Origin of the sequence: Lysobacter sp. 22409, from assembly GCF_052045105.1 — a bacterium.
GTDB classification, from domain to species: Bacteria; Pseudomonadota; Gammaproteobacteria; order Xanthomonadales; family Xanthomonadaceae; genus Lysobacter; species Lysobacter antibioticus_B.
Genome location: NZ_JBQEOE010000034.1, coordinates 1 through 55928, shown reverse-complemented (window position 1 = coordinate 55928; position 55928 = coordinate 1). Strand labels below are relative to the sequence as shown.

Sequence of the window (55928 nt, the reverse complement as noted above, 5' to 3'; positions counted from 1 at the left end):
GCAGGTTGAAGACGTCGTCGCCGTCCACGCCGGGGTCGCCAAGGGCGTAGAGGGTCGCGAACACCGTCTCGTAGGCGGTTCCGCGCATCAGCAGACACAGGTCGCGCGGCGTGGCGCCGAGTGCGAGCAGACGCCCGATCGCCGCTCCGGTATCGGCGAACGGTTCGTCTGGCCGCTTTTCGTAATGGGCGGCGATGCGCTGCGGCACCGCCTCGTCCATGTTCGTGTCGATGACTTCCAGCCACAGGTGCTGCAACAGTTCTGCGCGTGTCGCCATAATCGTGGCCGCTGATCCAGGCAGGGAGTGAGTGCGCCGCAGCCCGGACGAATCGATCGCCGGGCGCGGATGCTACGTCATGTCAGGGCTCGCGATNCATCGCGACGGACCGGCGGTGCTCAGGGCGTCGGCAGTTGGGCAATGCCGAAGTCGCGCACCACCGCGTCGATGTGGCCGACCGTGCCGACGATGCCGTCGACCTTCGCCGCTCCGCCGCGGGTGGCGATATAGGCTTCGGGGCGAACCACGGTGGTGTCGCTGCCGAGCTTGGACACGTCGCCGTCGAACTTGTCCAAGGCCTGGTGCAGCTCGGTGCGCAAGCGCTCCAGTTTGTCGGTCGGCATGGCGTTGACCCAGGCGACGAACTGGTCGCGCGCGCCGGGCTCGTCGAGCTTGTAACCCTTGGCCTCGGCATACCGCGCCAACAGCGTCACCGGGCTCCAGCCTTCGCCGCTCTGGTCGACCAGGGCCTGCGAGACCTGCGGATTGAACTTCGCATGCTCGAGGAACTTCGCCGAGGCCTCGTTCATGTGCGCGTTGGAGTGCTCGATGCGGTCCTTCATGGTCAGGCCGGCGGTGGCGACCACGACCAGGCCGATGCCGACCGGGCCGAGCCAACTGCCGGCGCCGAGCGCGGAGGCGAAGGTGGTGCCGGACAGCGCCGCCATGGTGCCGCCGACGCCGGCGGTCAGGTACATGCCGGCGCGAACGTCGTCGCCCTTCTGATGCGCCTCGACCGCATTCCAGTAATCGAAGCCGGCGGACAGATAACCGAACACGCGATCGGCGCGGGTCCAGCGGCCCGGATCGATGCTCACGCCGTCGAGCTTGTTGCCGGCGCCGAAACGGCCCAGGGTCGAGTCCTCGGTGACCATGCCCAGGCCGACCGCGAGCTCGGTGCCCTTCTGGCCCAGGTTGGCGGCGTCGACGATCGCCTTGAGATCGTTCTTGTTGGTCAGGCTGAACTGGCCGTCGTTGGCCTTGCTCGCCGAATTCATGAAGCCCATGGTCGCGAAGCCCAGGCCGACCATGCGCAGCAGTTGGCCGGCCGGCTGGTTCTTCTCGAACACCGGCCGGCTCGATTCGGCGGTGAAGCGGCGATCGACGTTGTTCATCGCTTCGGCGTGGGTCTTGAGTTTGGCGATGATCTGCTCGGTGCCGTCGCCGGCCGCCGGCAGACTCTTCTTCAACTCGTCGACCAGCTTGACGTAGCTCTGGTACTTGCCGCCTTCGACGTCCAGGCCGAGCAACTTGATCAGCGCAGGGTTCTTGAGCTTATCGATCGACTGCTCGGCCTGCTGGATGCTGGCCGGGTTGCGCGGATCGTAGTTGTGCGCGGCCGAGAGCACGTCGTTGCGGATATAGGCGTTGGCGATTTCCTTGCCGAGCTTGATGCCCTGCTCGCCGAACTTGCCGGTGTAGGCCAGGTTCTGCATCAGGCGCTTGCCGGCCAGGGAATCGATGTAGTCCGGGTGCTGCTTCAGGGCCAGGCTGATCGCGTAGGCAGACTTGGTGTCGCCGAGAATGCCCTCGATGGCTTTCTTGGTCTTGTCCTGCTGGTCGGCCGGCGCATTGCTCAGGCTGTCGATCTGGTCGAGCAGGGTCTTGCCCTGGTCGGCGACCTTGTTCTGCAATTCTTCCGCGGTCTTCGCCCAGTTCGATCCGGCGCCGCTGGTGTAGTCCTTGATCGCCTGGTTGAGCTGGTCCGGCGTCATCGAGCCGCCGTGGTTGTTGATCAACCAGCTCAGTTCGTCGGTGTGCTTGGCGAGCTTGTCGACATTGCCGTTGACGCTGCCGGCGTACATCTGCACGCCCATGATCGCCGCGTCGACCGACTGCGGGCCACCGTGCGCCTGCGCCATCGCGATCGACAGGTTCGGACGCGCGCCTTCGGACACGCCCAGATGGATCTGCGAGCCGTCCAGAGGCAGATCGGTCATGCCCTGGATCGCGATATCGCCTTCGGAGGTGCCGCCGACCTGGCCGGCGATGTGGACCAGCGAGCGGGTGCCGTCGATGCCGAGGCGGATGCTGTAACCGTCGTTCTCGGCGCGGCCGAGGAAGTCCTTCAAGGCATCGACGCCGTGCTCGGCCAATGCGCCGGCGATGCGCGGTTCGGCGCCTTCGATCAGCTTCTCGAGTTTCTGCAGGCTTTCGGCCGGCTTGGAGGCCGGGCCGCTGCGCGAGTCCTTCCACGGTTCGCCCTTCAGCGAATCGGTGAATGCCGGCCCGATCTTCTGCTCGACGAGTTTGTCGAAGCCGTCGCTGGACAGCAGGCGCGTCTGCGCCTCGGGCGACAGCTTCGGCAACTCGCGGCTGAGCGTATCGACCGCGCCCTTCGCGTCCGGTGCGGCCCCCACCGCCTTGAGCGTACTGTCGACCTCGTGCTGGATGCCGACCTCCTTGACCGCCGCTTCGGCCGCGGCCTTACCGGCCGGGTCGTTGTCGTAGCGTTTGACGACTTCGGCGCCGTACTGCTGGATCGCCTTGGCGTCGAGGACGCCGCCGTTGGCGCTTGCGTCGAAATCGGCCTTGATCTCGGCAGCGATGCTCTTTTGCAGTTCCTCGCGCGCGGTCGTGCTGAGGCTGGCGTAGCCGGAACGGATCGGCTGGTAGTCCGGGTCGTTGTGCTGGCGGGTATAGCCGCTGTCGAAGGCGGCTAGGTTGTCCTCGGCGTTGAGGTATTTCTTCATCGCCTCGTCGCTCTTGGCCTGCTCGGGCGACGGGTTCGGATCGGCCTTGGGCGCGGCGTGCTGCTTGATCGTCGGCACGATCAGGTCCTTGCCGGGATCGATCGGACCGTTGTCGATCTGGTTGCGCTCGGCGATCTGCTGGGCGGTGACCGGCGCTTCCGGCGTGCTGTATTTCTGCGCGATCGACTCCAGGGTGTCGCCGGCCTCGACCTGGTGGTACTCCTCCTGCGGCTGCGGCGGCGGCACCACGGCCTGCGCGGGAGCCTGCGGGTACTGCAGGTGGTAGGGAACGCCATCGATGCTCGGGATGCCCATGGAGTCGAACGCCTGCGATGAGAGATCGCGGAATTAGATCAACCGATCGTCGTCTCGCCTAGCTAGGGCGAGTACGGATATGCACTGTCATCGCATTGACATGTGTTCGCTATGTTTTCGCATGTGCATGTTTGTGCGCGATCTCGCGTCCGTGCACGGCATCACGGACAAACGATCGTCGTATTGCTTTCGAGTTTCCCGGCCGGACGCGGCCGACGCGCCGCCGATGCCTGGGCTCGCCGTCGATTCGGCGTTTTGTGGCGGCCGAACCGATCATGTTGCGACCGACGCGAGGACGCAGCGCAGCCGTCAATCACAAAACGCTGCCGGTCCGCGGCCGCAACGCGCGATTGCGACGCAATGCCGCTGAAAACGCGGCAGGTTTACAGGCGATGACCCTCGCATAACCTTGCCGGGACTAGAGAGGCGGTTGCAGGGGATGCGCAGGATTGCGGAGACAGGCTCATGTCCACACTCACCGTTTCTTCCAAGTGCTTGCTGTGCGCAGGCTTTGCCGCGTCGATGATGTGCGCGGGCCCGGCCGCGGCCGATTCGTTGTTGACCTATGTCGACCCGAACACCGGGCAGCGGCATACCTACACCGCCGCGACCGCCGATTTTTCGCTGCATCAGGCCGGCGAGTACCTGACGATCAGCGTGCAGGGCCGCGATGGCCGCCCGCCCTCGACGAGCGTGTTGATCGTGCCGCCCGCGGGGCAGACCCTGATTCCCGGACGTTACTACGAAGCGCAATGCCCCGGCTTTTTGTTCGGCCGTACACCGGGGCTCGTCGTGTCCGGATGGACGGGCTACGACTGCGGCGACGATCCCGGCCACGACGGCGACGAAAGTTGGGGCTGGTACGCCCTGCGGCAGATCCAGCGCGACGCCGGCGGCGCCATCACCGGCGCGGAAATCGCCTACAGCCAGCACTTCAACGGGCCCGACAGCCCGGCCGTGGTCGGCACCATTCGTCATGGCGTCGAGCCGCTGTCGTTCGTGTTGAACGGCCTGGTCGCCCCGGATACCTATTCCAACAAGGGCTTCTATGGCGACACCAGCTTCTTCGCGTTGAGCGGCAGCACGAGCGGCGTGCATTTCGAAGTCGCCGGCCGGCGCGACACCTGGTCGGTAGGCATCAAGCCGCCTTCGGGACGGACGCTGCAGGTGGGCACGTACTCGCTGGCGGAGTTCGCCGATGCGAGCCACGCGAGCGTCGGCGTCGACGGCGAGCCCAACGGCAGCTCCAACGGCGGCTACTGCCCCAGCGTGTCCGGTTCGCTGCAGATCAAATCGATCGATTTCGACGCGGCCGGCAAGGTGACCGGGCTGTATGCGATTTTCGAGCAGCGCTGCAGCGCGGATGCGCCGCAGAGCCTCAACGGGGTGATTCATTACCGCCGCTGATCGGCGCGCGGCGGTCCAGGCCGATACCGATGCCGGCGTCGATGCGCTCGACGCGGCTCTGCGATCGGGCGCCGGAGCCGGTTCATGAGCGCGCGTGAACCGGCTCCCGCGATCGAGTCGTGCCTGCGATGCAAGCGTCCGGCGCCCCGGTCGCGCGCCTAGAATGGACCGGCATTACGCCACCGAACCGAGGAAGCCGCTTGTCCGCAGCAGACGTCCACGCCCGCGCCGACGGCCCCGGCAATGCGAGAGAAGTGTTTCGGGTTTTCCTGCGCCTCGGGCTGACCTCGTTCGGTGGCCCCATCGCCCACCTGGGCTATTTCCGCGAAGAGTTCGTACGCCGTCGCGGCTGGCTCGACGATGCGTCCTTCGCCCGCTTGCTGTCGATCTGCCAGTTCCTGCCAGGCCCGGCCAGCAGCCAGATGGGCTTCGCGATCGGGCTGCTGCGCGCCGGCTGGCGCGGCGCCCTGGCGGCGTTCCTGGCCTTCACCCTGCCCTCGGCGCTGCTGATGTTCGGCTTCGCCCTGTATGCACCGCAATTCCTGCACGGCCCCGTGGGCAGCGCCGTGGTCCACGGCTTGAAGTTGGTCGCGGTGGTGGTGGTGTCGCACGGGCTCGTCGGCATGGCGCGGTCGCTGACGCCCGATCTGCAGCGCCTGGCGATCGCCGCTGGCGCCTGTGCCTTGGTGCTGCTCGCCGATGGCGCATGGTGGCAGTTCGTGGCCATTCTCGGCGGCGGCATGCTCGGTGCCTGGCTATGCCGGCCCGCCGCCTTCGACGCGGCCGCGACGCCGCCACTGCGCTACGGGCGGCGTCTCGCCGGCGCCTGCTTCGTGGTGTTCCTGGTGACGCTGGCATGCTCGCTGATTCCCTCAGGCAGCGCGCCGTCGCTGCGCGGATTGGCCGGCGCCTTCTATCGCGCCGGCTGCTTCGTGTTCGGCGGCGGCCACGTCGTGCTGCCGCTGCTCAAGGACGAACTCGTGGTCAGCGGCTGGATCGGCGCGGATACGTTCCTGGCCGGGTACGGCGCTGCACAAGCGATGCCCGGGCCGATGTTCACCCTGGCGGCCTACCTGGGCGCCAGCCTCGACCTCGGCCTGCCGTCGTGGTTGAGCGCCGGCGTCGCACTGATATGCATTTTCCTGCCCGGGTTCCTGCTGCTGGTCGCCGCCCTGCCGGCCTGGGCCGCATTGGTAAGCCGCCCCTGGGCGGCGCGGACCGTCGCCGGCATCAACGCCGCGGTGGTCGGCCTGCTCGCCGCCGCCTTGTACGACCCGGTCTGGCGCGAAGGCGTGAGCGGACTGGCCGACGCCGCGATCGTCGCGGTCGGCTGGGTGCTGGTGTGGCGACTGCGCCTGTCCGCCTTGTGGGTGCTGGCCTGGTGCGTCGGCGCGGCGGTGGCGGGGTCGCTGTGGATTGGCTCCCCGGCCTGAGCGAGCGGTGGTACTGGCGGCACGATGTCGTCGGCGCGAAGCTGACCGGTCTTCCAGCCTCGATGGAGTGCGCAATGAAGAAGTTCCTGGCCGTCTACCTGGGCTCGGCGGAAGCCTTCGAGCGCTCCGAATGGAGCAAGACGCCCGACGAAGCCCGCCGCAAGCAACTCGAACAAGCGGGCATGCACGCCTGGGGCGCATGGGTCGGCGCGCATCGGAGCAGCATCGTCGACCCGGGCACGCCGCTCGGCAAGACCAAGCGCATCGACGCCCACGGCGTTTCCGACAGCAGCAATCGGTTGACCGCCTACACCGTCATCGAAGCCGAGTCGCACGAAGCGGCGGCGAGCCTGTTCGAACGGCATCCGCACTTCACAATATTCCCCGGCGACTCGGTCGAGGTCATGGAGTGCCTGCCGTTGCCGGGCTCGCCTCTTTAGCGGGCTGCGTTCAAACCTCGCTCGCGCAACGGCGCAAGGCCTCGATATCGCCGGCGACGATGCACTGAAGATGCCGGGTGATCTTCTCGACCGGCCAGTCCCACCAGGCCAGCGACTCCAGGGCGGCGATCTCGTCGGGCGCGAAGCGCTGCCGGATCGGCTTGGCCGGATTTCCACCGACGATGGTATAGGCCGGAACGTCGGCGACCACGACCGAGCGCGACGACACGATCGCGCCGTTGCCGATCCTGACGCCGGGCATGATCAAGGCTTCGAAGCCGATCCAGACATCGTGGCCGACCACGGTATCGCCCTTGTACGGCAGTTCGCCGGCTTCGGGCATCACGCGTTCCCAACCGTTGCCGAAGATCTGGAAGGGATAGGTCGATATGCCCGAAAGCTTATGGTTGGCGCCGTTCATGATGAACTTGACGCCGCACGCGATGGCGCAGAACTTGCCGATGATCAGTTTGTCGCCGATGAACGGAAAGTGGTAGAGAACGTTGCGCTCGAAGTTCTCCGAGTCGTCCGGATCGTCGTAATAGGTGTAATCGCCGACGACGATGTTCGGATTCTTTATGGTGTTCTTGATGAAACACACCTGCGGAAACCCATCCATCGGATGAGTCTGTTCGGGACTGGGACCTTGCAAGATGAACTCCTGGTCGATCGTTGGATACCGCGCCAATGCACGCCGGGTGATCGCGCCGGGCCATTGCGCATCGGGCGATGGCGAGCCGGACGAGATCAGCGCTCGAAGGCCATGCCGACCGACGCCGGCGCGGTGAGCTCGAAACCGTATTGCGCGTACAGATGACGCGCCTCGCCGTCGGCGATCAAACTGACGTAGGCGGTTTCCGGCGCATGGTCGCGCAAATAAGCGGAGATGTCCTGCATGATCCGCTTGCCCAGGCCCCGGCCCTGATGGCCCGGCAACACCGCGATATCGACGACCTGATAGAAACAACCGTCGTCGCCGATCACCCGGCCCATGCCGATCGGCGCCCCGTCGCCGAGAATCTGCACCGCGAACAAGGTATTGGCCAGGCCGCGCACGGCGGCGGTTTCGCTCTTCGCGCTCAGGCCGGAATCGACGCGGAGCATGCGATACACCTCGACGGAGGGGGTTTCGTGGATCGCGGTATAGACGGTCATCGGGCTCTCGACAATGAGTGAATGGCGCAGCGCGCGCGACTCGCGGCCGGCATCGCAAGTCCAACGGCGATCTCACGGCGAATGCTTGCCGGTTGCGATATGCGCGGGCGCCCATGCTATCGCCGCATATCGAAAGGCGGCCCGGCCGATGCGCCAGTTCGCGCAAAAATCACGAATCGACCGCCCGGCGACGCCAAGACGCAAGGATTTTCCGGTATTTGGCGTTATCGCCCCCGTTCGGTACTCTTGCCCCAGCCACTCCCGGAACCGATATGCCAAATCTCGCTTCGATCCTCAAAGACGAAATCGCTCGTATCTCGCGCAAGGAATGCCGCCGCCTCGTCGACCCGCTGAAGAAGCAGGTCGTCGCCCAGCGCCAGGACATCGCCTCGCTCAAGCGCGAACGCGACAGTCTCAAGCGTGAGGTCGCAGCGCTAAGCAAGGCGCTCAGCAAGTCCGGCAACAAAGCCGTCGCGGCCAAGCCGCAAGCCGAAAGCGAAGGCCGCCACCGCTTCTCCGCGGCCGGTCTGCGCACGCTGCGCAAGAAGTTGGGCGTGTCGGCGGAAGAGTTCGGCAAGCTGATCGGCGCCAGCGGCCAGTCGGTCTATAACTGGGAACAGGAAAAAGCGCGTCCGCGCCAGGCCCTGCTCCAGCAGATCGCGGCCTTGCGCGGCATCGGCAAACGCCAGGCGCAGAAGCTGCTCGAAGCCGGCTGACGAAGTTCGGGGGGATGGATGCGAGGCAGCCCCCGCTGCCGCCGTCGTTGACGAACGTCACCGACGGCGAGCATCGGCGCGATCGCCCGCCCCCTCCTGCGACGACACGGCCTATTTGCCCGACCTGAGGCTCGCCACCGATCGGTTGGGGCAAACCAGGCGCAGCAGGCCATGTCGCAGCAGGCCCGAGGCATCGAAGCCATGGCTGTCGATCTCGACCACGAAGCGCGGCTTGAACCACAGCGCGCCGGGTATTTCTCTGACGTCCGGACTCACCGTGACCGTCGGTTTGATCGTCCCGCCTTTCAGCCGCGATCCGAGCTCGGCGATCAGCGCGCTGTTGAAATCCCCGCGCGCCTGGCCGGCGTAATGCCAGGCTGCCTTGCCTTTAGGTTGTGCGAGCAACAGCGATCCGAAGCCCCGGTCCGCATGGCGCACGCCGGGCGGGGTGTAGCCGACCACGGCGAACTGGCTGGACTGAAGCAAGCGCGTCTTGCGCCAGTCCGGGCTGCATCCGCGCATGTAGGACGCGAAGGCGCGTTTGGAAATCAGCCCGTCGAAGCATTGATTGACGCTCACCGCGCGCGCGATGTCGCCGTTGCCGAGGATGTGGCTGCTATAGGCCAATTCCCGCGGCGCCTGTCGCAGCAGATGCTCGAGCACGGCCTTGCGATCGACCAGGGGCGCGCGCTCGATGCCAATGCCGTCAATTTGCAACAGATCGAACAACATATAGGTCAAGGGCTCGCAGCGGTCTCCCGACAACACCGCCTGCAGCGCGGCGTAGTCGGCTTCGGCGCCGGCGCCGACGATCAGCTCGCCGTCGAAGGCCGCCGATTGCAGCCCCAGCCGCTCCAGCGCCTCGACGATGGCCGGAACGCGCTCGGTCCATTCCGCGCCATCGCCCGACCACAGGCGCGCGCGGCCATCGGCGATCACCGCCAGCATGCGCTGCCCGTGCCATTCCAGTTCGTGCAGCCACTTGCCGTCGTTCGGCGGCGACGGCCCGGCTACCGCCCGTTGCGGCTCGAAGGCTTCGACGGGCCACTCGGCCGGCTTCGCACCGAGCAACAGACTGGCCAGCCCGGCCCAATCGATCCTGCTGCGCGCGATGTCCGCGACCGGTTCGATCCGGCCGGAAATATCGATGATCGCGGGCGCCATCGGGCGCGGGTCCCGCTTCGGTTCCGCGGCGATCCCTCTATGGGTGGAAACACCGGCTGGCGCGGTGCGCTGGTCGGCGGCATGCGATTCCGATCGGGTGCGGTCCCGCTCGTTCGTGGGCCTGAAAGGCGCGTGCTCGTTAGTACCCAATGCGCTCGCTCCCTGCGGTCGGCGCCGTGACGACGCCACTAGTGTCCGCGATCCGCACGATTGCAGCTGAGGCTTGTGCGGCGAGATCGCAGTGACGCACGTCGCAGGCAGCCATCGCGGTCGTCGCAGCGACGCTCGAACGATCGCGGACTAGCCGATGCCGCATCGACAGCGAGATATCGTCATTGCGCTGCGATAAGCAAGCGGCGTCATGGAATATCCCCGCGACTCGGGCGCCCGGACCGGACGAACCGATCGAAATCCGCAACCGGCGTCTCTGATTACGCTTATACGCCTGCCGACGCAGGGCAACCACTAACGCCGTCGGCGGCTTCGCAAACATCGACGCACGTCAAACTAATGAGTACGTTCACGCCGATGCGCGACCTCACGACGGTCATCACTCGTTCTTGACACGGCTGCGAGCAGAGCCCGGCTCAGCCGCTCGCCACGGCCTTCGACGGCGGATTCGACCGTTCAACCGCCCTGGTCGGTGAAGCCGTGCCTGGCCGCGAGCTTGCTCAAGGAAATCGCTCCGCGCAGGCCCAGCTTCTTGTAAACGCGCGAACGGATGGTACGCACGGTGGTCTCGTCGACCCGCAGCACTTCGGCGATCTGCCGGGTCGTGTACTCCTGCACGGTCAATGCCGCGACCTCCTTCTCGCGCGCACTCAAGCGGCGAAACGGCGACAGGCCCAGCAGAACATTGCGCGGCAGAGCATCGTCGACGAACTCGTGCCCGGCCGCGACCTGGCGGATCGCATACACCAGCTTGTGCGCGCTGCTCGCCTTGGTCAGATAACCGCGCGCGCCGGCATCGAACAACAGCCGCGGGATCGAGCTGTCGTCGAGCCCGGAGACGATCAGGACCTTGTGCTCCGCGTTCTCGTGCAGCAGTTTGCGGGTCAAACGCAGGCCGTCGGTATCGGGCAGATCGAAATCGCAGAGCACGACATCGACGGCGAGCTTTGGAATCGCCGCCAGCGCCTCGGCGCCGTTGCCCGACTCGCCGACGACGTGGATGTCGGTTTCCCGCTCGATGATCGAGTGCAAGCCTGTCCTTAGCACCGGATGGTCGTCGACGACATAGATCCGAATCATTCCGATCCTCTAGCAAATTCATAGATCGGGGGCGCCGATACTCCAGTGTTGATCTTGCGGAACGACCGATGCGCACGGCGCATCGATGGGCAGCACAGGTCCTTCAATCCGAAGCCCTCGAAGTGTGGATGACGACAATGCAAGAAGCAAAATGTTCTATCCCACACATTACAACGCTGCGGATCGATGGCAACGCAGCGACCGCAACCATGGGTTTCGCAACATGCTTCCAAATCGAATCCGTGGCTACAAATCGTCTTCGTTCGTCTACAAATGTGGACTAGCGTCCACAACGATTTTTAGATGACTCATGCCGCATCGCGGTCCGTATGCGATAGTTGCTTCGCAAGGGACGGTGCCGGTGATCGAGGTGTTCCGCACGGCCGAATCGAGCGTCGCGGAGGCGGCCGGAGGCAAGCCGCAGGCACTCGATGTACGAAGGTTTCGCATGGCGGCACCGGCAAGGTTTTGCAGTCGATCGAGCAGGAAAGGAATCGCAATGAAGCCCGCAAGCACAGGAAGCATCGCCAAGCTACGGTTCTGGTCCATGGCGCTGTTGCTCATCGGCGGTTCGATGGCCACCGACGCCAGCGCCCAACTGGTCGTCAACGACCCGGTCAACCTCACCGCGCATATGCAGCAGATCGCCGAGGACGCGGTCGAGTTCGGCAAGGAGGCCAAGCGCTGGAACGACACTTACAGCCACTATCAGCAACAGCTGATCAAGCTGCAGCGGCTGAACTTCAACTCTTCGCAAATGAGCGATACGTTTCCGCTGCGCCCCGACGACTACGGCATGCAGGACATGTGCCCCTCCGGCGGCGAGGGCGGCGGCGTGCGCGAGCGCATGACCGGCCTGCTGCGCCAGATCGCGCCGAAGATGGACGGCAACATCGTCGAGGAGCAGAAGGCGATCTGCCAGCGCATGGTCCTGGCCGAGAACGCCAAGTACAACGAATCGGTGCGGATGTTGAAGACGCTGATCGAGCGCAACCAGCAGTTCCAGCAGATCGAAGCGCAGCGCGACGGCGCGAGTTCCAGCCAGGGCGCTTTGGCCGCCAACGACAACGAGGCGCAGCGCTTCCTGGTGCGCACCTCGATGGACCTGAATTACTGGCAGGCGCGCATGAAGGCCTATAACGACTACATCGAGTCGCTGAAGTGGGACCAGTCGCGCCTGGCCAAACGCGCGCTGCAGGGCAATCGCGGCTCGCTGTTGGGCCAGGTGGTGCAGGCCGCAGCGCTCAAGGCCGCACTCTCTAAGTAGACCTACCAAGCCGGGTCGCGACGACGCGCTCCGGACCGCCACGATCCCAGGGGAAGGCGATGCACGGGTTCAATGGATTGAACGGACTGGTCGATTGGATCGCCCCCTACAGCCAATCGGGCATCGGCGATTTCGTCCTGTTCCAATTGGTCAACGATTACCTGACCGACCGCATCGACGAGTTCGGCATGCAGTTGATGGGCAGGACCATGACCTGGGCCAGCAGCATCGCCCTGGCCCTGGTCACGCTGTGGATCCTGCTGATGGGCTATCGCATCGTCACCGGGCAGTTGCGCGAACCGATGATGGCGCTGGTGGCCAACGCCACGCGCATCGCCGTGATCGTCGGCGTGGCGACGACGATGTCGTTCGGCGGCAGCGACCTGCACCGTTATCTGACCTACGACCTCGACCGCGAAATCCACGGCCTGTTCTCGGGCCGTAGCGGCAAGACCACGGCGCAGAGCATCGACGAGAACCTCGCCTATACCCAGCTCGCCATGAGCGCGATCGACGCGGTCCAGATCGTCCCGGGCGACCCCGAACTGCAGGACCGAAAGGCGCGTGCGGTGTTGTTCGCCGGGGTCGGGGCGGCCAGCCCGGCGATGTCGGCCGGCGCCATGCTGCTGATGTTCAAGTTCGCCATCGCCTTGTTCATCGGGCTGGGGCCGTTGTTCATCCTCTGCCTGATCTTCGATCAGACCAAGGACCTGTTCCGCCGCTGGCTGATGTACGGCATCGGCACCCTGTTCTCGATGGCCATGCTGAGCGTGGTGACCGGGATGTTGCTGGAATTGATGGCGCGCGTGTCCGCAGCCCTGTGGGTGGCGAAGATCGGCGCGATCTGGGGCGTCGATGCCGAGGGCATCAGCAACCAGGCCATGCAGCAGGGCGGACTCGGCCTGGTGATGACCGTGGTCATCATCACCGTGCCGCCGTTCGCAGCCAATTTCTTTCAGGGCACGCTGGGCGGCTTCATGCAGTTCTCGGCGTTCGGGAGTGGGGCTTCGGGGCAAGCTGGTGGGGCTGGGGCTGGGCATGTTCCTCCCAGCTCGAACGAGTCGACTAGGAACGAAAGAGGCACAGGCTTGACTGGGTCTTTCGGCGGCGGCACTCGCGTTTCCGGCACAACAACCGCACCCCATGACGGCTCGGCCGTTATGCAGGACAAGATCAAACGAGGCTGACCATGAAGATTTCTATGATTGTTCTCGCCATCGCCCTGCTTGGCGCGCATGGCCAAGCCACGGCCGAAGGCGGTTGTCCCGCGGGTATGATTCCTTATTCGGGTACGTCGACTTCTTCATGCGGCCCGATACCCTCAGGCCCGAGCGGCTACGGACTACCGACCCCGAAATGGAAGAGTCGTTGGGGCGCGGTCGCAGGAGATGACGCCAAAGCGGTGGTCGGTGCAGTGATCAATCAACCTAGCAAGCGAGAGGCGATCAAGGCGGCTATCGAGAACTGTCGGAGCCGAGGTGGCGTCGACTGCACCCTGACAGTCGCTTACGTCAATCAGTGCGTCGTAGTGGTCACCAGTGATACTCGCTATGCAGCGATCAATGCGAAGACAGCAGAACTTGCGGCCGAAATCGGCCTAAAGGACTGCGAAGAGAAGAAGGACGGCGAATGCCGGCTTTACTACGCGGACTGCAGCCGGCCGCTACGGGTTCGCTGACGCACATACCTAACAAGCACAGGACGAAGGAACGCCCATGCCCATCACCCTGCCCTCGCCGAACGCCAAGGATTGGTTCGCCGAGGTCCGTTCGATCGAGAACGCGTCGCTGTCGGCCTTGATGGTCTTCATCCTCGCCGTGGCCCTGGCCGTGATCGGCATCCAGGCCGGGGCCGAGTCGTTGACTCATTTGTCGCGCTGGGTCGCGGCCGCATCGGCGCTGTTGCACGTGTGGGTCGCCTTGTCCGGAACGCGGCTGGCGGTGTCGGTCCGGCGCCATCTGATGGCACGCTGGGGACGCACGCGCTCGGCACGTCTGGCGCCGCTGCGTCGCGGTCTGCGCAATGCAGCGGCCGGCCTGATCGCGGCCTGGGCGGTCGCGGTGCTGTTCGTGCTGATGGTGCCGTTCATGCGCCTGCCCGTGCACATTCCGGACGCCGGCCTGATCTACGCGTTCTCGATCATCGCCTCGAGCATCCACGCGATCTTCGGCACCGCGCTGTACCGGCAGCTGGCGTATCGGCTGCAGGAGGCGCTGCGCCTGCCCGCGGCCGGCAATATCCGCCTGTAGGGCGCAAACGCCGGTCGGCCGTGGCCATGGAGTCGCCCGCGTCTGCGTCGTCCGTTGCAGGTTCGCGGTCGCGGCTTATGACCGAAGGAAATACCGTGAGACGCTGCCGCTGCAGAGGGGGCAGCGCATCGTCGCCCGTTGAATGGCGCATCAGTTCTCAGCGACGCGCAGACGCAAGCGCTCGGCTTCCAGCTCGTAGGCGAAGCCGTCGCCGCCATCGCCGAGGTAGCGCCAGACCGGCCGCAATACGGCTTCGGCCTTGAGCAGGACTTCCTGGAATTCGGCCTCGGGATCGGACAGATAGGTGATCGCGCCGCCGGCGCCGAAGGCGACCGCGACGCCGTCATAGGACAGGGTGCGGATGCCGATGTTGAGATCGGCCACGCGGTTGTAGCCGAGATAGCCGATCGAGCCGCAATAGACGCCGCGCGGGCTGCGCTCCAGGCGGTCGATGATTTCCATGGTGCGTTTTTTCGGCGCGCCGCTGATCGAGCCGCCCGGAAAGGTCGCGCGCACCAGGTCGATCAGGCTGCAGTCCGGGCGCAGCTGCGATTCCACCGTGCTGACCAGCTGATGCACGGTGCGATAGCTCTCGACCACGCGCAGTTCCGGCACTTCGACGGTGCCGGCGACCGAAACCCGATTGAGATCGTTGCGCATCAGGTCGACGATCATCAGGTTCTCGGCGCCGTCCTTGACCGACTCGGCCAGCTCGCGCGCATAACGCGCGTCGAGTTGCGGGTCGCCGGAACGGCGTGCGGTGCCCTTGATCGGCTTGGTCTGGACACGGCCGCTGCCATCGACGCGCAGGAAACGTTCCGGCGAGGTGCTCAGCACGGCGATGCCGCGGCCGCGCAGGAAGGCGCCGAACGGCGCGGCGTTGCCGCGACGCATCTGCCGGTACAGCGCGTAAGGGTCGAGCTCGGCTCGGAAACGGAAATGATTGGTCAGGCAGACTTGATAGGTTTCACCGTCGACGATGGCGCGCTGGCATTCGCCGATCGCGGCCAGGTAATCGTCGCGGCCGAGATCCATCTCGACCTCGAGCGCTTGCAGACCTTGCGACGGAACCGGGGCATCGTCGACGCGCGCCTGCGCGGCCGCGGCGGCGACGCTTTCGATCCAGGCGTCGGCCTCGGCGCTCTCGTCCTCGAACGCCAGCGCCAGCGCCCAGGCGCGCGCGGTCGCATGGTCGAAGGCGAGGAAGCGGCGTACGCGCATCCACAACGCGTCCGAGGTCGGATTGCCTTCGCCGCGGTCGCCGTCGAACAGCGCCTTCATCTCATAGCCCAGGAAACCGACGAAGCCGCCGCGGAAGTCGAAGGGCAATCGCTTGCCGTCTTCCGCAATGCCGTCCTCGATGGCGACTTCTTCGAGCTCGCGCTCCATGTCGGCGAGCAGGCCTTGGCCGCGGCTCAGCGCCGCGTCGTCCTCGTCGATCCGGTAAGCCAGCACATCGGCATCGTCGACCGCGCCCATGAACGAGCAACCGGCGCTGTCGTCGAGCGCGACCTGGCTGTCGAGCCAGAACGCGTTGGTGCGGCCGGCAAATAAGGCCGAGAACACCGCCTCCGGGTCGCCGACGCCGTCGAGCGGCCGGCAGACCACGCGCAAGCTGCGCACGGGCGTTGCCGGGCCGGCGTCGGGCGCCATGGCGGGCATCGCTGCTTCAAGCTGCGCCACGATGGGCGCCTGCTCGTCGAGCGTCGACGCAACGGGTGCCTGCTCGACGGGCGCCGATGCTGCCGAGGGCAGCGCCAGATTCACCGAGGGCCGTCGCTGATGAGCGTGCGCCAGGTCGCGGAAGTTCGCGATCAGGTCGATGCCGTGTTCGGTCAGGATCGATTCCGGGTGGAACTGCACGCCCCACTGCGGCAGGCGGCGGTGGCGCAGGGCCATGATCAGGCCGGGATCGGCGTGGGCGGTGGCCACCAGGTCGGGCGGCAGCGGCGAGGCCACGATCAGCGAGTGGTAGCGGATCGCCTCGAACGGCGTCGGCACGCCGGCGAACAGGTCGCTGCCGTCGTGATGCACCGCCGAAGCGCGGCCGTGGTACGGCACCGGCGCGTGGACGATGCGGCCGCCGTGGGCATGGGCGATGCCCTGGAATCCCAGGCAGACGCCGAGCAAGGGCAGGCCGCTGCGGGCGATGGCCTGGCGCGAGACATGCACGTCGGCCTCGCGGGTCACGCTGCCCGGCCCCGGCGAGATCACCACGCAGTCGAAACGGTGGCGGGCGCGCAGCCCATCCCAGTCGTCCTCGTCGTTGTGGACCACGATCGGCGCTTCGCCGAACGCCCGGCCGATCTGGTCGGCGAGGTTCCAGGTGAACGAGTCGTAGTTGTCGATCAACAGGCAACGCATGATCCGGCCATTGTCTTACAAGTCGCCGCCGGCGCATCCGCGCACGGCGTTGGCAGGATCAGCCCGGCCGGCGCACGCAGGCCACGGTGCGCACCTCGCCGTCGGCGACGAGGTAGTGGGCGGCGTACTCGGCGCCGGACGCGACCGTGGCCGACAGCTCCTCGGTCGCGGCGAAAACGATGCGCTCGGCCTCGATCCGCACGATCCGCATCGCCTCGAAGCCGAAGAAGCGGCCGACCTGGGGATACAAGGCCTTGTACAGGCTCTCCTTGGCCGAAAACACCACCGCCAGGCCGAGGGTGAAATCGGGGAAATGCGCCTGTACGGCCTCCTCCTCGGCCGCATCGACCACTTCGCGGCGTATGTCGGCAGCCATGCCCGGTTGCAGACTGCCTTCGATGTCGATGCCGAGCCCGACCACGTCGGGGTCGGTCGAGGCGATGCAGACCGCACGGTCGCCGGCATGCGAGATCGAGGCGACCACGCCGGCCGGCCAGACCGGCTCACGGTTCGGGCCGATCGCGATGTCGGCGCCGATGATGCCGAGCGCGGCCAGCGCACGCTGCGCGCAGATGCGCCCGGCCAGGTAGTCGCTGCGGCGCTTGGACACGGCGCGGCCGAACTGGGCCGGGAAATGCACGCCGTGGCGTTCGTAGAGCTCGTCGCGATACATCGAGGCGCGGAACCGGCAGCCGTAGCCGGTCAGACGCTTGCCTTCGGCCTCGCACTCGAACGCGGAGGCGGCGAACAGGAAGCCGTCGTCGGTGTCGGGAAACTTATCGGACGCCATCGCACGCGCCTCCGATACGGTTCGGCGCGGGGGCGCACCTGCCCGGCCTGGCCGGAGGGGGCGGCATCGCGGCAGAACGGCGGCTCGACGCGCGGTACGGACGACCATGGCTCATGAAAGGCTCGGTTCGGACGGAGTTGCGGCCCGCATGTTCGATGGCTCGAACCGACGGGGCATGAGGATCGCACACGGACGCGCCGTGCGCGCGGCGCAGGGCCGCCGTGCTCAAACGCGCGCAGCCGCTATTCACCCCACATGATTCAACCCGCGTCGCGAACGGCCCGCGCCAGCGGGCCGTTCGCACTCGGTCGTTCGAGCCTTGTTTAAGTCAGGCCCGCCTCAGTTGACGTTGGCCGCGCTCCAGGCCCGCGCCACCGCCGCCTGCTCCGGCGAACCGGCGCCGTACAGCTCGCCCGCGGCGGCGATGGTCGCCGCGCGCGCCTGCGGATAGCTGGTGCTGGAGGTGAACTTGGTGGTCAGCGCGCGATACCAGATCTTGCCGGCCTTATCGCGACCGATGCCGGTAATGCCGATGTCGCCGTTGCAGACCAGCTGGGCCGGGGTCAGGCCCGAACCGGCCGGCACCACCGCGCCTTCGGAAACCAGGTAGAAGAAGCGGTTGCCGACGCCGGAGGTGTAGTGCGGGTCGTGGATGCCGCCGGCGCCCAGGTTCGGATCGAAGCCGCCGGCGATATAGCAATTGAACGACTTGCCGTCGACGCCCTGGTTATACATGTCGCGGAAGGCGAGCCCGCCGGTGCGCATGATCTCGCCGATGCGGTAGTCGCCGGGGTCGGCCGGGTTGTTGGCGTAAAACTCGACCAGGGTGCCGAAGATGTCCGAGTTGGCTTCGTTAAGGCCGCCGGCATCGCCCGAATAGGCCAGGTTGGCGGTCGCGGCGTTGACGCCGTGCGACATCTCGTGGCCGGCGACATCGATGCCGACGATCGGGCCGTAACCGCGCGTGGCGTCGCCATCGCCGTAGAACATCACCTTGGTCAGGGCAAAGTAGGCGGCGTTGACGCCGGTGGTGCTGCCGTCGGCGCGCTTGAAGTTGGTATGGGCGTAACTCTTGATGCCGGCGCCGTCGTTGTACAGGCCGTTGCGGCCGTGCACGTTCTTGAAGTAGTCCCAGGTCGCGCCGACGCCGTAGTGGATGTCGGTGGCGACGGTAGCGCGATCGCTGAGGGCGTTATTGCCCCAGACGTTGTCGGTATCGGTGAACAGGCTCGCGCCCCAGGTCGCGAACAGGATGTCGAACAGGTTCGAGATCGCCGCGCCCTTGGCGTCGTAGACGCTGCCGTTGCCGCGGGTGGTGTCGATCAGGTCGAACTTGGTCGCGCTCTTCTGGTCGGTGGCGATGCTGAGGTTGCCGTAATAGAACGTCTTGCCGGTGCCGACCGCGCCGGCGGTCTGCAGGCGGTCCTGGACGTCGAGCACCTTGCCGCTGAGGGCATCGACGTAATAGGTGACGAAACCCGAATGCGTTCGGGTTTCCTCGCCCTGCAGGGTCACCTCGTAGGCGAGCACCGGCTTGGCGCCGCGCGCGTACACCACCAATTGGTTGCCGTGCACCTGGCTGACCTTGCCGTTGAAACGGGCGCCGGCCTCGACCGCGGCGGCGTCGCGGCTGATGCGCGCGCGCAGGCTGGGGCGCTGCTGGCTGCGCAGGGTCGACTGGGTGGCGGCGAGTTGGCCGCGCCGCGATTTGGTCACCACGTCGCCGCCGATCACACGCAGGCCTTGGTAAGTGCGGTCGAAGCGCACGTGCGTGGTGCCGTCGCGATCGACGACGGTATCGCGCGCTTCGAATGCGTCCTCGGCTACGCCTTGCACCGCGCCGAGATGATCGGCGATCAGTCCGCGCGCCTGGGTTACCGCCGCCGAGCCCTCGAGCTCCGCCGCCTGGCTCGCCGGTGCGGCGACGATGGCCGCTGCGATGGCGAGAAAGAGTCCTTCCAGCTTCAACCGCTTCGAATGGATACGCATGGTTTCCTTACTCCCGAAGTGATGATCGAAACACCGGCCCGCGGGGCGGGCGACGGCGGGCCACCCAGCCCGCGCTTCGATCATCGGCACAATCCAGGAGCGCGAAGCGGCTTTTCACGGCCGCAATCACGGCAAAACTGCGCAGCAGTTCGGAAATCGTCCAATCGGCGAGGCCGGCGGCGCAACGCGCCATCGGATGTCACCTGTCGGCCGCCGCGGTTGCTCGTTGCCGTGCTTGCCGTCGTAGCTTTTGCTTTTCCGGTCCATCGTAGACCGGTAGGGCGGACCGCATGGACGCGGGCCGTGCGCAAGCAGGCCATGGATGGCCTGTCTGGAGCATCCCTGCGTCGGCGTCGCACGCGCGGGCTTGTGCCCTTGCAAGGAGAGCCCTTTTCTTTGGTTAGCTTTCCTTTGGGCTTAGCAAAAGAAAGTAACCCGGCCGCGTCAGCGGGCGGAAGCTTTGCTCTTGCTTGAAGCAGAAGTCGTCGGGAATCCTTCCCTTGTAGGAGCGACGTAAGTCGCGACCGCGACCTCTCAACATCACGCCGACGCCGGCCGCAGCCCGTCAGGGTAGGAGCGGCGCAAGCCGCGACCACGCCGTAACGGTCTAGCGGCGCATCGCTCGAGCAAGAGCAAGATCAAACGCCAAGAGCTTCCGCCGCTAAAGCGGCGGGTTACTTTCTTTTGTCATAAGCAACAAAAGTCCGTCTGGATTCCCTTCGGTCAAAGGCAACCAAAGAAAATTGCTTCTCTTTGAATCACAAGCCCGCGCGTTCGATGCCGACGCAGGGCTCTACATACGGGACATCCCTGTCCCGATGAAAAACGGCCTGCATCCATGCAGGCCGCCCTCCGGGTCTTCGATGGCCTTCGCGAGCGCTCGGCTACGCACAGCAACAGCAAAATCATTCCGGCAACGGCAACGGCAACGGCAACGGCAACGGGCATCGAGGCTCGTTGCAGTTCGCTTCAGTCGACGATCGCGTGCGGCACGAAGCGCGAGCTGTCCTGGGTGATCGGGCCGACGTCTTCGCGCAGGCCGATGCCGGCGGCTTGGTCGGCGACGACCCAACTGCCGATCAGCGGGTAGTTGGCGGCGCCGGCCGCATCGTCGAAACGCGGCAGCGCATGATGGGCCTGGCGTATCGTCGGTGCATCGCTATACGGGCCGTCGCTACTGAGGCGTTCGCCGCTGGCGGTGACCAGCTCGATGTTGGCGCCTTCGCGCGAGAACAGCGGCTTGCGTACCCAGCCCGGCGGCAAGGCGATCGCCGGGGTCTCGTCGAAATGCGCTTCGAGCAGGTTCGGGTGGCCGCGATGGCGCTGCCACAACAGCGGCAGCACGCCCTTGTTGCTGAGGATCGCCTTCCAGGCCGGCTCGATCAGCTGCATCTGCGAGGCGGCGAGCTTGGAGCCGTATTCCTCGACGAACATCCATTCCAGCGGATACAGCTTGAACAGGGTGCGGATGACCCGGTCGTCGCCGTCGGTGAACCAACCCTCGGCGCTGATGCCGATACCTTCGATACTGAGTTCCAGCGTTTCCACGCCGGCCTGCTTGGCGCAGTCGCGCAGGTAGCGCACCGTGCCCTGGTCCTCGGCCGAGCCTTCGACCGCGGCGAAATGCACCGGCGTGGCGATGCGCTGCTCGCGCGCCAGGGTCGCGAAGGTCTCGATCAACAGCTCCTGGATGCGGTTGTATTGATCTGCCTTCGGCCCCAACACGCCGCGTTCGACGCTCTGCTCCAGCCACAGCCACTGGAAGTAGGCCGCCTCGTACAGCGAAGTCGGGGTGTCGTAATTGAGTTCGTAGAGCTTGGCCGGGCCGGTGCCGTCGTAGGCCAGGTCCATGCGCCCGTACAGATGCGGCTCGCGACGGCGCCAGGAATCGGCGATCCAGTCCCAGTACGCCGGCGGGATCGCCAAGCGGGCGAGCAATTCCTCGGACCCGGCGACCTCGTCGACCAGGGCCATCGCCATGTCGTGCAGTTCCTGGGTCGGCTGTTCGAGGTCGTCCTCGATCTGCTTCAGGCTGAAGGCGTAGTACGCCGACTCGTCCCAGTACGGCGCGCCGTCGATGGTGTGGAAATGGAAGCCCAGCGACTGGGCCTGATCGCGCCAGTCGGGGCGCGGCGTTACCGCGATGCGTTTCATGCTGACTGCAGTCCGCCGGGTTGCGTATCGATGGGGGCGCTGGAGACCGGCTTCAACCGCCGCGGCCGCCGCCACCGCGACTGCTGCTGCCGCCGAAGCCGCCGCGCGCCGCGGCGCTGGAACCGAAGCCCGAACGCGAGACGGTGACCGCGCGCGTCGGCAAGGCGGTGTTGCCGTACTTGCCGTAGACGGTGCCGCTGTTGCTGCTGACGCGTTCGCCGCCGGGGCGCAGATAGCCGCCGCTGCGGTAGTCGCGGTACAACGGCGAGACCCCGCCGATGCCGTAGTAACCGCGCGGCTGCATCGCCTGCGACAGGGCGTAGCCGATCAGGAAACCCGACATCGACGGCATGTAGCTGTGGCCGCCACCGGTCGGGTTGGCCGGCGCCGACTGGCAGGCACCGAACTGTTCGTTGCACTCGCGCTCGCTCTCGAAGCGCGGCGCCAGCTTTTCGTGCTCGACCAGGGCCTTGTAATAGGCCGCCTCGCATTCCGCCGGCGCGATCTCGGTCTGCACCTTGCACTCTTCCAGCGAGGTCAGGACCTTGCCGCTGGGTTCGTCCTCGCAGCCGGTCAGCAGCGCCGGCACCGCCGCGGCCATCAACACCAGCTTGAGGTTGCGCGATCGCTTGCTCGTAGAGGGCGTCATGGCGGCGCTCACGGCGTCATGGCGGCGGCGTTGATCAGGCCGACGCTGATCGACACGCCGGCCGAGAAGATGCCGGCGGCGGTCTGGTTAAGGGTGATCTGCTGCGACAGCTTGGGCGCGACCAGGCGCGCCAGCAGGAACGCGAACAACTGCACGATCACCGACACCGCGCCCCAGATCGCCGCGTCGATCAGGCTGACCGAGTTGGAGATCGCCGAATGCAGCGGCAAGGCCAGGCCGATCAGGGTGCCGGAGAACGCGGTCGCGGCGGCGGTGTTGCCTTCGCGGATCAGGCTCAGCTCGCGGTGCGGGGTGATCAGCAGCACGGCCACGGCCGCGGCGATCAGCACGCCGATGCCGATGCCGGCGTAAGCGAGGAAGTTGAGGAAACTGTGAGCGGTGATCGGGGCGTCCATGGGGATCCTTGCGGCGTGCGGTGAGGTGGCGGGCTCAGGTGATGTCGAGATCGGCGGTGGTCAGGTCCAGGCCGATCGCATAGGTCACGCAGAACTCGTTGGGGCCGTAGTCTTCGGCGGTGACGAGGAGGAATTCCTCGCGGTCCAGCTCGACCACGTCGCGCCGGTACAGCATGGCGTAATGGGTGAGGTCGTCGTCCTTGCGCGGCGGGTCGTGGCGGTACAGCACCTCGTCGTAGACCACCGGAGGCACTTTCTCGGCCGCGCCTTCGTTGCCGAACTCGCGGTACCAGGTGCGGCCGGCGTACTCGATCTGCGCCGCGCCCAGATGGCGGTGCTCGGCGATGAAGCGCTTGAACTCGGCCTGGCTGGCCGGGTTCACCGTTTCGAGGAACACGAAGGCCTTGATGCCCTCGATCTGGCCGCTCGCGGTGCTGATCTGCAGATAGCCGTCTTCGTCGAGATAGAAGCGGTGCAGGTCGTGGCCGCCGCCCAGGTCGATATGGCCGTAGCAGGGAATGCCCTGGTGGCCTTCGGGCAGCTGCACGCTCCACGCCTGCGGATGGGCGCGGAACATCATCGTGTCGAAGGCGACCCGGCCGTTGATGCGCAGGCCCAGCGGCAGCTCGTGCGCGAACGGCGCCGGCGCCGAAGCGGGCGTTTTCTTGCCGCCGAATAATCCGTCCAACCAACCCATCTGCGTTCTCTCAGGTGACCGCCAGCGAGGCCCACGGCACGCGGCGGCTGTCGATGCGTGCGTCGGCAAGGTAATACAACACGCTGCCCGGCGCGATCTCGACATGATCGGCCGGATTCAGTACCGGCGCCGCGCTGCGGCCGTCGCGGAAGCCGATCCACAGCGCCGACTGGCTGCGGAACGCGCCGGCGAGTTTGCCGGCGAGCAGCGGCTGCGCGTCGGCGGGCACCGGCAAACTGAATTGGGTCGGGCCGCCGCTCGACAGCCATTCGCCGGCGACCAGCGAGCTGCCGGCGTCCTGCACGGCGCGCGCGATCACGTCGACGTGCAAGGGCCGCGTGCATTCGACGTGCGGGTAATGGCTGCGCACCAGGTCGGCGACCGCGGCCGACTCGAAGTGGGCGACCACGTGCGCAACCGGGCGATGCGCCATCACCGCGAACACCGCCGCCAGCGAGCGGTCGTCGTTGTCGGCATGGACGATCACGCGTGCGGCGCCGCCGATCGCGGCGCGGGCGTATTCGCCACAATCGGCATAGGAGGCGGCGGAGACGAAGCGGATCTGGTCCGGCAGCGGGTTCTCGGCCAGCCCTTCGGCGACCAGGACGATGCCTTCGTCGTCGGTGTGGGTGTCGGCCAGCAACAACTGCACCAGCCGCACCGACTCGCGTCCGTGCCAGCCGATCAGCACGGTATGGCCCTGCATGTCCTCGTAACTCATCTTGCCCACCTGATGGCGCTTCCAGAAATGCAGCAGGCTCGCGCTGGTCTTGGCCAGCACCGAGGCGAACAGGGCGACCGCGCCCGGCATCACGAACAGGGCGACGACGTAGCGCCCGGCCGCGCCGCCCGGCGACAGATCGCCGTAGCCGATGGTGCTGGCCGTGGTCATGTAGTAGTAGACGAACGCGTCCCAGCCCAGCAGCTTGTCTTCGCCGGCCCAGGACAGCAGCAGCCAGGTGCCGGTCATGTGCAGGACCAGCGCGGCCGCGACCACGCCCCAGCTGATGCGGCGCAGATGGCCGCGCATGAGGCGGTAGAACTTGCCGATTACGATCATGTCAGCGGGTTACGTCCGTGTGTGGGAGGCGCCGGGTGCCGCATGGTGTCATTAACGCCGTCATCCCATCCAGGCGCGGATGACGATCCGAAACCGACTGCATTCAAACCGTCACTCCCCGCCAAGGCGGGAGGATCCACCGGATCTTCGTGCGAGAGCCCCTGAAATCGCTACCGCCCGGCCAGGGCGCACAACGCCCTGGCGTTCATGGATGCGCGAGCCAGTGGCTCGCAAGCGACATCCATTCACCCCCGCCTACGCGGGGATGACGAGCAAAAAACGGGAGCATCGCCCACCACCCTATCGCGGTCGAATGGCGTGATGGCCAAGCGGCCGCCGAACCCAGAACGACCGCCGCCGAGCGATGCCCGGCAGCGGCAGCGCCTGCTCAGTTCTTCCGCTCGACGTGCTCGGCGTCCTTCACTTCCACCGCCGGCAGCGACAGCGGCTCGTGGCTGAGCTGCTGCACCGGCTTCTCGCGGAAGCGCTCGAGGATGTTGTCGACGCTGGCCGATTCCGGCAGCAGGCCGGCGTTGGCCAGCTTGGCGTTGAGATCGCCGTCGCCGCTTTCGGCTTCGAGCTGCGCCGCCGCCTGCAGGCGGGCGCCGCGTTCGGCCTGGCGGGTCTGGATGCGTTCCAGCGAATCCAGCGCGGTGGTGACCTTGCCGGTGGCGCCGGAGTGGCGCGCGGCGACCGCGGTCTGGGCGCGCTGCACGGCCTCGGTGGCCTTGACCGTGTCGACCTGCTGCTTGACCCGCGCCAGCTTGCGCTCGGTCGCTGTGATCGCGGTCTTGAGCTGGGTGATGCTGGCGTCGTAGCTGGCGATGGCCTGCTCGTCGTTCCTGAGGTCGGTCTCGACCGTGGCCAGGCGCTCGGCGACTTCGCGCGCCAGCGCTTCGTCGCCCTTGCGCAGGGCGCCGGCGATGTAGGTCTCGTACTCGGCCTTCTTGGCGAAGCGGTCCTTGCTGCGGTTGGCCTGCAGCTGGCGCTGGGCCATGACCTTGGTCAACTCTTCCTTCGAGCGGATCAGCTCGTTGCCGGCGTCGCGGATCTCCTGGTCGAGGATCTTCAGCGCGTTGGCGTCGACCACGGCCTGACCGGCCTCGTGGGCGGTGCCGCGGAACAGGGTCAGGATTTTCTGCAGCAGGCTCATGCGGTCACCAGAAAGGACTTGAGGGCTTCCACCGCGTCGATCGCGTTGTCGGCCAGGGTGCGGATTTCGAGTTCGATCTGCTCGGCGGTGGAATCGGGCGCCATCTCGCCGAAAACGATGTAGACGTCGCGCTCGTTGATCGTGGTCAGACCGAGGTTGGACAGCGGGTTGACCGGGTTCAGGCGCAGGCAGGCCTCGTTGAAGCCGGCCGCGTCGGCGACCTGGGCGGCTTCGACCAGCGGCGTGGAGACGAAGATCTCGCGGTCGGTCAGGGCGATGGTGACACCCAGGTCGCCGCTTTCGGGCAGGGTCACCTGGATCGCGCCATCGGCGGTCGGCACTTCTTCGACGTTTTCGCCGCCGAACGAGGCGGCCAGTCGGGTCAACAGTTCTTGCGTGGTCCAACGGGACATTAGGGCGGTCCTTGAAGGTAAAGGCGGCGCGGAAGATAAGGCTTGCGCGGGGAGCGTCCGGGTCGCGGGCGACGAAGGAGGCGGGCGGCTGCCCGTCCCTGGCCCTGCGATCATCGTCCGTGACCGTGCTCGTGGATCGTGCAGGTTATAGGGGCGAGCGGTGACCGGCGCAAGGCGCACAGGTCCCGGCCGGCGCGCCGACGACGTTACTGGGGCGCACGGCAAGCCCGCGCGGCCCGGAGTGAGATAAACTGTCCGGCGGAACTACCCGACCGGCATTCCCGGCCCGCGGCCCTGCATTCGATGGCAGAAGGCCGGCGGGGTCGTCTCGGCGGGTCCCGTGCAGCGGCCGCGCCGATCCCCGGTGCGGCCACGTCGATGGCTTTAGTGCACCCGAACGGGGGCACGCAATAGGTGGATCGTGCGCAATTACGACCTCGAATTCCTGAAGAAATTCTCGATGGTGATCGGCTTTCTGATGCTGGTGACTCTCGGCCTGATGATCGCGGCCTACTTCGTCCACCACCAGTTGCCGCAGGAAGTCGACCCCAGGGCGGCCAAGCGCACCGAGAACCGCATCGGTCCGGTCGGCGCGGTCTATGCCGGCGCGACCGGCGCCGCCTCGCAGCAGGCCGCGGTCGCCGCGGCGGCCGCCAAGGCCGCTTCGCAAGTCGCCTACGGCGGCACCCTGGACGGCAAGGTCATCTTCGACAGCCTGTGCGCGGGCTGTCACAAGTCCGGCGCCGGCGGCGCTCCGACGATGGACGCGGCGCACTGGTCGGCGCGCATCGCCCAGGGCAAGGACACCCTGCACAAGCACGCGATCGAAGGCTTCACCGGCAGCGCCGGCATCATGCCGCCGAAGGGCGGCAACCCGGCTCTGACCAACGAGCAGGTCGCCTCGACCGTCGACTGGATGCTCGAAAACATCAAGTAAGCCGCGCTCGCGCAGGCTTGCCGGACGCCGCCTTCGGGCGGCGTTTGCGTTTGCGCTCCCGGCGCGCCGGCTTCGGCAAGGGCCACGGCAAAGGCTGCGGCCCGATGGCACACGACGCGACACCGGTGCGCTGCCGATAATGGCCGCTCCCGCCGCCGCCGAGCCCGCCATGACGCGATTCCGCCCCGCCCTCGCCTTCGCGCCCTGCCTGCTGCTGGCGGCCTGCGCGAGCGCGCCGCATCTGCAACGCGGCGCCGGTGCGCTGGCCATCGGCGAGATCCAGGGCTCGGCCGCGGGCAGCCCCTGGCTCGATCGCGAGGCGACCGTCGAAGGCATCGTCACCGCGGCCCTGCCCGCAGCCGACGGCGCCCCGGGCTGGTTGTTGCAGGACGACGGCGACGGCGATGCCGCCACCTCCGACGCGATCTGGATCACCGGCGCCCAGACCGCCGCACTGACGCCCGGACAAGCGTTGCGGGTCAGCGGGCGCGTCTACGAGGGGGCACTCGCCAAACAGGGCCGGCTCACCGCGATCGAGGCCGGACATATCGAACCGCTCGCGCGCCGCAAGGCCATGCGCCTGCCGGCCGCGGTAGCGATCGCCGAGGCCCCGGATTGGCGCCGCCTCGAAGGCATGCGCGTGCGCATCGCCGCGCCGCTGACCCTGGCCGAACGCGACGGCGAACGCGGCACCGTCACCGCCTCCTTCGACGGCCCGATGTGGCAACCCGGCGAACGCGCCGTGCCCGGCAGCGACGCCGCACGCGCCATCGCCGCCGACAACCAACGCCGCCGCCTCGTGCTCGGCGGCGACGCCGCCACCCTGACCGCGGCCGCGTTCGCCGCGCGCAGCGGCAGCCGCCTCGACGCGGTCGAAGGTGTGGCGGTGCCGATCGACGGCGGCCACGGCCTGCGCTTGACTGCGCCGCCGACCGTGCAGGCCGCGCCGCGTCCGCAGCCGCCCAAGGTCGCCGGCGACCTGCGCATCTCCGCCTTCAATCTGGAAAACCTGTTCAACGGCGACGGCCGCGGCGCAGGCTTTCCGACCCCGCGCGGCGCACGCACCCCGGCCGAATACCAGGCGCAGTTGGCCAAGCTCGTCGCCACCATCCACGCCCTCGATCCCGACGTCGCGGCGTTGATGGAACTGGAGAACGACGGCTACGGCCCCGAGTCGACTCTGGCCGAACTCGTCGCCGCGCTCGACCGCGCCGATGCCGCGAACGGCGGCGCCCAGGACTGGCGCTATGCCGCGCCGTGCAAGCAACCCTGCGCCGCGCAGCAGCGCGGGCCGGGCAGCGACGCGATCCGGGTCGGCCTGATCTACCGCGGCGCGCGCGTGGCCGCGCGCGGTCTCGCCGCAACGCTGGAACAAGGACCGTTCGGCCCGCTCGCGCGCGTGCCGATGGCCCAGGCCTTCGCCGCGATCGGCCGCGACCGCACGCCGGGCCCGACCTTCGTGGTCGTCGCCAACCACTTCAAGTCCAAGGGCTGCGGCAAGAACGCCGCCGGCGCCGACCGCGACCAGGGCGACGGCGCTTCGTGCTGGAACGCTTCGCGCAGCGAATCGGCGCGACGCCTCGACGCCTGGCTCAAGACCGACCCGACCGCGAGCGGCAGCGCGCTGAGCATGATCGTCGGCGACCTCAATGCGCATGCCCAGGAGCAACCGCTGCGCGAGTTGTACGCGGCCGGCTGGCAGGACGCCTTCGCGGTGGCCAAGGACGAGGCACCGTACAGCTATGTCTACCAGGGCGAACTCGGCCGCCTCGACCATGCCTTGCTGTCGCCGGCGCTGGCCGCGCGCCTGCGCGGCGCGGCCGAGTGGCACAGCAACGCCGACGAACCCGAGAGCGCCGGTTATCGCGCCGGCGGCACCGGTCCGTGGCGCAGCTCCGATCACGATCCGGTGCTGCTCGGTTTCGAGCTGATGCCGCGCTGACGCCTGCGCCGACACCGCCGTATACCGCCACACACACAGGCGTAACACCCCGCTCACAGCGCCCCGTATCATGAGCGCATGAGCATTCCCGCCTTTCCCAGCGACGCCTCCACGACGATGACCCTGCCCGGTCCGGCAGGCGCGATCGAGATGATCGTCGAGGCCGCCGAGACCGCGCCGCGGCCGATCGTGGCGATCGTCTGCCATCCGTTGCCGACCGAAGGCGGCACCATGCACAACAAGGTCGTGACCATGGCCGCGCGCGCCCTGCGCGAGTCCGGCGCGGCCACGGTGCGATTCAATTTCCGCGGCGTCGGCGGCTCCGAAGGCGAGTTCGACGAGGGCGAAGGCGAATGCGAGGACCTGCGCGCGGTCGCCGCCTGGGTGCGTGCGACGCGTCCGGACGCCCAGCTATGGCTGGCCGGTTTCAGCTTCGGCGCCTATGTCTCGCTGCGTATGGCCGACGAATTGCAGCCCAAGCTGCTGATCTCGATCGCGCCGCCGGCCGGGCGCTGGGACTTCGACCGCATCGCACCGCCGAGCGGTTATCCCTGGCTGGTGATCCAGGGCGAGGCCGACGAGATCGTCGATCCCAACGCCGTCTACGCCTGGATCGAAAGCCTGCGCCAACCGCCCGAACTGGTGCGCGTGCCCGACACCGGCCACTTCTTCCACCGCCGCCTGATCGACCTGCGCGGTGCGATCAAGCACGGCGTGCGCGCCCACCTGCCGCCGGAAATCGCCCCGGACCTGTCCTGAGAGGTATGTCTATGCTGCCACTGGCCCTGAACCTCGGGCGGCGGCCCGGCTGCGCGTCGCCGTTGCCGATGGCACCGCGCCGCGACCATCGGAGGCAGCGTTCGCGATGACCGGCAGGCCCCCTTCCCAGGCCTATGCCGAGGGCGTCGCGCGCGGCGACTGGAGCGAAGATCCGGCGCAGCGCCCGGCCCTGCGCGAACTCGACCGCATCCATGCCGGCGTGCTCGCCCCACCCTCGCAGGGCCTGTTCGATCGCCTGCGCGGCAAGCCGCGCGACGGCGTGCGCGGGCTGTACCTGTGGGGCGGCGTCGGCCGCGGCAAGACCTTCCTGATCGACCTGTTCTACGAACAGCTGCCGATCCACGAGAAGCGCCGCACCCATTTCCATCGCTTCATGCGCGAGGTCCACGCCCAGCTGCGCGCCCACGCCGGCGAGAGCGACCCCTTGGCGAAGATCGCTCGGCAATGGCGCTCGCAGCTGCGGGTGCTGGTGCTGGACGAGTTCTTCGTCATCGACATCGGCGATGCGATGCTGCTCGGGCGCCTGCTCGACCGCCTGTTCGCCGAGGGCGTGACCCTGGTGACGACCTCCAACACCGCGCCGCCTAACCTGTATGCCGATGGCCTGCAGCGCGAGCGCTTCAAGCCCGCCATCGAGCTGATCCAGCGCCACTGCGAGGTGCTGCTGCTCGACAGCCAGCAGGACTACCGTCTGCGAGCGCTGACCCGCTCGCCGGTGTACCGCGCCCCGCTCGATGCCGAATCCGACGCCTGGCTGGGCGGACGCTGGAAGGAGCTGACCGCGGCCTGCATCGCCGAAACCGGGCCGCTGCGCATCGACGGCCGCGACATCCCGGTGCGCGCGCTGGCCGACGGCCACGCCTGGTTCGACTTCGCCGCGCTGTGCGAAGGCCCGCGCGCGGCCGGCGACTACATCGAGATCGCAACCGAGTGCCACACCGTGCTGGTCGGCGGCATCCCCGTGTTCGACGGCCGCAACGACGACCCGGCGCGGCGTTTCATTAACCTGATCGACGAGTTCTACGACCGCCACGTCAACCTGGTCTGCACCGCGGCCGACGCGCCGACCGGGCTGTACCGCGGCCACCGCCTCGGCGGCGCCTTCGAGCGCACCGCCTCGCGCCTGATCGAAATGCAGTCGGCCGAATACCTGGCGCTCGAACACCGGGGCTGAGCCGCCGGTGTTATCCACAACGCGGTGCCGGCACTGGCACATTGCCGGCGTCGCAACGACCGCGCAAGTCGCGCGCGCGGAGCGCCGGCAACCGCACGGCGACTGAACCGCATTGCGACATCGCGACGACGACGCCGGATTGCGTCACAGATTCGCGCCGCGCGTCGCGCAAACCGTCGCTGCGATGCCGCAGGAACCCGTTCGAGCCGTGTTTTGCAGGGCTTTTCGCTCGAAGCGACGAGCGGCGCGAAACATCGAGGGGCGCGCAAAACCCCTCATTCGCAAGGGATTTTGTCGCATCGGCACGGGCCATCCGGGGCGCGCGTCTGAAAAACAGCCACTATTTGCATCGAAAACTCTTGGCGGCGCGTCGGGCTTGCCCTACATTCCGCCATGCCGAGGGGTTATCCAGGCAACCCATCCATTCAACGAGTGCTACCGGAAAAAACTATGGCTACGAAAAAAACCGCTGCAAAGAAGAAGGCCGCTCCGAAGGCCGCTGCGAAGTCCGCCGCCAAGACGGCTGCTCCGAAGCCGATCAAGGAAGTGCTGAGCAAGTCGGGCCTGGTCGCACACCTGGCTGAAGTCACCGGTGTCGTCGCCAAGGACATCCGCTCCGTGCTCGGCGCGCTCGAAGGCGCGGTCCACGCCTCGATCAACAAGAAGGGCGCCGGCGCGTTCACCCTGCCGGGCATTCTGAAGATCACCGCCGTCAACGTGCCGGCCAAGCCGAAGCGCAAGGGCATCAACCCGTTCACCAAGGAAGAGCAGTGGTTCGCCGCCAAGCCGGCCACGGTGAAGGTCAAGGTCCGTCCGCTGAAGAAGCTGAAGGACGCTGCGGCCTGATGCCGCGAGATGCGGCGCGCCCTGGGCCGCCGCATCGCGTACTGCCGGACGCCGCCCTCGGGCGGCGTTCTTTTTTGGGCCCGCCTTTCCGCGCCGGCTTTTTTGCGCCCGTCTCGGGCCTGGCGCGACCGGATCGCGCGATCGCATACCGATACGGCCCGCCCGCGGCCCCGCAGCGCGGGCTGAATGCGTCAGCTTGCAGCACGCACGCGGCAGGACGCGGTCATTTGCGCCGCGCTCGTCCGTGGCATAGTGCGCGCAGTCGTTGTGGAGCCTCACCGTGGACCCGATCAGCCTGGAAGAGCTGGCTTTGCTTAATGTGCTTCAGCGCATCGACCAAGGGCATGCGCCGGAAAATCATTCCGGTGCCTTGCGCGATCGGCTGGTCGAATCCGGTCTGGCCGAAGCCGGCGAAGGCGACGAAGTGCACCTTACCGATGCCGGCATCGAACGCTGCAAATCGCTGCGTCATCGCGTCGCCGCCGACGCCGAAGCGGCGCTGGTGCTGAAGGAGCGCGAAGAAGCCGCCGCCCAGGACGTCGAGACCGCCGACGAGGCGAAGTAGCCCGGGCGCTCGCCGTCGCCGCGTGCGACGACTTTACCTTTCCTGTTGTTTCGCCGCCGCCGGTCGCGCGCGGCGATGGCGCCGCTTGCATCGACCGCGGCGATCCCGATATCGATACGAACGCCGACTCCGCCTTCGTGCTGCATGACGCCCTTCGACCAGCATCTCGCCCAGTGGAGCCTGATCCCCGACGGCGCCCCGATCCACACCCACAGCAGCGACCTGTTGCCGGTGCGCTACCGCGACACGCCGGCCATGCTGAAGATTCCGCGCGAACCCGAAGAGCGCTACGGCGCGGCGATGATGCGTTGGTGGGACGGCGACGGCGCCGCCCGCGTGCTCGCCTGGGACGACGACGCCCTGCTGCTCGAACGCGCCAGCGGCGCGCGCTCGCTCAAGCACATGGCCCGCAACGGCCGCGACGACGACGCCACCCGCATCCTGTGCGCGACCGCCGCGCGCCTGCATGCGCCGCGCGCGGCGCCGCCACCGCCGCATCTGCTCGGCCTGCAGCCCTGGTTCGCCGAACTCGAACCGTACGCGAACAGCCATGGCGGCGCGCTCGCATTGGCCTGGAGCGCTGCCTGCGAACTGCTGGTCGAACCGCGCGAGATCGTGCCGTTGCACGGCGACCTGCACCACGAGAACGTGCTCGACGCCGGCGCGCGCGGCTGGGTCGCGATCGATCCCAAACGCCTGATCGGCGAGCGCGGTTTCGATTTCGCCTGTCTGTTCACCGACCCCGACGAAGAGACCGCCCTGGCGCCGGGCCGGCTGCTGCGACGTGTCGATCTGGTCGCTGAAGCTGCACGCCTGGAGCGCCGCCGCTTACTGCAATGGATTGTCGCCTTCACCGGCCTGTCGGCCGCTTGGTATCTGATGGACGAGGAGTCGCCGGACAAGGAGTTCGCCGCGATCGAGCTGGCGCATGCGGAGTTGTTGCGGGGTTGAGGGATGCGGCGATCAACTCCCTCTCCGGTAAAACGGAAGAGGGAGACCAGCACGGCTAATCAACTGGAACACAGCAACCTCACCGCTCTCCCCCTTCCCAACCGCCGCCCAGGGCCTTGTACAGGTTGACCTCGGCGGTCAGCGCCTCGCCCTGCAGCTGCAACACTGTCAACTCGGCGTTGAACAGGTTGCGTTGCGCGTCGAGCTCCTCCAGGTACGAGGCATAGCCTTCGTTGTAGCGGTTGTGGGCGATGCGCAGCGCTTCGCTCAAGGCGGCCCGCTGTTGCTCGGCCTGATCGCGCTGTTCGTGCAGGTAACGGATCGCGGCCAAGGCATCCTCGACTTCGGCGAACGCGGTCAGCACGGTCTTGCGATAGGCGAGCACGGCCTGGTCGCGGCGCGCGGCGCCTGCCTGCACTTGCGCGCGCAGGCGGCCGCCGTTGAACAACGGCGCCAGCACGCTGCCGCCGACGCTCCACAGGCGGATCGGGTCGCCATGCAGCAGGCTCGATTCGAGGCTGCCGAGCGAGCCGGTGAGGCGCAGCGACGGCAGCAATTGCGCGCGCGCCGCCGCCAGGTTGGCGTCGGCCGCGGCGATCTGCGCCTCGCCCTGGGCGATGTCGGGACGGCGCCGCAGCAATTGCGAAGGCACGCCAGCCGACGGCAGCGCCGGCGCGGCGATCTCGGTCAGCGCGCGGCCGCGCGGCACCGCTTCGGGTGCGCGGCCGAGCAGCACCGACAGGGCGTCCTCTTGGCGTCGGATCGCGAGCCGCAACTGCGGCACGACCTGGGCGGTGGCGCGGTACTCGGCCTCGGCCTGGCTCAGTTCCAGGCGCGAGCTGTAGCCGGTGTCGAAACGGCGCTGGGCGACGTTACGCGCGCCGGCGCGCGAGGCCAGCGTGCGCTGCGCGACTTCGAGCCGCGCATCGCTCGCACGCAAGCCCAGATAGGCCGAGGCCACCGCCGCGGCGACGCTGAGCCGTACGCTGTCGGCGGCGGTTTCGTTGGCGAGCAGATTGGCGCGGGCGGCGTCGGTCAGCGCATCCAGGCGGCCCCACAGATCGACCTCGTAGGCGGCCTGGAACTGCGGCTGGGTCACGCTGGAAAGGTTGGCGCGGCCGGTCGCTGCGCCGACGCTGCGCGCGCGTTGCGCGCTCATCGAGAAATCCAGGGTCGGCCATCGCACCGCGCCTTGCGCATCGAGCAGGGCGCGCGCCTCGGCGACGCGGGCCGCGGCCAGGCGCAGGTCGGTGTTGTCGGCGAGCGCGCGTTCGACCAGTTCGCCGAGCACCGGGTCGTTGTAGCCGCGCCACCAATCGCGTTGCACGGCGACACCGGCGCCCGGCGCATCGCGCCAGGCCGGCGACGGCTCGGCGAAGCCCGGCGGCGGCGCGACGCTCACGCAGGCCGCGAGCGTGCACGTCGCCAAGGCGATCGCGGCGATGCGCCAGACGATGCGGGTCGACCTCATCGGGTCGTGCCCTGGTCGCCTTGCGACTCGGCGGCGGCGGGCGGGCGCTGATCGGGGCCTCGCTCGCTTGCGCCGTGCGCAGGGTTCGCGACCACCGGCACCGCGGCATCGCGCGCCGCATTGGCCGCGGCAGCCTGTTCGGCGCGACGCACGGCGTCTTCGTCGATCTCGCTCGCCGTATCCACCGTCGCCTCGACCGACATGCCGGGGCGCAGGCGCGCCACCATCGGCTGGTCCGGGTCGATCGCGATCCGCACCGGCAGCCGCTGCGCGACCTTGGTGAAGTTGCCGGTGGCGTTGTCGGTCTTGATCACGCTGAATTCCGAACCGGTCGCCGGCGACAGACGCTCGACCCGGCCGCGCAGCACCGCGCCGTCGAGCGCGTCGACGCGGAAACTCGCGGCCTGCCCGGCGCGGATGCGCGCGGTCTGCGATTCCTTGAAGTTGGCGACCACCCAGACCCGCTGCGGCACCAGTTGCATCAACTGCGTGCCGGGGGTGACGTACTGGCCCAGGCGCACGCCGATCTCGCCGAGCTGGCCGGCCTGCGGCGCGTGGATACGGGTGTTGGCCAAGTCGATCTCGGCCAACTGCACCGCGGCCTGGGCGTTGGCGACCGCGGCGGTCAGCGCGTCGCGGTTGATGATCACCGAGCGTACGTCCTCGTCGGCGGAGCGGCGCCCGGCCTGGGCCTGGCCGAGTGCGGCCTCGGCCTGGCGCAGCGCCGCCAGGGTCTGGTCGCGTTCGCGCAGCGACAGCGAGCCGTCGCCGACCAGGGCGCTGGCGCGGCGCATGTCGGCCTGGGCGCGGGCGAGGTTCGCCTGCGCGGCCTTGAGTTGGGCCTCGACGTTGGCGACCGCGGCCTCGCGCACGCGCCGGGCCTGGGTCGAGTTGGACAGGTTGGCCTGCTGCGCGGCGAGATTGGCGCGCGCCTGGTCGAGGCGTTGGCGGTAGTTGCGGTCGTCGAGTTCGACCAGCACCTGCCCGGCGCGCACCTGCATGTAGTCCTGCACCCGCACTTGGGCGACATAGCCGTCGACCTTGGGCGCGATCACGGTGACGCTGCCGCGCACGTAGGCGTTCTCGGTGGTCTGGCGCGCGCTCGAAAACGGCCATAGCCGCCAGGCGTAGAGGATCAGCAACACGCCGACGACGGCGATCGCGACGACCGGCACGGTGGCCTTGGATTTGAAGGGCGTCTTCAGCGGCATGGGGCGTCCTTCGGATCAGGTAGCGGGAACGGGAGAGGAAGCGGGAAGCGCGGCGGCTTCGCCCGGCGTGTCGCGACGTTCGTCCTGGACGGCTGCGGGCGCCGCCGCGGCCGGCGGACCGAACGGACCCGGCACCTGCGAAGCGAAGCTCACCACGGTGTGGCCGCGCCGCCACAGATGCCACTTCAGCAGCAGCACCCAGGCCAGCACACCGAGCGCGAGCCAGGCCACGGCCAGGAACACGTCGTTGTAGGCCAGCACCCAGGACTCGCGCGCGACCTGCTGGCTCAGCGAGGTCAGCGCCTGGTTGCCGCGCGCGGCGTTGTCGCCGACCACGCGCGCGACCGCGCCGCCGAGTTGTTGGGTGCGCAGCACCACCTGCGGATCGCCGAGGGTCAGCGACTGGGTCAGATGCTGGTAATGCGCGGTCTGGCGCTGGCTCAGATAGGTACCCAACACCGCCGAACCGAGCAGGCCGCCGAGTGCGTTGGTGGTGCTGAACAAGACGATGAAGGTGACCAGGTTGCGCACGCCGTCGGCGACCACCCGCACCAGGGCGAGCAGGATCGAGCTGGCCAGGAACATCGAGGCGGCCATCGCGATCAAGGTCTGGGTGATGTAGAAATTCGCCGGCCGGGTCAGGTTGGTCGCGTACGAATCGAACCAGGCGCAGATGCCGACCAGGCCGACCGCGATCAGGCCGAGCATGTCGAAACGCTGCTTCGGCAGGAACGGCAGGGTGACGACGAAGCCGGCCACGGTGCCGGCCAACACCAGCCAGAACAGCGTATGCATCTGCTCGTTGTTCAGACCCAGCACGTTGAGCAGGCCGACCGCGCCGACCGATTGCTCCGACAGCACCATGCGCGAGAGCACGATCGCCAGGCCCAGCCTGACCATGTAGCCGCCGTGCAACAGCCAGCGGATGTTGACCATGGGCCTGGAGCGGTTCATCTCGATCACCACGAACAAGGCACCGCACAGCACCGCCGCGACCAGGCACTCGCCGAGCCAGGGCGTGTCGAACCACCAGCGCAGCCGGCCCTGGGTCAGCACCACGCACAGCAGGGCGATGGCCGAGGCGTAGAGCGGGAAGCTGGCGATGTCGAGGCGGTCGAACATCGGCTGGCGCGGCGCCGGCGTGACCCGCAGCAGGTTGATCGCGGCCAGGCAGGCCAGGGCCAGGCCGAGTTCGAAGATCACGATGCCGTGCCATTGCGCGTTGAGCAGCAGCGGTTCGGCGATGATCCGCGACAGCGGCGCGCCGGTCTGCAGTGCGGCGAAGCCGAACATCAGCCCGAGCACTTTCTTCGGCCCGTCGAAAACCTCGGCCATGTACAGCACGGTCAGCGAACTCAACGGCGCCGCAGCGATGCCCAGCGCCGCGCGCGCGGCGATCGCCGAATCGAGATCGTTGGCGAGCAGGTGCACGACCGCGGCGACCACGAACAGGCCGATGCCCAGGTCGGCGAACAGGCGCAGGCCGTAGTGCAGGCGGAACTTGGTCAGCAGCAGGCTGGCCGGGATGTTGGTGGCGAAGTAAGCGGTCAGCAGCCAGGTCGCTTCGGCGCTGGTCGCGCCGAGCGCACCCTGCACCTGTTGCAGGTTCGAGGCCACCAGGTTCATGCCCAGGCTCTGGGTCAGGCCGAGCAACAGCGAGATCGAAACGAAGCCGGCGATGCGCCAGCGCGACATCGGCAGCGGCGCTGCGGGCGGCCCGGCCGGTGGCGCGGAGGCGGAAGGCGTCGCGGCGGTGGCGGCGGTGCTGGCCATGGATCGAGGCGCGCGGCTCCCGCTGTGTTCCGGACGAAGGCGATGCAGGCCGTTAGTAGGCAACAGCCGGCGGTCAAGGATCAAGCGCGTGGCCTGCGGATGCCGGCATGGTGGCCGCTGCGTTGTGTGCGTCGCGTCTAAGCCTGTGGACGCCAACGCGAGGACCATGCCGTCAAGCCGGGCCGCTGCGCCCGGCGCAGCGCTCGACAGGACTCGCCGCCTCGCGCGGGACACGACCAGGAACCCGCCGCATGAGCGTTGCCGGATGGTTGGCCTCGACCCTCGCGCTGCCCCTGCTGGCGCTCGCGACCGCGCACGCTGCGCCGCCCGACACCGCCGACCGCGGCGCGCTCGAAGCCGCCACCGACGCGATCTTCGCGCAATGGAACCGCCGCGATACGCCGGGTTGCGGGGTGGCGGTGTATCGCGACGACGCGATCGTGTTCCAGCGCGGCTACGGCATGGCCAGCCTCGAACTCGGGGTGCCGATCGGCCCGCACAGCGTGTTCGACATCGGCTCGACCTCCAAGCAGTTCACCGCCGCCAGCGTGTTGTTACTGGCCCAGGACGGCAAACTTTCGCTCGACGACGACATCCGCCAGCATCTGCCGGAGATGCCCGACTACGGCCGTCGGATCACCATCCGTCAGTTGCTGCAGCACACCAGCGGCCTGCGCGATTATATCGCCCTGCTGATCCTTGGCGGCGCGGCCTTCGACGACCAAGCCACCGACGCCCAGGCGTTGGACGCGTTGACCCGCCAGCGTGCGCTCAACTTCCCGCCCGGCAGCGAACATCTGTACAGCAACTCCGGCTATTTCCTTGCCGGCCGGATCGTCGAACGCGTGTCCGGGCAATCCCTGCCCGCATTCGCGCAGCAGCGGATCTTCGCCCCGCTCGGCATGCACGACACCCGCTTCCGCCGCGACCACGCCGAGCTCGTGCCCGGTCGCGCGATGGCCTATGCGCGCGCCGAGGCTTCCGTGGACGCGCCGCCGCACGACACCGCGACACGCTACCGGCTCGATCAGCCGCACTGGGACCAGGTCGGCGACGGCTCGGTGCACACCACCACCGCCGACCTGCTGCGCTGGGACCGCAATTTCTACGAGCCCAAGGTCGGCACCGCGGCGATGCTCGCGCAGATGCAGCAAGCCGGCGCGCTCGACGACGGCAAGCGCATCGACTACGGCCTCGGCCTCAAGATGGGCGAGTACCGCGGCCTGGCCACGGTGCGGCATGGCGGCGCCTGGGGCGGGTATCGCGCCGAGCTGCTGCGTTTCCCGCAGCGGCATCTGAGCGTCGCCACTTTGTGCAATTTCGCCGAAGCGCAACCGCAGCGTTGGGCCGAACGCATCGCCGACCTGTGGTTGGGCCTGCCGCCTTCGCTCGCGCAGGACAGCGCCACGGTGCAGCGCAAGTCGGCGCACCTGACGCCCGCTCAATTGCAGCAGTGGACCGGCGTCTATCGCCATGCCGAAAGCGGCGAGCTGCGCAAGATCGTCCTTGCCGACGGCCGGCTCGCCCTGCACCACTTCGACGACGAATTCATGCTGCGGCCCTTGGGCAGCACCGAGTTCGAACTGAGCGCGCCTTCGATCGCCACGCTGCGCTTCCATGAGCGCACTCGCGACCGGCCACGCAGGATGACGGTGACCACCGGCGACCGCGGCAGGGATTACCTCGCCGTCGACGTCGCCGCGCCTACGGCCGACGAATTGCAGGCCTATGCCGGCCGCTATCGCTGCGACGAGCTCGGACGCGACTACGAGTTCGAACTCGTCGACGGCGCCCTGCAGCAACTCGACCCGCGCTTCCCCGCCGTCGCCCTGGAACCGCTGGAACGCGACCGCTTCGTCCAGGGGCTGTTGAGCTACCGTTTCCATCGCGGCGCCGACGGCCGCATCGACGGCGTCGCGCTCGATGCCGGCCGTGTGCGCGATCTAGCCTGTTCTCGTTTGTAGGCGCGGCGCGCTCAGCCGCGCCGACGCAGCACCCGCAGCACGCCGTACAACGCGACCAGCACCGCCAGCGAGGCGGCGATCGCTGCCCATTGCGCGCGCGTCATCGTCGCCAGGATCGCCACCATCGTCAGCACCGCCAGCGCGGGCATGACCCAGGCGCCGCCCGGCATCGCGAAGGGTTCGCCGGGTCCGCGTAGATCGACGGCCTGGGCGCGCCAGGCGGCGATCGACACCGCCGCGAACAGCAGGCAGATGGCGCCGCCGGAGATCAGCGCCAGGGTTTCGAAATTGCCCATCCACGCCAGCGCCAGGGCGATGCCGGCATGCGCCGCTAACGCCACGCGCGGCACGTGGTGCCGCGCATCGACGCGGCCGAAGGCCTGCGGCAGGTAGCCGTCGCGGCCGAGCGCGAACAGCAGCCGCGATGACGCGAACAGATTGCCCATCAGGAAGCCGGTCATAGACACGCCGGCGGTCAGCAGCAACAGGCCGTGGCCGGGCGACCAGATCGCGCCGGCGGCATCGGCGATCGGCGCGGTGCTCGCAGCGAGCCGCGCGCCCAACACGCCCTGGCAGACCACCTGGATGCCGACGTAAAGCAACACCACCACCACGATCGCCGACAAGGTCGCGCGCGGCACGTGGCGCGACGGGTCGCGCACTTCGCCGGTCGGCACCAGCGCCGTTTCCATGCCGGAGTAAGCGAACACCACCAGCACCATCGACGAACCGAGCGCGCTCCACGACGGCACCTCGCTCCAGCCGACCTGCTGCCAGTCGACGAAGTACAGCCCCAGCGTCGCCAGCAGGAACAGCGGGGTAAGTTTCAAAGTCGCCAGCAGCACGATCATGCGCGCGCCCAGGCGCACGCCGAAGGCATTGAGCGCGAACAGGACCGCGTAGACCGCGGCGATGAAGGCGCCGCGCGGCAGCGGCTCGCGCAGCACCGCCCAGGCATTGCCGGCCTGCTCGGCCAACGCCGCGGCGACACCGGCGCTGGAGGCGGTGTTGCAGATCCACATCAAGGCGCCGGCAAGAAAACCCGCGAACGGCCCGAACGCCGCACCGACGTAGGTATAGGGCCCGCCGGTCGCGGCGGCGCGACTGCCGATGGCCGAGAAGCACAGCGCGATCGGCACGATCGCGATGGCGCCGGCGACGAACACCAGCGGCGCGCTGACGCCCATGCGCCCGGACAGCAGCGCCGGCAGCATGAAGATGCCGGCGCCGACGATGATGTTGATGATCGAGGCGCCGAGCTGGAACGGGCCCAGCGCGCGCACCAGCGCGGCGTCGCCCTGCAATGCTTTCGATGGAGCGGCGGGCGCGACGGTTGCGGTCATGGCGAGTCCCGGGCGGGTCGCCGCAGCCTCGCACGGGCCGCGGCGAAAGGCGAGCGCGATGCGACCGGAACGCGCCCCCTGCCCTTGACCGCAAGCTCGAACGAATCGCCGCTCAGCAATGCTCGCGCATGAAGTCCACGAACACGCGCAGCTTGGTCGGTAACTGCTTGCGCGCCGGGTAATAGATATGGAACCCCGGGAACGCCGGCGTGTAAGCGTCGAGCACTTGCACCAGGCCGCCGCTGCGCAGGTCCTCGGTCACCATCGGCTCGAAGGCCTGCATCAGGCCGCAGCCGGCACGGACCATGTTCAAGGCCAGGCTGCTGTCGTTGTAGATCAGCCGCCCGGCGACGTCGACCTCGTACTCGCGGCCGTCGCGGGTGAACTCCCAGGCCATCAGCCGACCGCTGCCGGGCAGGCGATGGCGCAGGCATTCGTGGTCGACCAATTCCTCGGGTGTGCGCGGGTGCGTCCGCTGCTCGAAGTAGGCCGGCGACCCGACCACGATCTGCCGCTGCGGGCCTCCGAGCGGCAGCGCGATCATGTCCTTGGCCAGGCATTCGCCGAGGCGGATGCCGGCGTCGAAACCGCCCGCGACCAAGTCGGCGAGGGTGTCGTCGGCGAACACCTCGACCTGCATCTGCGGATAACGGGCGAGGAACGCCGGCAAGTTCGGTTCGAGCAGCAGGCGCGCGGCGACCCGGCCGGTGTTGATGCGCAGGCGCCCGGTCGGGCGGTCGCGGACCGCGTTGAGGTCATCGAAGGCGGCCTCGATCTGGGCCAGCCCCGGGCCGATCTGTTCGAGGAAACGCGCGCCATGCTCGGTCAGGCCGACCCGGCGAGTGGTGCGGTTGAGCAGACGCACGCCGAGCTTGGCCTCCAGGGTGCGTACGGTTTGCGACAGCGCCGACGGCGACAGCTCCAGCTCGGCCGCGGCGCGAGTGAAGCTTTCGTGGTGGGCCACGCGGGCGAAGGCGATGACGGCGGGGAGCGGGTGGGAAGCCATACAGGGCACCGTTGATTATGAAGCAATGCTTCAAGAGTCATTCGGATAATTCCTGTTTTTTCAGCAATCTGCCAGGCCTATCGTCTGTCTCCTGGCCCCAGCCGACCCGGCCCGGGACGAGGACGCCGTATCGCCTACACGGGGTCGGGCCCATCGGACCGGTCTGATTGGCTCGGCCTGTCCGTCGCGACCTCGCCGCGCCGTGCTGCAAGGCCCGGCGCCGCCGGCCAGTTCGCTTCCGCCTTTCCCCTCCCCCGTTCGCAGAGGACTCCGCATGAACGCTACCGCCATCCCGACCCGCCGCCTCGGCCGCAACGGCCCGGCCGTCTCCGCACTCGGCCTGGGCTGCATGGGCATGAGCTTCGCCTATGGCGATGCCGACGAGGGCGAGTCGCTCGCCACCCTCGACCGTGCCCTCGAACTCGGCGTGACCCTGCTCGACACCGCCGACATGTACGGCCCGCACACCAACGAGCGCCTGCTCGGCAAAGCCTTGCGCGGCCGCCGCGAGCAGGTGTTCCTGGCGACCAAGTTCGGCATCGTGTTCGATCCCGACCGCCCCGAACTGCGCGGCATCAACGGCCGCCCCGAATACGTGCGAAGCTCGATCGAAGGCAGCCTGCAGCGCCTGGGCACCGACCATATCGACCTGTACTACCAGCACCGCATCGACGCCGAGGTGCCGATCGAGGACACCGTCGGCGCGATGGCCGAACTGGTGCAACAGGGCAAGGTGCGCTACCTCGGCCTGTCGGAACCGTCGGCGCAGACCTTGCAGCGCGCGCATGCCGTGCACCCGATCACCGCGGTGCAGAGCGAATATTCGTTGTGGACGCGCGACCCCGAGCGCAACGACGTGCTCGCGACCTGCGAGCGTCTCGGCATCGGCTTCGTCCCCTACAGCCCGCTGGGCCGCGGCTTCCTGACCGGCAACATCGCCAGCCCGAGCGAGCTGCAAAGCGACGATTTCCGCCTGTCGACCCCGCGCTTCCAGGGCGACAACTTCGTCCGCAACCTGGAACTGGCCGAACAGGTGAAGCGATTGGCCACGAACAAGGGCTGCACGCCGGCACAACTGGCCCTGGCCTGGGTGCTGGCGCAGGGCGAGCACATCGTGCCGATCCCCGGCACCAAGCGCCGCAAGTACCTGGAAGACAACTTGGGCGCCTTGCAGGTGATGTTGTCGCCCGACGAACTCGCCGCACTCGACACGGTGTTCCGCCCGGACGCGATCGCCGGCGACCGCTACACCGCGGTCGGCATGGCGCTGATCGGGCGCTGAGGTTTAGCGGCTGGTTTGCGGCTGTTTTCGACAACAAGCGCGTAATCCGTTGCCCCCTTTGAAAAAGGGGGCCAGCGCCCTGCGCCGGCACTAGGTCCGAAACGGGTTGCGGCGCGGGGGATTTGCTTCTCGGCGTGATTCGCACTAGATGCGCAAAAGCAAATCCCCCTGCCCCCCTTTTTCAAAGGGGGAACTGCAACGGCTATTCGGACAATGAAGTCAGCGGCTGGTTTGCGGCCGACCGCAAGCGCGTACTCCATTGCCCCCTTTGAAAAAGGGGGCCAGCGCTTTACGCGAGCACGAAGCCAGATGCATCTTCAGCGCGGGGGATTTGCTTCTCGGCGTGATGCGCACTGATGCGCAAAAGCAAATCCCCCCTACCCCCCTTTTCCAAAGGGGGGAACTGCAACGGCTAAAGCGTCGGTCACCACTGGTAGCGCACCGTCGCCGTCACCGTGCGCGGGTAGCCGTAGTAGCACCACGCCGCACTGTTGCAGACGCTGATGTATTCCTTGTCGGTGAGGTTGCTGGCATTGAGCTGGAAGCGCCAGTTCTGCAGGTCGTAGCGCAGCGAGGCGTCGAACACGGTGTAGGACGGGGTCTTCCACTGGTTGTAGATATCGCCGTAGTGCTCGCCGGTGTAACGCACGCCGGCGCCGACGCCCAGACCCGACAAGGGGCCGTAGGGAATCGTGTAGTCGGCGCCCAGCGAAGCGACGTTGCGCGGTTGCAGGGCGATCTGCTTGCCGAGCGCGGCGGCGTCGTTGGTCCGCGTCACCTCGCTGTCGGTATAGGTGTAGGCGCCGTACAGGCTCAGGCCGTTGCGCAGGTTCCAGCGGCCTTCGAGTTCGGCGCCGCGCACTCGGGTCTGGCCCTGCTGCACCGAGAACAAGGTGTGGTTCGGGTCGACCGTCAGGGTGTTTTCCTGCTTGATCTCGTAGACCGCCAGAGTCGCCAGCGCGCGGCCGCTGGCCGGCTGGAACTTCAATCCGGCTTCGATCTGTTCGCCTGTGGTCGGCCGGAACGATTGCCCGGCGAAGTCGACGCCCACGGTCGGCTCGAACGATTGCGACCAGGCCAGGTACGGCGCCCAGCCCGAATCGAACAGGTAGTTCACGCCGAGACGGCCAGAGAAGCGGCTGTCGCTCTGGCGTTCGCGCGCGACCGGCGTGGCCAGCAGTTGTTCGGTGCGGGTGCGCACGCGGTCCTGGCGCCCGGCGGCGGTGATCACCCAGCGGTCGATCTCGATCTGGTCCTGCAGGTATAGCCCGAGCTGCTGCTGGGTCTTGTCCTGGCGCGAGGTATAGGCCGGCTTGACGATGGCGGCGCCGTAGACCGGAGCGAAGATATCCAGCGACGGCGCGCCGAAGGCGAACGCCGAGGCGTAGTCGCTGTTGAGGCGGCGGTAGTCGACGCCGGCCAGGACGGTGTGGCGCCAGGCGCCGGCATCGAGGTTCCACTGCAGGTTGTTGTCGACCGCGAACGAGGTCGACTCCTCCTCGAGCGGGAAGTAGTAGCGCGTCAGCGTGCGCTGGTCGGCCTGCAGGCCGAATGCGCCGACGCCGGCGTCGTGGTCGACCTCGACCTTGCCGTAGCGCAGGTTCTGGCGGAACTCGAGCGCGCCGCCGAAGCGGTGGCTGAATTCGTAGCCGACCGAGGTCATGGTCTTGAGGTAATCGTTCCAGCCCGGCTCGCCGGTGTAGCGATGGCTCGGAATCTTGCCGTTCGGGTTCGCAAGCAAGGTGCCGGCAGCCGGTAGGAAACCGCCGCCCTGGGCGGTGTCGGCCTTCTGGTAGCGCGCGAGCCAGGTCAGCGAGGTCGCTTCGCTCGGTTTCCAAGTCAAAGCCGGGGCGAAGAAGTAGCGATCGTCGTGGACGTAGTCGACGTGGTTGTCGCTGTTGCGCGCCAGGCCGGTGAGCCGGTAGGTCCAGCGGCCGCTGTCGCCGAGCGGGCCGCCGAAATCGAACGCCGCCTGGCGCAGATCGTAGTTGCCGACGGTGACTTCGACTTCGCGCAGCGGCTCGGCGACCGGGCGCTTACTCACCATATTGACCAGGCCGCCCGGCGGCATCGCCCCGTACGACACCGACGACGGCCCCTTCAGCACTTCCAGGCGTTCAAGGCCGTAGGGCTCGATGCGGGTGCCGCCGGTCCAGACGCCGTCGGTCAAGGCCAGCCCGTCCATGTAGCGCGCCGGGCTGAAACCGCGCACCAACAGCCAGTCGCTGCGGGTGTCCTGGCCGTAGCCGCCGCCCTGCGCGCCGGCGGTGTACCAGACCGCTTCCTCGACCCCCTGGATACCGCGGTCGCGCATCTGCTGCGCAGTCACCACCGAGATCGACTGCGGCACCTCGATCAGCGAGGTGTCGGTCTTGGTCACGGTCTGGCTGCGCCTGGCGATCGGCGCGCGCACCTGCACCTCGTCGAGCGTGGTCGGATCGCTCGCCTCGGTCGGTTCGGCCGCCCGCGCGGCGAACGCGCCGAGCAGCAGCGACAAACCCAACAGAGCCAGACGGATCGCCTGCGGCAGCGCGGTCGGGTTCGATGCGGACGAGAACGGCATGGACGGAAGCCTGTAGAAAGGGAGTCGGAAGGTACGGAACGCGCGCGGCGCGTCCCTGGGCGTCGTCGCCGGACGGTCGCGACCAAGCGCGACGCGGCCGGTGGCAGGACCCTGGAATTCCGGGCGCGCCGTAGTCACGAACAATAATCATTCTCATTTTACCCCGATACGGCGGCGGCGCAATCTGGCGCCCGTGCAGTGAAGCTGTCGAGCGCCGCAGTACCCGTCCACAGTCGCTCGGATGCCGTTCGTACTCGGTCTGCCGCCAACGCCGGCACAGGACTTGGCGCAGCCGTCCCGCCCAGGCAGGCTGCGTTTCTCCCCTTCGTCGTCGAGAGCTCCGATGCGACTCGTTTCCCTGCGCGCACTGTCGGTCGCGCTCACTGCGGCCTTGTCCTGCCTGGCTGCAGAATCCGCCATCGCTGCCACGGCCGCGGAACCTGCGCAGGTCGCCGAGGCCGCGCAGCAGGTGCGCGACCAGGTCGTGACCTGGCGCCGCGACATCCATCAGCACCCGGAACTCGGCCAGCACGAAGTGCGCACGGCCAAGCTCATCGCCGACCAGTTGCGCAAGCTCGGTCTGCAGCCGCGTACCGGCATCGCCCACACCGGCGTGATCGCCGTGCTCAAGGGCGGCAAGCCGGGGCCGCGCATCGCGATCCGTGCCGACATGGATGCGCTGCCGGTGACCGAGCCGGCCGGGCTACCGTTCGCTTCGCAGGTCAAGGCCGACTACCGCGGCCAGCCGGTCGGGGTGATGCACGCCTGCGGCCACGACGCGCATGTCGCGATCCTGCTCGGTGTCGCCACCGCGCTGGCGGCGCAGAAAGAGCAACTGCCCGGCGAGGTGATGTTCGTGTTCCAGCCGGCCGAAGAAGGCCCGCCGGTGGCGGGCGCGCCGTTCGGTGCGGCGATGATGCTCAGCGAAGGCGTGTTCAAGGCGTTCAAGCCCGAGGCGGTGTTCGGGCTGCACGTCTGGGCCGGCTTGAGTGTCGGCGAGGTCGGCTACCGCAGCGGGCCGATGCTCGCCAGCGCCGACGAATGGAGCCTGACCGTGCGCGGCAAGCAGACCCACGGCTCGCGCCCCTGGGACGGCGTGGACCCGATCACCGTCGGTGCGCAGATCCTGCTCGCCAGCCAGAGCCTGATCGCACGCCAGGTCAACATCGCCGCGACTCCGGTGGTGCTGACCGCCGGCCAGTTCAATGCCGGGGTGCGCTTCAACATCATTCCCGACGAAGCCAAGTTGGTCGGCACCCTGCGCACCTTCGATGCGGCGGTGCGCGAGGACGTGATCGCGCGCCTGCGCCGCACCGCCGAGGACTACGCCCACGCCGCCGGCGCCAGCGCCGAGTTACAGGTGGTCAACAACGCGCCGGCGACGATCAACGACCCGGCCCTGACTCGGCGCGTGCTGCCGTCCCTGCAGCGCGCGGCCGGCGAGGCGCGGGTGAAGGAGTCGGCGATGGTGACCGTGGCCGAGGATTTCTCGCAGTTCGCCAACACCGTGCCGGGGTTCTATTTCTTCGTCGGCTCGACCGCGGCGGGCATCGACCCGGCCAAGGCGCCGATCAATCATTCGCCACAGTTCCTGCTCGACGAGGGCGCGCTCGAAGTCGGCACCAAGACGATGCTGCAGGTGGCGCTGGATTATCTGCACGGCGGTTAGAGCGGGCCTACGCTGCAACGGGTAGGAGCGGCGTCCTAGCGGATTTCCTTCGGTCACAAGCCGCGATCACGGCATGGGGGTTACGACGCAGGCGCGGTTTCGCGGTCGCGACTTGCGTCGCTCCTACAGGGGGTGCCCCGCGATTCGATGAACACGGGGCGGGGCGAACCGAACCGACCAAGGTCGCGCAGCCCCGCCGGCGGGCATCGGCTAGGATCGGGACTTTCCTGCCGGAGTCCGTCGATGAAGCGTCCGCTGTCCGTCGCCTTGAGTTGCGTCCTGAGCTGCTCCGCCTTCGCCGCCCTCCCGCTCGCCGCCACGGCGCAAACCGCCGCGGCATCGGCCGAACGCCCCGAGGTGAAAGCCGCCGCCGCCCAGCTCAAGGCCGATGTGATCGCCTGGCGCCGCGACTTCCACCAGCATCCGGAGCTGTCCAACCGCGAGGAGCGCACCGCGGCCAAGGTCGCCGAGCATCTGCGCAAGCTCGGCCTCAAGCCGCGCACCGGCATCGCCCGCCACGGCGTGGTCGCGATCATCGAAGGCGGCAAGCCCGGGCCGAAGATCGCCCTGCGCGCCGACATGGACGCGCTGCCGGTCACCGAGCAGGTCGATCTGCCGTTCGCGTCCAAGGCCACGGCGAACTTCCGCGGCGAAACCGTCGGGGTGATGCACGCCTGCGGCCACGACGCCCACACCGGCATCCTGCTCGGCATCGCCGACGCCCTGGTGGCGATGAAGAAAGACCTGCCGGGCCAGGTGATGCTGGTGTTCCAGCCGGCCGAAGAGGGCGCGCCCGCCGACGAAGAGGGCGGCGCTTCGCTGATGCTCAAGGACGGGCTGTTCAAGGACTTCAAGCCCGAGGCCATGTTCGGCCTGCACGTGTTCTCGACCCTGTCGGCCGGCCAGCTCGGCGTGCGCCAGGGCCCGCTGATGGCGGCGTCCGACCGGTTCACCATCAAGATCAAGGGCCGCCAGACCCACGGCTCGGCGCCCTGGGCCGGGGTCGACCCGATCGTCGCCGCCGCCGACGTGATCGGCAGCGCCCAGACCATCGTCAGCCGCCGCACCAACATCGCCAAGCTGCCGGCGGTGGTGAGCTTCGGCGCAATCAAGGGCGGCATCCGCTACAACATCATTCCCGACGACGTCGAAATGATCGGCACCATCCGCACCTTCGACGAGGGCATGCGTCAGGCGATCTTCAAGGACCTCAAGAACGTCGCCGAACACGTCAGCGCCGCCCACGGCGCCCAGGCCGAGGCTACGGTGCCCGACCAGGACGGCAACCCGGTGACCTACAACGACCCGGCCCTGACCGCGCGCATGCTGCCGAGCCTCAAGGCCGTGGCCGGCGACGCCAACGTGGTCGAGATGCCGCTGGTGATGGGCGCCGAGGACTTCTCGTACTACGCCAAGGAGGTGCCGGCGATGTTCTTCTTCGTCGGCGCGACCGCGCCGGGCGTCGACGCGGCCACCGCGCCGAGCAACCATTCGCCGAAGTTCAAGCTCGACGAGAGCTCGCTCGACGTCGGCCTGCGCGCGATGCTGCAGGTGACGCTGGACTATCTGCATGGGGCGAAGGCGGCGGGCTAAGGCGGGAAGCACCCCCGGCCCCCTTTTCCAAAGGGGGAACAGCCGAGGCAAGTCAGAAGGCGCAACACCGGCGAGATGCGCAACACCAACCACTCGCCCTGCGTAACTCCCTGCCCCCTTTGACAAAGGGGGCAAGCGCCCGGCCTGTGTTCGAAGTGCGCGTCGTCTGTCGGCGCGGGGGATTTGCTGTTCGGCGCGATGCGCCGCAAGCACCAGCAAATCCCCCTCCCCCCTTTTTCAAAGGAGGGAAACGCAAAGGCCAGGCTGGGGCGGGGTTGCGGCGGGCTGGAGCAGGCCAGGCAACCGATCCTAACGGGCCTCCCCACCGCCAGCGGCTAAAATGTCGCCATGACCTCCCATGACCTCCCCCTCGGCCGCCACGTCGATTACCCGCGCGAGTACGACGCCTCGCTGCTGTTTCCGATCGCCCGTTCGCTCGGCCGCGCCCATATCGGCCTGGCCGACGACGCCCTGCCCTTCGTCGGCATCGACCGCTGGCACGCCTACGAGCTGAGCTGGCTGGACGCTCGCGGCAAGCCGCGCGTCGCCACCGCGACCCTGTCGGTGCCGGCGACTTCGCCGCAGCTGATCGAGTCCAAGTCGCTCAAGCTCTACCTCAACTCCTTCAATGCCACCCGCTTCGACGACGATGGCGTGGTCCTGGCGACCATCGCCCGCGATCTGTCGGCCGCCGCCGGCGCGCCGGTCGAGGTCGCATTCGGCCTGCCGCCGATCGACACCGCCGACGGCGTCGAGTCGATCGACGAGCTCGACGTCGCGATCGACGACTACGGCCCACCGAACGCCGAGCACCTCGCCGCCGATGCCGGCGAGATCGTCGAGGAAACCCTCGGCAGCGCGCTGCTCAAGTCGAATTGTCCGGTCACCGGTCAACCGGATTGGGCGCGGGTGGTCATCGCCTATCGCGGCCCCAAGCTCGATCGCGCCGCGCTGTTGCGCTATCTGGTCTCGTTCCGCGACCACGCCGAGTTCCACGAGCAATGCGTCGAACGCATCCATTCCGACCTCAGCCGCCGCTGCCAGCCACAGTGGCTGTCGGTCGAGGCGCGCTACACCCGCCGCGGCGGCTTGGACATCAACCCCTGGCGCGGCAGCCCGGGCCTGTCGCGTCCGAGCGTCGGCCGCGACGAACGCCAGTAATGTGCCTTTGAGCCCGGCCTCTGGGCCGGGCCGTCCGCTGCGCTGAATGCGCAGAATCACATTATTCAGTTTTGTAATGTGAGTTCACGCCGGCGCTATACATTTTTAACAAGCCGCATGTCATGTTGCGCTCGCCACTTCGGCAGGAGCCCTCAACCCATGACTACCCCGGACAAGAAAGCCGATTTTTCCGATGTGACCACCAATGTCGATACCACCGCGGAGAAAGTCGAGAAGGCCGACTTCTCCGACGTGACGGTGACGGTCGATACGACTGCGGAAAAAGTCGGCGAACAGACCTATACGGTCGAAAAGGGCGACACGCTTTCGCATATCGCCAAACAGTTCTACGGCAAGGCGAGCAAGTGGAACGCGATCTTCGAGGCCAATCGCGATCAGCTCGACGATCCCGACCAGATCCAGCCCGGCCAGATCCTCAAGATTCCGACCATCAACGACTGATCCGTCGACTGCGTTTCACCATCATCACCATCGTCTTTCCAGGAGATCCACCATGTTGATCCGCAATCGTACGCATTACGCCGTTGCCGCTGCCCTCGTGGCCGCGTTGGCTCTGGCCGGCTGCAAGAAGAAGGAAGAAGCGGTAGCGCCCGCACCGGCTCCGGCCCCGACCGAAACCCCGGCTCCGGCTCCGGTCGAACCCGCTCCGGCCCCGGCCGCGTTGAGCGTGGTGTCGGTGACCTTGGGCACCGCCGCCGGTCCGGACAAGAAGATCGCCGCGCCGACCACCAGCTTCAAGCCGACCGACAAGATCGTCGCCTCGGTCGCCACCGACGGCACCGCAAGCAACGCCGAAGTGGCCGCCAAGCTCGTCTATCAGGACGGCCAGACCGCCGGCGAAGAGAAGCAGACCCTCAACACCACCGGTGCCGAAACCACCAACTTCCAGTTCGCCAAGGCTTCGCCGTGGCCGGCCGGCAAGTACAAGGTCGAGATCAGCGCCAACGGCGCCGTGGCCAACACCACCGAACTCGAAGTGAAGTAACCCTCTCTCTCCGCCTCATGGGCGGGCAAGCCCGGGCGCGGCTCACTGCCGCGCCCTTTTTTTGTCCGTGCGATCCGTAATCGCCGATGGACCAGGGGCATGCAGCAGATCGCTTCAGAACTTCAGCAAACGGGTTCCCCCTTTTGAAAAAGGGGGCCGGAGGATTTGCTCCTGCTGCGCCAACCCCGCATCGATTCCGCGGAGCCGAACCCGCCACTACCCCTGCGGAAACTCCCCGTCCACGTACAGCCAGCGCCCCTCGACCCGGACGAAACGGCTGAGCTCGTGCAGGCGCGCCGCCGAACCGCCGCCGACCCGATAACGGGCGACGAATTCGACCGTCGCCGCGTCCTCGCCGTCGAGACGGTGCCGCTTCACGTCCAGGCCGAGCCAGCGCACCCCCGGCTCGAAATCGAGCTCGCTGGGGCAGGTGTCCGGGAACCAGCTGGCCCGCAGGTACTCCAGGTCGCCCAAGGCGTAGGCGCTGTAGCGCGAGCGCATCAGGGCCTCGGCGGTAGCGGCGGCGGCCCCGGCATGCAGCCGGCCGCAGCAGTCGGCATAGCGGCGCGAAGGGTCGCAGGGGCAGGCGGCGGGCAACGCGATACGGGCGGTCATGGCGATATTTTCGTCGCAAGCACGCCGCTGCGACTACCATGCGCGTCCTCTCCCCTGTCCCGAGCCCCGCCATGAAACCGCCTGCCTACCTCGACGACGAGCAGATCGAACGCCTGGCCGACCTGCTCGATCAGCGCGCCGTGCCCCACAAGGGCTTCAATCTGGAAGCGCTGGACGGCTTCCTGTCGGCCCTGGCGGTCAGCCCCGAACAGCCGACGGCCGAGGAATGGCAGCCGGTGGTCTGGGGCGGCAAGGCGCCGCGCTGGAACGACCAGGCCGAGGCCGACGAGATCCAGGCGCTGCTGCTCGGCCATTGGAACATGGTCAGCTCGCGCGTCTGCCACGGCGACGACGACCTGCCCGACCACCTGGCGCCCCTGCTGTGGCTGCCGGAAGAGCCCGAAGCCGATGCCCCGGACGAACTCGACGTCGGCCGCGACTGGGCCTTCGGTTTCTTCCGCGGCGTCGAGCTGCGCGAAGCGGCCTGGGACCAGTGGCTCGACGACAACGACTGGATGGACGAAATCTTCGGCCTGTTCGACCGCCTCGCCAGCGGCGAAGTGCTCGGCGAGGACCCGGCGGCGCCGCCGACCCCGATCAGCTACCGCGAGCGCCTGGAGATCGTTGCCGGCCTGCCCGGCATGCTGGCCGACCTGCACCACCACCGCATCGAGGCCCTGACCCCGCGCGAACCGCTGCGCCGCGTCGAGACCCCGGACCGCAACGACCCCTGCTCCTGCGGCAGCGGCAAGAAGTACAAGAAGTGCTGCGGCGCCTGAGCCGCGCGCGCTGAAGCACGGCCACCGCTGCGCCATCGCAGCTCGCCATGCAGCGGGGCCGCATCGACATCGTCGCTGCGGCCCCGATCGGTTTCGTGTCCATAGCCATAACCGCTGACTCGAAACGCACCCGCCGCATCGCCGGCGCCTCTTGCCGGCCGCGCCGGGGCCGATGAGAAAATGGCGCCGATCCCATCGGTTCCGTTCGGCGATGTCGACCCATCCCTGCCTGCACTGCGGCGCCTGCTGCGCCCATTTCCGCGTCGCCTTCCACTGGAGCGAAACCGACGCCCACCCGGACGGCCTCACCCCGAGCGCCGCGACCGAAGTCCTCGACCCGCACCGCGTGGTCATGCGCGGCACCTATGCCGGCCGCATCCATTGCCATTCCCTGCGCGGCACGGTCGGCGCCGACGCCCAGTGCGGCATCTACCCGCTGCGCCCTTCGCCCTGCCGCGAGCTGTACCCCGCGTGGGAAGACGGGCGACCAAGCCCGCAATGCGATCAGGCGCGGGCAGCGTATGGCTTGGAGCCGTTATCGCCGCAGCATTGGTCGGCGAGCGCGCGGTCCGTTACGGATCACGACCGCCCGAGCACGAACGCAATGACCCACCGTTCGGCGAACGCTACGGACTAGACCGATCCACGGCGGCCCCGCTCCACGCCCTCAGCAAGGGCTCGCGGTAGTCGGCGTCTTTTTCGTTCCAATGGACATAACCGTTGGGCAGGTCGATGTGGAAGAAGCTCTCGTAGTAATCCTCGTCGAGCGCGGCTTCGTCCTGGTCGCGGCCGAAGATCTTGGCCCGGACCGCATGGGTTTCCAGCTCGGTGTCTTCCTGCTGCAGCGCGATCAAGGTGTAGGACTCGCTCGCGGCGGCGACGCGCTCGAACGGCTCGATCGCGTACAGCTTCGCCAACGCGCGGATCAGGCGGTCGCTGGCCGCACCGGTCGACGACAGCACCAGGCCTTCGCCGTAGACGTGCTCTTGCCGCAGGTGCATGTCGGCATCGAATCCCGGACCGATCCGCTTCACCAGTCGCGCGTCCAGCCCGACGATCTCGCCCTCGTGACGCGCCGACATGCGGAAGTAGTAGTGATCCGCATCCGAGCGCAGATCTTCGATCTTGAAGGTGCAGTCGACGAAACCGTCCTCGCAGGCTTCGGTCAATTCCGGCAGCGCCGAGTCGGTTTGCTCCGTTTGCATCGCAGGTCCTCCACGGATGGTTCGAGCGGTCGACGACTCGGCCGCTGCAGCAATGAGCCGGGCCCGTCCAGGGCAAGCCCGGGACGCATCATTCCATAGCGCGTCGGCCTTATACCCGTCCGGTCTTTGCCTCGCCCCGCCCGAACCGCGACAATGGCGGGCCGGATCGCAGCCGCACCGCTTTCCGCAAGGACCCTGCTCCGCCCCGTGCGCCAGCGCACGGCGGCCCCACTGGAGATCGTAATGACCGAGTTCGTAGCGACGCCGCCCGCAGGCGGCGCCAAGATCACCAAGACCCCGACCGGCCTCAACGTGCCGGATCGTCCGATCATCCCGTTCATCGAAGGCGACGGCACCGGCCCGGACATCTGGCGCGCTTCGGTGCGCGTGCTCGACGCCGCGGTCGCCAAGGCCTACGGCGGCCAGAAGAAGATCGAATGGGTCGAGGTCTTCGCCGGCGAAAAAGCCAACAACACCTATGGCACCTGGCTGCCGGACGGCACCGTGCAGGCCTGCCGCGACTACCTGGTCAGCATCAAGGGTCCGCTGACCACGCCGGTCGGCGGCGGCATCCGTTCCCTCAACGTCGCCCTGCGCCAGATGCTCGACCTGTACGTCTGCCTGCGCCCGGTGCGTTGGTTCGAAGGCGTGCCCTCGCCGGTCAAGAAGCCGGGCGACGTCGACATGGTGATCTTCCGCGAGAACACCGAGGACATCTACGCCGGCATCGAATGGGCCGGCGGCAGCGCCGACTCGCAGAAAGTGCTGGATTTCCTGCAGAAGGAGTTCCCGCAGGCATTCGACAAGATCCGCTTCGGCACCGCCGAGAAGAACGCGGCGTGGCTCGGCGAACTGCAGGCCATCGGCGCTCCGGCGCGCGAGCTGCCGGTCGAAGTCGGCCTGGGCATCAAGCCGGTCAGCCGCCTCGGCACCGAGCGCCTGGTGCACAGCGCGATTTCCTACGCGATCGAGAACAAGCGCAAGTCGGTGACCCTGGTCCACAAGGGCAACATCATGAAGTACACCGAAGGTGGCTTCCGTGACTGGGGCTACCAGGTGGCGCGTGACTACTTCGGCGCGGTCGAACTCGACGGCGGCCCGTGGCACGTGATTCCGGAAGGCAAGCCGGGCGCGGGCCTGGTCATCAAGGACGCCATCGCCGACGCCTTCCTGCAGCAGATTCTGCTGCGTCCGAAGGAGTACGACGTGTCGGCGACGCTGAACCTCAACGGCGACTACCTGTCCGACGCGCTCGCCGCACAGGTCGGCGGTATCGGCATCGCCCCGGGCGCGAACATCAACTACGTGACCGGCCACGCCGTGTTCGAGGCGACCCACGGCACCGCGCCGAAGTACGCCGGCCTGGACAAGGTCAACCCGGGTTCGGTGATCCTGTCGGGCGAGATGATGCTGCGTTACCTGGGCTGGACCGAAGCGGCCGATGCCATCATCGCCGCGATGGACAAGGCGATCGCCAGCAAGCGCGTGACCTACGACTTCGCCCGTCTGATGGACGGCGCGACCGAGGTCAAGTGCTCGGAGTTCGCCGACGAGATCATCAAGCACCTGTAATCGGGTCGCCGACGACGATCGTACAAAGGGGCGCTTCGGCGCCCCTTTGTTTTGGCGGGGTCTGTGCGCCGCAAAGCCGTCGATCTGCTTAAGGGTAGGAGCGACGTGAGTCGCGACCAAGGGACCAGCAGGAGTGACAGCGCCTACGCCATTCATCGAAGCGGCGTGCCGTCGCGAGGGTAGGAGCGGCGTCCTACTGGATTTCCTTCGGTCACAAGCCGCGACCGCGCTGCGTCGGTCTCGCGCCGGCTCCGGCGCAACCCTCTGTAGGAGCGACGTGAGTCGCGACCAAGGGACCAGCAGGAGTAACAGCGCCTACGCCATTCCTCGAAGCGGCGTGCCGTCGCGAGGGTAGGAGCGGCGTCCTACTGGATTTCCTTCGGTCACGAGCCGCGACCGCGCTGCGTCGGTCTCGCGCCGGCTCCGGCGCAACCCTCTGTAGGAGCGACGTGAGTCGCGACCAAGGGA

At 67.8% G+C, this 55928-nt stretch carries 50 protein-coding genes (1 of these 50 running past the window's edge); 25 read left to right on the top strand and 25 right to left on the bottom strand.

The genetic code is table 11. The features are described 5' to 3' along the window. On the bottom strand, positions 1–256 hold the 5' portion of the coding sequence (locus ACTJJK_RS16860) for a hypothetical protein (RefSeq protein WP_440730764.1). It extends 59 nt beyond the left edge of the window; the window shows 256 of its 315 coding nt (coding positions 1–256); its start codon is at positions 254–256; its stop codon lies beyond the left edge, outside the window. A 140-nt stretch (positions 257–396) separates the two neighbouring features. After that, complete coding sequence (locus ACTJJK_RS16855; protein WP_440730763.1) at positions 397–3285, bottom strand: LysM peptidoglycan-binding domain-containing protein; 2889 nt, start codon at positions 3283–3285, stop codon at positions 397–399. Positions 3286–3750: 465 nt separating this feature from the next. Here ACTJJK_RS16855 and ACTJJK_RS16850 point away from each other — a divergent pair, with 465 nt between their 5' ends. The 3 genes from ACTJJK_RS16850 to ACTJJK_RS16840 all read left to right on the top strand — a co-directional run bounded on the left by ACTJJK_RS16850 (position 3751) and on the right by ACTJJK_RS16840 (position 6565). Beyond that, on the top strand, positions 3751–4692 hold the full coding sequence (locus ACTJJK_RS16850; protein ID WP_440730762.1) for a hypothetical protein: 942 nt from the start codon (positions 3751–3753) through the stop codon (positions 4690–4692). A gap of 200 nt (positions 4693–4892) precedes the next feature. Continuing rightward, a complete protein-coding gene (gene chrA, locus ACTJJK_RS16845) occupies positions 4893–6125 on the top strand; it encodes a chromate efflux transporter (RefSeq protein ID WP_440730761.1) in 1233 nt (410 codons plus the stop codon). 74 nt (positions 6126–6199) lie between these two features. Continuing rightward, the gene (locus ACTJJK_RS16840; RefSeq protein WP_440730760.1) at positions 6200–6565 is read left to right on the top strand and encodes a hypothetical protein; all 366 of its coding nucleotides are present in this window, start codon (positions 6200–6202) and stop codon (positions 6563–6565) included. A 10-nt stretch (positions 6566–6575) separates the two neighbouring features. Here ACTJJK_RS16840 and ACTJJK_RS16835 read toward each other — a convergent pair whose 3' ends face one another. Together ACTJJK_RS16835 and ACTJJK_RS16830 are read right to left on the bottom strand one after the other, a co-directional pair. After that, positions 6576–7217: a Vat family streptogramin A O-acetyltransferase gene (locus ACTJJK_RS16835; RefSeq protein ID WP_440730759.1), complete on the bottom strand. Its 642-nt coding sequence runs from the start codon at positions 7215–7217 to the stop codon at positions 6576–6578. Positions 7218–7312: 95 nt separating this feature from the next. Then, positions 7313–7720, bottom strand: a complete 408-nt coding sequence (locus ACTJJK_RS16830; protein WP_031373609.1) for a GNAT family N-acetyltransferase — start codon at positions 7718–7720, stop codon at positions 7313–7315. Positions 7721–7992: 272 nt separating this feature from the next. Here ACTJJK_RS16830 and ACTJJK_RS16825 point away from each other — a divergent pair, with 272 nt between their 5' ends. After that, a complete protein-coding gene (locus ACTJJK_RS16825; RefSeq protein WP_440730758.1) occupies positions 7993–8436 on the top strand; it encodes a helix-turn-helix domain-containing protein in 444 nt (147 codons plus the stop codon). Positions 8437–8547: 111 nt separating this feature from the next. Here the strand turns inward: ACTJJK_RS16825 and ACTJJK_RS16820 are convergent, their stop codons facing one another. The 3 genes from ACTJJK_RS16820 to ACTJJK_RS16810 form a co-directional block, all read right to left on the bottom strand. Then, a complete protein-coding gene (locus ACTJJK_RS16820; protein WP_051885319.1) occupies positions 8548–9600 on the bottom strand; it encodes an ATP-dependent DNA ligase in 1053 nt (350 codons plus the stop codon). Between the two features lie 627 nt (positions 9601–10227). Then, complete coding sequence (locus tag ACTJJK_RS16815; RefSeq protein WP_031373612.1) at positions 10228–10851, bottom strand: response regulator; 624 nt, start codon at positions 10849–10851, stop codon at positions 10228–10230. A 267-nt stretch (positions 10852–11118) separates the two neighbouring features. Continuing rightward, positions 11119–11415 carry a hypothetical protein gene (locus tag ACTJJK_RS16810; protein ID WP_440730757.1) on the bottom strand — a complete coding sequence of 99 codons (297 nt, stop codon included), beginning with the start codon at positions 11413–11415 and terminating at the stop codon, positions 11119–11121. Here ACTJJK_RS16810 and ACTJJK_RS16805 point away from each other — a divergent pair. The 4 genes from ACTJJK_RS16805 to ACTJJK_RS16790 are packed head-to-tail and all read left to right on the top strand — an operon-like array spanning position 11399 to position 14367. Continuing rightward, positions 11399–12118 carry a hypothetical protein gene (locus tag ACTJJK_RS16805; protein ID WP_440730756.1) on the top strand — a complete coding sequence of 240 codons (720 nt, stop codon included), beginning with the start codon at positions 11399–11401 and terminating at the stop codon, positions 12116–12118. The two genes, ACTJJK_RS16810 and ACTJJK_RS16805, sit on opposite strands and share 17 nt — an antisense overlap. A 59-nt stretch (positions 12119–12177) precedes the next feature. After that, positions 12178–13305, top strand: a complete 1128-nt coding sequence (locus ACTJJK_RS16800; protein WP_440730755.1) for a type IV secretion system protein — start codon at positions 12178–12180, stop codon at positions 13303–13305. 2 nt (positions 13306–13307) lie between these two features. Continuing rightward, a complete protein-coding gene (locus tag ACTJJK_RS16795) occupies positions 13308–13796 on the top strand; it encodes a DUF4189 domain-containing protein (RefSeq protein WP_440730754.1) in 489 nt (162 codons plus the stop codon). Positions 13797–13833: 37 nt separating this feature from the next. After that, on the top strand, positions 13834–14367 hold the full coding sequence (locus tag ACTJJK_RS16790; protein WP_440730753.1) for a hypothetical protein: 534 nt from the start codon (positions 13834–13836) through the stop codon (positions 14365–14367). Positions 14368–14517: 150 nt separating this feature from the next. Here ACTJJK_RS16790 and pabB read toward each other — a convergent pair whose 3' ends face one another. From pabB to ACTJJK_RS16740, 10 genes are all read right to left on the bottom strand, one after another. Continuing rightward, positions 14518–16731, bottom strand: a complete 2214-nt coding sequence (gene pabB, locus ACTJJK_RS16785; RefSeq protein ID WP_440730752.1) for an aminodeoxychorismate synthase component I — start codon at positions 16729–16731, stop codon at positions 14518–14520. A gap of 58 nt (positions 16732–16789) precedes the next feature. Further along, on the bottom strand, positions 16790–17521 hold the full coding sequence (locus ACTJJK_RS16780) for a 4'-phosphopantetheinyl transferase family protein (protein WP_051885324.1): 732 nt from the start codon (positions 17519–17521) through the stop codon (positions 16790–16792). Between the two features lie 339 nt (positions 17522–17860). Beyond that, positions 17861–19510, bottom strand: coding sequence for a M4 family metallopeptidase (locus ACTJJK_RS16775; protein WP_440730751.1), 1650 nt, complete (start codon positions 19508–19510; stop codon positions 17861–17863). Positions 19511–20479: 969 nt separating this feature from the next. Continuing rightward, positions 20480–21664, bottom strand: a complete 1185-nt coding sequence (locus ACTJJK_RS16770) for a glutathionylspermidine synthase family protein (RefSeq protein WP_440730750.1) — start codon at positions 21662–21664, stop codon at positions 20480–20482. Positions 21665–21716: 52 nt separating this feature from the next. After that, positions 21717–22313 (bottom strand): DUF1190 domain-containing protein, encoded by a 597-nt coding sequence (locus ACTJJK_RS16765; RefSeq protein ID WP_440730749.1) that lies wholly within the window; start codon positions 22311–22313, stop codon positions 21717–21719. Positions 22314–22321: 8 nt separating this feature from the next. Next, positions 22322–22729 carry a DUF350 domain-containing protein gene (locus tag ACTJJK_RS16760; RefSeq protein WP_031372564.1) on the bottom strand — a complete coding sequence of 136 codons (408 nt, stop codon included), beginning with the start codon at positions 22727–22729 and terminating at the stop codon, positions 22322–22324. Between the two features lie 34 nt (positions 22730–22763). After that, on the bottom strand, positions 22764–23426 hold the full coding sequence (locus tag ACTJJK_RS16755; RefSeq protein ID WP_440730748.1) for a DUF2491 family protein: 663 nt from the start codon (positions 23424–23426) through the stop codon (positions 22764–22766). 10 nt (positions 23427–23436) lie between these two features. Continuing rightward, a complete protein-coding gene (locus tag ACTJJK_RS16750) occupies positions 23437–24486 on the bottom strand; it encodes a potassium channel family protein (RefSeq protein ID WP_440730747.1) in 1050 nt (349 codons plus the stop codon). Positions 24487–24874: 388 nt separating this feature from the next. Beyond that, positions 24875–25639, bottom strand: a complete 765-nt coding sequence (locus ACTJJK_RS16745) for a PspA/IM30 family protein (protein WP_031372567.1) — start codon at positions 25637–25639, stop codon at positions 24875–24877. Further along, the gene (locus tag ACTJJK_RS16740) at positions 25636–26052 is read right to left on the bottom strand and encodes a YjfI family protein (protein ID WP_031372568.1); all 417 of its coding nucleotides are present in this window, start codon (positions 26050–26052) and stop codon (positions 25636–25638) included. Before ACTJJK_RS16740 ends, ACTJJK_RS16745 begins: the two co-directional genes overlap by 4 nt. Positions 26053–26473: 421 nt before the next feature. Between ACTJJK_RS16740 and ACTJJK_RS16735 the strand changes: the two genes are divergently transcribed. The 7 genes from ACTJJK_RS16735 (at position 26474) to ACTJJK_RS16705 (ending at position 33247) form a co-directional block, all read left to right on the top strand. Beyond that, entirely contained in the window at positions 26474–26989 is a 516-nt protein-coding gene (locus ACTJJK_RS16735; protein WP_031372569.1) for a c-type cytochrome, read from the top strand. A 169-nt stretch (positions 26990–27158) separates the two neighbouring features. After that, the gene (locus ACTJJK_RS16730) at positions 27159–28931 is read left to right on the top strand and encodes an ExeM/NucH family extracellular endonuclease (RefSeq protein WP_440730746.1); all 1773 of its coding nucleotides are present in this window, start codon (positions 27159–27161) and stop codon (positions 28929–28931) included. A gap of 78 nt (positions 28932–29009) precedes the next feature. Then, positions 29010–29690: an alpha/beta hydrolase gene (locus tag ACTJJK_RS16725; protein WP_440730745.1), complete on the top strand. Its 681-nt coding sequence runs from the start codon at positions 29010–29012 to the stop codon at positions 29688–29690. Positions 29691–29796: 106 nt separating this feature from the next. Then, positions 29797–30885: a cell division protein ZapE gene (zapE, locus tag ACTJJK_RS16720; RefSeq protein ID WP_440730744.1), complete on the top strand. Its 1089-nt coding sequence runs from the start codon at positions 29797–29799 to the stop codon at positions 30883–30885. A 450-nt stretch (positions 30886–31335) separates the two neighbouring features. Beyond that, positions 31336–31731, top strand: a complete 396-nt coding sequence (locus ACTJJK_RS16715) for an HU family DNA-binding protein (protein WP_031372573.1) — start codon at positions 31336–31338, stop codon at positions 31729–31731. A 280-nt stretch (positions 31732–32011) separates the two neighbouring features. Then, positions 32012–32296: a hypothetical protein gene (locus tag ACTJJK_RS16710; protein ID WP_152566266.1), complete on the top strand. Its 285-nt coding sequence runs from the start codon at positions 32012–32014 to the stop codon at positions 32294–32296. A 144-nt stretch (positions 32297–32440) separates the two neighbouring features. Then, complete coding sequence (locus tag ACTJJK_RS16705; RefSeq protein WP_440730743.1) at positions 32441–33247, top strand: aminoglycoside phosphotransferase family protein; 807 nt, start codon at positions 32441–32443, stop codon at positions 33245–33247. A 79-nt stretch (positions 33248–33326) separates the two neighbouring features. Here ACTJJK_RS16705 and ACTJJK_RS16700 read toward each other — a convergent pair whose 3' ends face one another. The 3 genes from ACTJJK_RS16700 to ACTJJK_RS16690 are packed head-to-tail and all read right to left on the bottom strand — an operon-like array spanning position 33327 to position 37702. Continuing rightward, positions 33327–34718, bottom strand: coding sequence for an efflux transporter outer membrane subunit (locus ACTJJK_RS16700; RefSeq protein ID WP_440730742.1), 1392 nt, complete (start codon positions 34716–34718; stop codon positions 33327–33329). Further along, positions 34715–35929, bottom strand: coding sequence for an HlyD family secretion protein (locus ACTJJK_RS16695; protein ID WP_440730741.1), 1215 nt, complete (start codon positions 35927–35929; stop codon positions 34715–34717). Before ACTJJK_RS16695 ends, ACTJJK_RS16700 begins: the two co-directional genes overlap by 4 nt. Before the next feature lie 15 nt (positions 35930–35944). Next, a complete protein-coding gene (locus ACTJJK_RS16690) occupies positions 35945–37702 on the bottom strand; it encodes an MFS transporter (RefSeq protein ID WP_440730740.1) in 1758 nt (585 codons plus the stop codon). A 251-nt stretch (positions 37703–37953) separates the two neighbouring features. Here ACTJJK_RS16690 and ACTJJK_RS16685 point away from each other — a divergent pair, with 251 nt between their 5' ends. Next, on the top strand, positions 37954–39666 hold the full coding sequence (locus ACTJJK_RS16685) for a serine hydrolase domain-containing protein (RefSeq protein ID WP_440730739.1): 1713 nt from the start codon (positions 37954–37956) through the stop codon (positions 39664–39666). Between the two features lie 11 nt (positions 39667–39677). Here ACTJJK_RS16685 and ACTJJK_RS16680 read toward each other — a convergent pair whose 3' ends face one another. Then, positions 39678–41009 carry an APC family permease gene (locus ACTJJK_RS16680; RefSeq protein WP_440730738.1) on the bottom strand — a complete coding sequence of 444 codons (1332 nt, stop codon included), beginning with the start codon at positions 41007–41009 and terminating at the stop codon, positions 39678–39680. Positions 41010–41121: 112 nt separating this feature from the next. Beyond that, positions 41122–42015, bottom strand: coding sequence for a LysR family transcriptional regulator (locus tag ACTJJK_RS16675; protein ID WP_223619116.1), 894 nt, complete (start codon positions 42013–42015; stop codon positions 41122–41124). Positions 42016–42304: 289 nt separating this feature from the next. On the opposite strand from ACTJJK_RS16675, the gene ACTJJK_RS16670 reads away from it, so the two are divergent. Beyond that, positions 42305–43297, top strand: coding sequence for an aldo/keto reductase (locus ACTJJK_RS16670; RefSeq protein ID WP_440730772.1), 993 nt, complete (start codon positions 42305–42307; stop codon positions 43295–43297). A 424-nt stretch (positions 43298–43721) separates the two neighbouring features. Here ACTJJK_RS16670 and ACTJJK_RS16665 read toward each other — a convergent pair whose 3' ends face one another. Then, entirely contained in the window at positions 43722–45860 is a 2139-nt protein-coding gene (locus ACTJJK_RS16665) for a TonB-dependent siderophore receptor (RefSeq protein ID WP_440730737.1), read from the bottom strand. Positions 45861–46203: 343 nt separating this feature from the next. On the opposite strand from ACTJJK_RS16665, the gene ACTJJK_RS16660 reads away from it, so the two are divergent. The 5 genes from ACTJJK_RS16660 to ACTJJK_RS16640 all read left to right on the top strand — a co-directional run bounded on the left by ACTJJK_RS16660 (position 46204) and on the right by ACTJJK_RS16640 (position 51289). Next, the gene (locus ACTJJK_RS16660; protein WP_031372584.1) at positions 46204–47529 is read left to right on the top strand and encodes an amidohydrolase; all 1326 of its coding nucleotides are present in this window, start codon (positions 46204–46206) and stop codon (positions 47527–47529) included. 243 nt (positions 47530–47772) lie between these two features. After that, positions 47773–49122 (top strand): M20 family metallopeptidase, encoded by a 1350-nt coding sequence (locus tag ACTJJK_RS16655; protein ID WP_440730736.1) that lies wholly within the window; start codon positions 47773–47775, stop codon positions 49120–49122. 348 nt (positions 49123–49470) lie between these two features. Next, positions 49471–50283: an NADPH-dependent 7-cyano-7-deazaguanine reductase QueF gene (queF, locus tag ACTJJK_RS16650; RefSeq protein ID WP_440730735.1), complete on the top strand. Its 813-nt coding sequence runs from the start codon at positions 49471–49473 to the stop codon at positions 50281–50283. A gap of 159 nt (positions 50284–50442) precedes the next feature. Further along, on the top strand, positions 50443–50745 hold the full coding sequence (locus ACTJJK_RS16645) for a LysM peptidoglycan-binding domain-containing protein (RefSeq protein ID WP_440730734.1): 303 nt from the start codon (positions 50443–50445) through the stop codon (positions 50743–50745). A 52-nt stretch (positions 50746–50797) separates the two neighbouring features. Further along, positions 50798–51289, top strand: coding sequence for a hypothetical protein (locus ACTJJK_RS16640; RefSeq protein WP_031372588.1), 492 nt, complete (start codon positions 50798–50800; stop codon positions 51287–51289). Positions 51290–51505: 216 nt separating this feature from the next. Here ACTJJK_RS16640 and ACTJJK_RS16635 read toward each other — a convergent pair whose 3' ends face one another. Then, positions 51506–51904, bottom strand: coding sequence for a YchJ family protein (locus ACTJJK_RS16635; protein ID WP_223619120.1), 399 nt, complete (start codon positions 51902–51904; stop codon positions 51506–51508). Positions 51905–51975: 71 nt separating this feature from the next. On the opposite strand from ACTJJK_RS16635, the gene ACTJJK_RS16630 reads away from it, so the two are divergent. Beyond that, on the top strand, positions 51976–52683 hold the full coding sequence (locus tag ACTJJK_RS16630) for a UPF0149 family protein (protein WP_440730733.1): 708 nt from the start codon (positions 51976–51978) through the stop codon (positions 52681–52683). A gap of 211 nt (positions 52684–52894) precedes the next feature. Next, positions 52895–53320 carry a YkgJ family cysteine cluster protein gene (locus tag ACTJJK_RS16625; protein WP_081930978.1) on the top strand — a complete coding sequence of 142 codons (426 nt, stop codon included), beginning with the start codon at positions 52895–52897 and terminating at the stop codon, positions 53318–53320. On the opposite strand, the gene ACTJJK_RS16620 is transcribed toward ACTJJK_RS16625, so the two are convergent. Then, on the bottom strand, positions 53310–53888 hold the full coding sequence (locus tag ACTJJK_RS16620) for a hypothetical protein (RefSeq protein ID WP_031372592.1): 579 nt from the start codon (positions 53886–53888) through the stop codon (positions 53310–53312). The two genes, ACTJJK_RS16625 and ACTJJK_RS16620, sit on opposite strands and share 11 nt — an antisense overlap. Before the next feature lie 243 nt (positions 53889–54131). On the opposite strand from ACTJJK_RS16620, the gene icd reads away from it, so the two are divergent. Continuing rightward, complete coding sequence (icd, locus tag ACTJJK_RS16615; RefSeq protein WP_031372593.1) at positions 54132–55460, top strand: isocitrate dehydrogenase (NADP(+)); 1329 nt, start codon at positions 54132–54134, stop codon at positions 55458–55460. The last annotated feature ends 468 nt before the right edge of the window (positions 55461–55928 follow it).

What these genes read in the sequence shown, in the direction of transcription:
- ACTJJK_RS16855 (WP_440730763.1), bottom strand. Translation starts at nt 3,285, where the DNA reads ATGGGCATCCCGAGCATCGATGGCGTTCCCTACCACCTGCAGTACCCG.
- ACTJJK_RS16850 (WP_440730762.1), top strand. Translation starts at nt 3,751, where the DNA reads ATGTCCACACTCACCGTTTCTTCCAAGTGCTTGCTGTGCGCAGGCTTT.
- ACTJJK_RS16840 (WP_440730760.1), top strand. Translation starts at nt 6,200, where the DNA reads ATGAAGAAGTTCCTGGCCGTCTACCTGGGCTCGGCGGAAGCCTTCGAG.
- ACTJJK_RS16830 (WP_031373609.1), bottom strand. Translation starts at nt 7,720, where the DNA reads ATGACCGTCTATACCGCGATCCACGAAACCCCCTCCGTCGAGGTGTAT.
- ACTJJK_RS16825 (WP_440730758.1), top strand. Translation starts at nt 7,993, where the DNA reads ATGCCAAATCTCGCTTCGATCCTCAAAGACGAAATCGCTCGTATCTCG.
- ACTJJK_RS16820 (WP_051885319.1), bottom strand. Translation starts at nt 9,600, where the DNA reads ATGGCGCCCGCGATCATCGATATTTCCGGCCGGATCGAACCGGTCGCG.
- ACTJJK_RS16815 (WP_031373612.1), bottom strand. Translation starts at nt 10,851, where the DNA reads ATGATTCGGATCTATGTCGTCGACGACCATCCGGTGCTAAGGACAGGC.
- ACTJJK_RS16805 (WP_440730756.1), top strand. Translation starts at nt 11,399, where the DNA reads ATGGCGCTGTTGCTCATCGGCGGTTCGATGGCCACCGACGCCAGCGCC.
- ACTJJK_RS16810 (WP_440730757.1), bottom strand. Translation starts at nt 11,415, where the DNA reads ATGAGCAACAGCGCCATGGACCAGAACCGTAGCTTGGCGATGCTTCCT.
- ACTJJK_RS16800 (WP_440730755.1), top strand. Translation starts at nt 12,178, where the DNA reads ATGCACGGGTTCAATGGATTGAACGGACTGGTCGATTGGATCGCCCCC.
- ACTJJK_RS16795 (WP_440730754.1), top strand. Translation starts at nt 13,308, where the DNA reads ATGAAGATTTCTATGATTGTTCTCGCCATCGCCCTGCTTGGCGCGCAT.
- ACTJJK_RS16790 (WP_440730753.1), top strand. Translation starts at nt 13,834, where the DNA reads ATGCCCATCACCCTGCCCTCGCCGAACGCCAAGGATTGGTTCGCCGAG.
- pabB (WP_440730752.1), bottom strand. Translation starts at nt 16,731, where the DNA reads ATGCGTTGCCTGTTGATCGACAACTACGACTCGTTCACCTGGAACCTC.
- ACTJJK_RS16780 (WP_051885324.1), bottom strand. Translation starts at nt 17,521, where the DNA reads ATGGCGTCCGATAAGTTTCCCGACACCGACGACGGCTTCCTGTTCGCC.
- ACTJJK_RS16775 (WP_440730751.1), bottom strand. Translation starts at nt 19,510, where the DNA reads ATGCGTATCCATTCGAAGCGGTTGAAGCTGGAAGGACTCTTTCTCGCC.
- ACTJJK_RS16770 (WP_440730750.1), bottom strand. Translation starts at nt 21,664, where the DNA reads ATGAAACGCATCGCGGTAACGCCGCGCCCCGACTGGCGCGATCAGGCC.
- ACTJJK_RS16765 (WP_440730749.1), bottom strand. Translation starts at nt 22,313, where the DNA reads ATGACGCCCTCTACGAGCAAGCGATCGCGCAACCTCAAGCTGGTGTTG.
- ACTJJK_RS16760 (WP_031372564.1), bottom strand. Translation starts at nt 22,729, where the DNA reads ATGGACGCCCCGATCACCGCTCACAGTTTCCTCAACTTCCTCGCTTAC.
- ACTJJK_RS16755 (WP_440730748.1), bottom strand. Translation starts at nt 23,426, where the DNA reads ATGGGTTGGTTGGACGGATTATTCGGCGGCAAGAAAACGCCCGCTTCG.
- ACTJJK_RS16750 (WP_440730747.1), bottom strand. Translation starts at nt 24,486, where the DNA reads ATGATCGTAATCGGCAAGTTCTACCGCCTCATGCGCGGCCATCTGCGC.
- ACTJJK_RS16745 (WP_031372567.1), bottom strand. Translation starts at nt 25,639, where the DNA reads ATGAGCCTGCTGCAGAAAATCCTGACCCTGTTCCGCGGCACCGCCCAC.
- ACTJJK_RS16740 (WP_031372568.1), bottom strand. Translation starts at nt 26,052, where the DNA reads ATGTCCCGTTGGACCACGCAAGAACTGTTGACCCGACTGGCCGCCTCG.
- ACTJJK_RS16730 (WP_440730746.1), top strand. Translation starts at nt 27,159, where the DNA reads ATGACGCGATTCCGCCCCGCCCTCGCCTTCGCGCCCTGCCTGCTGCTG.
- ACTJJK_RS16725 (WP_440730745.1), top strand. Translation starts at nt 29,010, where the DNA reads ATGAGCATTCCCGCCTTTCCCAGCGACGCCTCCACGACGATGACCCTG.
- zapE (WP_440730744.1), top strand. Translation starts at nt 29,797, where the DNA reads ATGACCGGCAGGCCCCCTTCCCAGGCCTATGCCGAGGGCGTCGCGCGC.
- ACTJJK_RS16715 (WP_031372573.1), top strand. Translation starts at nt 31,336, where the DNA reads ATGGCTACGAAAAAAACCGCTGCAAAGAAGAAGGCCGCTCCGAAGGCC.
- ACTJJK_RS16705 (WP_440730743.1), top strand. Translation starts at nt 32,441, where the DNA reads ATGACGCCCTTCGACCAGCATCTCGCCCAGTGGAGCCTGATCCCCGAC.
- ACTJJK_RS16700 (WP_440730742.1), bottom strand. Translation starts at nt 34,718, where the DNA reads ATGAGGTCGACCCGCATCGTCTGGCGCATCGCCGCGATCGCCTTGGCG.
- ACTJJK_RS16695 (WP_440730741.1), bottom strand. Translation starts at nt 35,929, where the DNA reads ATGCCGCTGAAGACGCCCTTCAAATCCAAGGCCACCGTGCCGGTCGTC.
- ACTJJK_RS16690 (WP_440730740.1), bottom strand. Translation starts at nt 37,702, where the DNA reads ATGGCCAGCACCGCCGCCACCGCCGCGACGCCTTCCGCCTCCGCGCCA.
- ACTJJK_RS16685 (WP_440730739.1), top strand. Translation starts at nt 37,954, where the DNA reads ATGAGCGTTGCCGGATGGTTGGCCTCGACCCTCGCGCTGCCCCTGCTG.
- ACTJJK_RS16680 (WP_440730738.1), bottom strand. Translation starts at nt 41,009, where the DNA reads ATGACCGCAACCGTCGCGCCCGCCGCTCCATCGAAAGCATTGCAGGGC.
- ACTJJK_RS16675 (WP_223619116.1), bottom strand. Translation starts at nt 42,015, where the DNA reads ATGGCTTCCCACCCGCTCCCCGCCGTCATCGCCTTCGCCCGCGTGGCC.
- ACTJJK_RS16665 (WP_440730737.1), bottom strand. Translation starts at nt 45,860, where the DNA reads ATGCCGTTCTCGTCCGCATCGAACCCGACCGCGCTGCCGCAGGCGATC.
- ACTJJK_RS16660 (WP_031372584.1), top strand. Translation starts at nt 46,204, where the DNA reads ATGCGACTCGTTTCCCTGCGCGCACTGTCGGTCGCGCTCACTGCGGCC.
- ACTJJK_RS16655 (WP_440730736.1), top strand. Translation starts at nt 47,773, where the DNA reads ATGAAGCGTCCGCTGTCCGTCGCCTTGAGTTGCGTCCTGAGCTGCTCC.
- queF (WP_440730735.1), top strand. Translation starts at nt 49,471, where the DNA reads ATGACCTCCCATGACCTCCCCCTCGGCCGCCACGTCGATTACCCGCGC.
- ACTJJK_RS16645 (WP_440730734.1), top strand. Translation starts at nt 50,443, where the DNA reads ATGACTACCCCGGACAAGAAAGCCGATTTTTCCGATGTGACCACCAAT.
- ACTJJK_RS16640 (WP_031372588.1), top strand. Translation starts at nt 50,798, where the DNA reads ATGTTGATCCGCAATCGTACGCATTACGCCGTTGCCGCTGCCCTCGTG.
- ACTJJK_RS16635 (WP_223619120.1), bottom strand. Translation starts at nt 51,904, where the DNA reads ATGACCGCCCGTATCGCGTTGCCCGCCGCCTGCCCCTGCGACCCTTCG.
- ACTJJK_RS16630 (WP_440730733.1), top strand. Translation starts at nt 51,976, where the DNA reads ATGAAACCGCCTGCCTACCTCGACGACGAGCAGATCGAACGCCTGGCC.
- ACTJJK_RS16625 (WP_081930978.1), top strand. Translation starts at nt 52,895, where the DNA reads ATGTCGACCCATCCCTGCCTGCACTGCGGCGCCTGCTGCGCCCATTTC.
- ACTJJK_RS16620 (WP_031372592.1), bottom strand. Translation starts at nt 53,888, where the DNA reads ATGCAAACGGAGCAAACCGACTCGGCGCTGCCGGAATTGACCGAAGCC.
- icd (WP_031372593.1), top strand. Translation starts at nt 54,132, where the DNA reads ATGACCGAGTTCGTAGCGACGCCGCCCGCAGGCGGCGCCAAGATCACC.